Genomic DNA, 57671 nt, shown 5'->3' with positions numbered 1-57671 from the left:
TTCAACGTCGGCTACCTGGCCTACAACACCGAGCACAAGCCGTTCGACCAGCTCGAAGTGCGCCAGGCCATGGACATGGCGGTCAACAAGCAGGCGATCATCAATGCCGTGTATCAGGGTGCCGGGCAGGTGGCCGTGAACGGCATGCCGCCGACCCAGTGGTCCTATGACGACACCATCAAGGACACCCCCTACAACCCGGAAAAAGCCAAGGAACTGCTCAAGGCCGCCGGCGTGAAGGAAGGCACTGAAATCACCCTGTGGGCCATGCCCGTGCAGCGCCCGTACAACCCCAACGCCAAGTTGATGGCCGAGATGCTGCAGGCCGACTGGGCGAAGATCGGCATCAAGGCGCGCATCGTCAGCTACGAATGGGGCGAGTACAACAAGCGCGCCAAGGCTGGCGAGCACGACGCCCTGCTGATCGGCTGGACCGGCGACAACGGTGACCCCGACAACTGGCTGAGCGTGCTCTACGGCTGCGACGCCATTGGCGGCAACAACTACAGCCGCCTGTGCAACAAGGAGTTCGACGCGCTGCTGAAGAAGGCCAAGGCGATCAATGACCGCGACGAGCGCACCGTGCTGTACAAGCAGGCCCAGCACCTGCTCAAGGCCGACGTGCAGAACACGCCGATCGCCCACTCCACGGTCTACCAGCCGATGAGCACGCGGGTGAAGGACTTCAAGATCAGCCCGTTCGGGATCAACTCCTTTTACGGCGTGAGCATCGAGTAACTTAGTTCTCCGAATGAAAGCGCCCGGCCAATTGGCCGGGCGTTTTCGTTTCCAGGAACCTGCTCATGATCTTGCGGATCGACTTCAGCATGTTGCCTGCAAAGTGGCGGGAGCGGACATTTGTAGGGTGGACGACGCTTCACCTACGCGGCCCGACCCGTCCACCGCTCTGCAATCGCAATGGTGGATGAAAAGAGCGTCGGCTACGCGCCCCGATCCACCCTACGTAATTAAGTGGCGAAGGCGGCCTTTCTCTTATCCCGTGGGAACGGGCGGGGACGGCTCAGGCGTTCAACCCGAACGGGTCGTCCACCGAATGGCTGGGCTCGGTAAACCAGCACGGACCGTCGGCAGTCATGTAGAAGTGGTCTTCCAGGCGAATGCCGAACTCGCCCGGCACGCAGATCATCGGCTCGTTGCTGAAGCACATGCCTTCGGCCAGCGGCGTGTCATCGCCGCCCACCAGGTAAGGCCCTTCGTGGATATCCAGGCCGATGCCGTGACCGGTACGGTGCGACAGGCCCGGCAGTTTGTAGCCAGGGCCGAGCCCGGCAGCTTCCAGGCTACGCCGCGCCGCGGCGTCCACCGACGCGCACGGCGCGCCGAGCACGGCGGCTTCGAACGCCGCCTGCTGAGCAGCCTTTTCCATGTCCCAGAATGCGCGCTGGCGTTCGCTGGGCGTGCCAAATACGTAGCTGCGGGTGATGTCCGACAGGTAGCTGTGCACCTGGCAGCCCGTGTCGATCAGCACCATGTCGCCATCCTTGAGCGTTTGCGCATGCTTGACCCCATGGGGGAAGGCGCTGGCAGCTCCGAACAGCACGATGCAAAAGATCGACCCCGGGGCGCCGACCTTGCGGTGGGCCTGGCGAATGAATTCGGCCACTTCAGTGGTGCTGATGCCTTCGTGAAGGATGCTCGCGGCAGCCTTGTGCACTTCCAGGGTCATGTCCTTGGCGCGCTGCATCAGGGCGATTTCCGCCGCTGATTTGTGCTGCCGACAAATCGTTGTGATCGGGCCGGCATCGACGAAACGGTAACCGTCGGTCAGCTGGCGAAGGCCGTCATACATGAAAAAAGGCAAGGAAGAACAAAGACCTACCCGCGGTAACGCACCATCATTGGGCGCAACGCCCATGCGCCGCAGGCAACGGATCAGCAACGCGTAGGGGCTCTCGTGCTCTTCCCAGGTGTTGATCGCACCCGGCACCACCTGGAAGTCGAGCACGGTACCTTCTTCGAAGGTCGGGGCCAGATACTCGAGCGCACCATGCGCGGGAATGATGGCGCCGACCATTCGTTCACTGGGGTTCCACTTCACACCGGTGAAGTACTGCAGATTGCTGCCCGCAGAAACGAAAAGTGCGGCAATTCCCTGCTCGTGCATCAACGTTTGAGCCCGTGCGATACGGGCGCGGTACTCGCCTTCGCTGATCGGCGCCGTGCCGGCCGTCATGTCCTGCAGGCGCGCCAAGGCCTGCTCCGGCGTGCTGCCGCCCACTCCCAGTGTCATCTGCGCATCCTCGTCTGGCGCCCGCAACGCACATCGTCGCCGGGCTGTACTGCGACAAAATTTAAGTGCAACTTAAATTACGGTCAAAGGTTTTTTCAGTGGGACTTAAAATGCCGTTTCAGCTTCCGGCTGAAGTCCCTGCGCGTGATGGGTATACTGCGGCGAATCGAATAGCGAGCCCCACCATGACCGCAGATCGCATTGGCGAACGCTTGCGCCGCTACCGGCGGGCCGCCGGCAAGACCCTCAACCAGGTAGCCGCAGACGCCGGCCTGACTGCCAGCTTCCTGTCCCAGGCAGAACGCAACCTGACCGGCGTGTCGATATCCTCCCTGGCAAGCATTGCCAAGTCCCTGAATATCCCGCTCAACGCGCTGTTCGATCAGCCCAGCCAGGCCCAGCCAGACTCGCACGTCAGCGAGCGTGTGCGCTACACCGTTGGCGGCCAGTTGCTGGCTTATGAGCGCCTTTCCAGCTCGTTTCCCGGCAACTCGATCAACGCGGTGAAAATGAATATCCCGGTCGGCTACCAGTCGGAGCTGATCGCCCACGAGGGCGTGGAGTTTTCCTACGTGCTCAGCGGGCAGATCATCTACACCATCGAAGGTCGCGATTATCCGCTAGGGCCAGGGGACTCGGTGCATTTCGATGCCGGCAAGCTGCATCGCCTGGCGAATGCCGCCGAGGCGCCGGCCGAGGTACTGACCATGACCACCATGGCGTTGTTCGACGATCATCCCGTCAACGAGTAAGTTTTGCCCCAATTCAGGGCAATTATGCGCAATGTTAGTGCTGCTTAATTTTTGTTGACCGAAATTTCAGCATGACTTAATTTCGAATTCGACCCGGTGGGCTATCCGCTTTCACCGCATTCCGAGCTCGCGCTGCACACCCAGGCGCGAACAAAAAGAAAAAGAGGTTCGCATGCGCATGTCTCCCCTGTGCAAGGCTCTGCTCACTGCAGGCCTGCTCACCAGTGCTTCGTTCGCCCACGCCAGCAACCTGGTGTATTGCTCCGAAGGCAGCCCGGGCGGTTTCGACCCCGGCCAGTACACCACCGGCACCGATTTCGATGCGGCATCGGAAACCATCTTCAACCGCCTGGCTGAGTTCGAGCGCGGTGGCACCAAGGCGCAACCCGGCCTGGCCACCTCCTGGGACATCAGCGAAGACGGCCTGACCTACACCTTCCACCTGCGCGAAGGGGTCAAGTTCCATAGCACCGACTACTTCAAGCCGACCCGCGAATTCAACGCCGACGACGTGCTCTTCACCTTCCAGCGCATGCTCGACCGCAACCACCCGTTCCGCAAGGCGTACCCCAGCGAGTTCCCGTACTTCACCGATATGGGCCTGGACAAGAACATCGCCAAGATCGAGAAGACCGACGACCACACCGTGGTCTTCACCTTGAACGCCGTGGACGCCGCCTTCGTGCAGAACCTGGCGATGAACTTCGCCGCCGTGCATTCGGCCGAGTACGCCGACCAGTTGCTCAAGGCTGGCAAGGCCGCGCAGATCAACCAGCAGCCCATCGGTACCGGCCCGTTCGTGTTCAGCCGCTACCAGAAGGATGCGGTGATCCGCTACAAGGGCAACAAGGAGTACTGGGCGCCCGAGCAAGTGAAGATCGACAACCTGATCTTCTCGATCAACACCGACGCCTCGGTGCGGGCGCAGAAACTGCGTGCCGGTGAATGCCACGTCACCCTCAATCCGCGCCCGGCCGACCTCCAGGGCCTGCAGGCGGACAAGAACCTCAACGTGCCGAGCGCCCCTGGCTACAACCTGGGCTACATCGCCTACAACGTGACCCGTGCGCCGTTCGACAAGCTCGAAGTGCGTCAGGCACTGGACATGGCGGTCAACAAGCAGGCGATCATCGACGCCGTGTACCAGGGCGCCGGCCAGTTGGCCGTCAACGGCATGCCGCCGACCCAGTGGTCCTACGACGAGTCGATCAAGGACGCCGCCTACAACCCGGAAAAAGCCAAGGAGCTGCTCAGGGCTGCCGGCGTGAAGGAAGGCACCGAAATCACCCTGTGGGCCATGCCGGTGCAGCGCCCGTACAACCCCAATGCGCGCCTGATGGCCGAGATGCTGCAGAACGACTGGGCCAAGGTCGGCGTCAAGGCACGCATCGTCAGCTACGAATGGGGCGAGTACATCAAGCGCGCCCACGCCGGCGAGCACGATGCCATGCTGATCGGCTGGACCGGCGACAACGGTGACCCCGACAACTGGCTCGGTACCCTGTACGGTTGCGCCTCGGTGGATGGCAACAACTTCTCCAAGTGGTGCGATGCCGAATACGACAAGCTGGTAGTCGCTGCCAAGCGCGTTACCGACCAGGCAGAGCGCACCGAGCTGTACAAACAGGCTCAGGTGGTGCTCAAGCGTGAAGTGCCGATCACCCCGATCGCCCACTCCACCGTCTACCAGCCGATGCGCGCCAGCGTGAAGGGCTTCCAGATCAGCCCCTTCGGTCGCAACAGCTTCATTGGTGTAAGCAACGACTGATTGCCCCACACCTTCTTGAACGGCGAACCCGGGCAAACGCCCGGGTCACGTCGTTGTCGAACAGCTACCCTGCACATAAGCGAAGGAATCGCCCAGAATTCCCGGCTGCTCGACACCGCCCTGATTAGGAGTTACCCACCCCCATGCTGAGTTTCATTGCGCGCCGTCTGGGCTTGCTGATTCCCACTTTCTTCGGCGTCACCCTGCTGACCTTCGCGCTGATTCGCATGATCCCCGGCGACCCCGTGGAAGTGATGATGGGCGAACGTCGCGTCGACCCGCAGATGCACGCTGAAGCGATGGAGCGCCTGGGCCTGAACAAGCCGCTGTACGCGCAGTACATCGACTACATCAGCCAGTTGGCGCGCGGTGACCTGGGCGAATCGCTGCGCACCCGCACCCCGGTGTGGGACGAGTTCACCACGCTGTTTCCCGCCACCCTGGAACTGACCCTGGCGGCGCTGCTGTTCGCCGGTACCCTGGGGCTGATCGCCGGGGTGATCGCCGCCCTCAAGCGCGGCTCGCTGTTCGATCACGGCGTGATGGGCATCTCCCTCACCGGCTATTCGATGCCGATCTTCTGGTGGGGCCTGCTGCTGATCATGTTCTTCTCGGTGTGGCTGGGCTGGACGCCGGTGTCCGGCCGTATCGACCTGCTCTACGACATTCAGCCGGTCACCGGCTTCATGCTCATCGACACCCTGCTCTCCGACGAGGAAGGTGCGTTCGTCGATGCATTGCGCCACCTGATCCTGCCGGCCATCGTGCTCGGCACCATTCCGCTGGCGGTGATCGCGCGCATGACGCGCTCGGCGATGCTCGAAGTGCTGCGTGAAGACTACGTGCGTACCGCCCGCGCCAAGGGCCTGTCGCCGGGCCGTGTGGTGTTCGTGCACGGCCTGCGCAATGCGCTGATTCCGGTACTCACCGTGTTCGGCCTGCAGGTCGGCACGCTGCTGGCCGGTGCGGTGCTGACCGAAACCATCTTCTCCTGGCCGGGCATCGGCAAATGGCTGATCGAATCGATTGGCGCACGTGACTATCCGGTGGTGCAGAACGGCATCCTGCTGATCGCCTGCCTGGTCATCCTGGTCAACTTCGTGGTGGACATCCTGTATGGACTGGCCAACCCACGCATTCGCCACCAGCGCTGATAAAGGAGCCTGAAATGTCCCTGAACCAGCCCTGCTGGCAACCCGTAGGGTGGATGACGCTTTTCTCATCCACCACGACCGCGCCGCGGTGGACGGATAAAGCGTCGTCCGCCCTACAAAATACTTCCGTCGCCTGGGTCGAGCATCGCGATACCCAGGTCGCTCTCTCCCGGGTGTCGCTGCGCTCGACCCAGGCTACGCCCACATCCAATATCCATGAGGCGCGCCCATGACCTCGACCACCACCACGCCCCTGGACCAAAGCCTGGTCTACCCGTCGCCCATGAAGGAGTTCTGGAGCGCCTTCAGCCACAACAAGGGCGCAGTCGCCGGCCTTGGTTTCATGATCCTGATCGTGTTCTGCGCGCTGTTCGCACCATGGATCGCGCCCTACTCGCCCAGCGAACAGTTCCGCGATGCGCTGCTCACACCGCCGGTATGGCTGGATGGCGGCCAGTGGCGTTTCGTCCTTGGCACCGATGAAGTCGGCCGTGATCTGCTGTCGCGACTGATCCATGGCGCACGCCTGTCCTTGCTGATCGGCCTCGCCTCGGTGGTCATCTCGCTGATCCCAGGGTTGCTGCTCGGCCTGGTGGCGGGTTTCTTCCCGCGCCTGATGGGCCCGTCGATCATGCGCCTGATGGACGTCATGCTGGCCTTGCCCTCGCTGCTGCTGGCGGTGGCCATCGTCGCCATCCTCGGCCCTGGGCTGATCAACACCGTGATCGCCATCGCCATCGTCTCGCTGCCCTCCTACGTGCGCCTGACCCGCGCCGCCGTGATGGGCGAGCTGAACCGCGACTACGTGACCGCCGCCCGCCTGGCCGGCGCCAGCCTGCCGCGCCTGATGTTCATCACCGTGCTGCCCAACTGCATGGCGCCGCTGATCGTGCAGGCCACGCTGAGTTTTTCCTCGGCGATTCTCGATGCAGCGGCGCTGGGCTTCCTCGGCCTCGGCGTGCAACCGCCAACGCCCGAGTGGGGCACCATGCTGGCTTCGGCACGCGACTACATCGAACGTGCGTGGTGGGTCGTGACCTTGCCGGGGCTGGCGATTCTGCTCAGCGTACTGGCGATCAACCTGATGGGCGACGGCCTGCGCGATGCGCTGGACCCGAAACTCAAGAACGCGATCTGAGGAGGCCGACCATGAACAACCTCCCAGCTGTACCAATGTCAGGGTGGACGGATGACGTCGGCTACGCGCCCCGCGCCACCCTACGCACCATGCCCAAGGCGCCACGCTACCCGATGGAGGCCGCCCGATGAGCCTGCTGGAAATCAACAACCTGAGCGTGCGCTTCGGCGACGCCAATGCCGTGCCAGTGGTCGACGGCCTCGACCTGAGCGTCGACAAGGGCGAAGTGCTGGCCATCGTCGGTGAATCCGGCTCCGGCAAGTCAGTCACCATGATGGCGCTGATGGGCCTGATCGATGCGCCCGGCATCGTCCGTGCCGATCGCCTGGTGTTCGACGGCACCGACATGCTCACCCTCAAGGGCCGCAAGCGTCGCCACATCGTCGGCAAAGACCTGTCGATGATCTTTCAGGATCCGATGACTGCGCTGAACCCCAGTTTCACCGTGGGCTTTCAGATCGAGGAAGTGCTGCGTCAGCACCTTGGTCTGAAAGGCAAGGCTGCCCGCCAGCGCGCCCTGCAACTGCTCGAACGGGTGGAGATTCCTGGCGCCGCCAGCCGCCTCGACGCCTATCCGCATCAACTGTCCGGGGGCATGAGCCAGCGCGTGGCGATTGCCATGGCGATTGCCGCCGAGCCGAAACTGCTGATCGCCGACGAACCCACCACGGCCCTCGACGTGACCATTCAGGCGCAGATCATGGAGCTGCTGCTCGACCTGCAGCGCGAGCAGAACATGGGCCTGGTACTGATCACCCACGACCTGGCCGTGGTCGCTGAAACCGCCAACCGCGTCTGCGTGATGTACGCCGGCCAGGCGGTCGAACTGGGCCAGGTGCCGGCACTGTTCGATGCGCCGACGCACCCGTACACCGAAGCGCTGATCAAGGCGATTCCCGAACACAGCCTGGGCGCCACGCGTCTCTCGACACTGCCCGGCATCGTGCCAGGGCGCTATGACCGGCCGCATGGCTGCCTGCTGTCGCCTCGTTGCCCCTACGTGCAGCAGAGCTGCCGAGAACAACGCCCCGCTCTCGAGCCACATGAGCGCGGTGCGGTGCGCTGCTACTTCCCGCTCAACCTGAAATCGGAGGTGGCGTGATGACGACCGTCCTGACCGCACGTGAACTGACGCGCCATTACGCCGTCTCCCAGGGGCTGTTCAAGCCCAGCGCCACCGTACAGGCGCTCAACGGCGTGTCCTTCGACCTGCAGGCCGGCAAGACGCTGGCCGTGGTGGGTGAATCCGGTTGCGGCAAATCCACCCTGGCACGCGCCCTGACGCTGATCGAGGAGCCGTCCTCCGGTTCGCTGCAGATCGCTGGCCAGGAAGTCGCAGGCGCCAATGCGCAAACCCGCAAACAATTGCGCCGTGACGTGCAGATGGTGTTCCAGAACCCCTACGCCTCGCTCAACCCGCGGCAGAAGATCGGTGACCAGTTGGCCGAGCCGCTGCTGATCAACACCAGCCTGTCGCGCGCCGAACGCCGCGAGAAGGTGCAGGCGATGATGAGCCAGGTCGGCCTGCGCCCCGAGCATTACCAGCGCTACCCGCACATGTTCTCCGGCGGCCAGCGCCAGCGCATCGCCCTGGCGCGCGCCATGATGCTCACGCCCAAGGTGCTGGTGGCCGACGAGCCGACCTCGGCGCTCGACGTGTCGATCCAGGCCCAGGTGCTGAACCTGTTCATGGACCTGCAGGACGAGTTCAAGACCGGCTACGTATTCATTTCCCACAACCTCTCGGTGGTGCGCCACGTCGCGGACGATGTGCTGGTGATGTACCTCGGCCGCCCGGCGGAAATGGGCCCCAGCGAGCGCATCTACGAGCGCCCGCTGCACCCCTATACCAAGGCGCTGCTGTCGGCCACGCCGACCATTCACCCGGACCCGAGCAAACCAAAGATCAAGATCGTCGGCGAGCTGCCCAACCCGCTGAATCCGCCGCCCGGCTGCCCGTTCCACAAACGCTGCCCTTACGCCACCGAACGCTGCGAGGTCGAGCTTCCCTTGCTGCGTCCGCTCGATGGCCGCCAGGTTGCCTGCCACCACGCCGAACAGTTTCTCTGACCCGCTAACCGGGCGCAGCTGCAGGCTGCGCCCGGCGATGCCTCAATAGACGTCGCGCCGGTAACGCCCCTGCTCGACCAAGGCGTCGACGGTAGCCTCGCCCAGCACCTCGCGCAGCACCTGATCCACCCCCGCCGCCATGCCCTGCAGGCTGCCGCACACATAAACCGCAGCCCCCTCATCGACCCATCTCAGCAGCTCGCCAGCCGCTTCGCGCAAGCGATCCTGCACGTAGAGGCGCTGCGCCTGGTCACGGGAAAAGGCCACATCGAGACGCTGCAGACAGCCATCATCGCACCAGCCCTGCAACTCCTCGCGGCAGTAGAAATCGTGTTCGGCGTTGCGCTCGCCAAACAATAGCCAGTTGCGCGAGTGCCCGGCAGCGATGCGTGCCTTGAGCAGGCTACGCAGGCCGGCGAGCCCGGTGCCATTGCCGATCAGGATCACCGGGCGATCATCCTCCGGCGCATGGAAACCGCTGTTGCGCCGCACCCGCGCCAGCAATAGCCCGCCAATCGGCAGGTACGCGGTCAGCCAGCCGGAACCAGCCCCCAATTGGCCATTGCTCAGGTGTTGCTGGCGCACGATCAGCTCCAGCCTGCCGTCTTCGGGCAAGGAAGCGATGGAGTACTCACGGCTGGGCAGCGGTACCAGTGCCTCCAGCAGCGCGTGGGCATGCAGGCCCACCAGATGGCTGGCGGTAGCAGGTAACTGGCGTGCGGCCAGCGCCTCACCGAGCGTCTGGCCCGCCGGTTCGATGACGACAGACGCCAGCGCCTGCAGGCCATGGGCGTGCACCCAGCGCTGCACCTGCTCGGCGCCATTGCGCGGCAGTATTTCAAGGATGTCACCGGCTTCCCAGGTCACGCCCGCTGGGGGCTGCAGGCCAATCAACCAGGTGCTCGCCCCCTGCCCGGCAGGGTTGAGGCAGGCACGCTCGCGCAGCTCCCAGCCATCGTAGGGCACCTGCTGCACGGCCAGCGGCTGCACGCCGGTCAGCTCGGCCAACTGTCGCTGCCAGCTCAGCAAGGCAGCCGGATCGTCGCCGTCGACCTCGATCCGTCCGCCAAGGCGCTGGGCACCGCGGCTGATCAGCCAGTCATCAATGCGCCGGGCGAAGCCGCAGAACTGCGTGTATTGGCGATCACCCAGGGCCAGTACCGCATAGCGCAGGCCGGGCAGGTCGAGCGCTGCCGCCAGCCACTGGCGCTCGACACCTCGGGCACTGTCCGGTGCCTGGCCGTCGCCAAACGTGCTGAGCACCAGCAACGCGCGCGGCGTCGCGCTGAGCCGCGCAATGTCGATGTGCGCCAGTGGCTGCACGTCCACCGCCAGGCCCGCCGCCTGCAACTGCCCCGCGGTCTGCCAGGCCAGTTGCTCGGCGAAGCCGCTCTGGCTGGCAAACCCTACCAACCAGGATTCACCGGCTTCGCCACCACCGAGCGCCTGCCGGGCCGCCAGCGCTGCACGCTTCTTGCGGCGGCGGTCCAGGTACAACAGCCAGCCGGTGACGAAGAACAGCGGCATCAGCAGGCTGGCGACCATCATCAGTACCCGCCCGGCCATGCCGAAGTACTCACCGGTATGCAGGGCATAGACGCTGGCCAGCAACTGCGCCTTGAACGACTTGTCGGCGTAACGCTCCACCTGCCTGGCCTCACCGCTCAGTGGGTCGAGCTGCGCCTGGTTGAAAGCGCGGCTGTGCTCGGCATCGCGCAGCATGAAGAACAGGCGGGCGGGCTGCCCCACCGCAGTGGGCAGTTGCAGGCTATAGACGGCGAGCCTGTCGCCGGCAGTCTGCTGAATGCCGTACCAGAGTCTGGCGTAGTTCACCTGGGGCATGGGCTGGCCATCGGCGGGCGGCCCGCGGCGACCACGCTCCGCGCCTGCCGCACGCGGCGTATCGCTGAGCAGGGTTTCCAGGCCGCTGCGGTACCAGTCGTAGGACCAGTACAGCCCCGTCAGCGCCGCACACAGGTACAGCGGCAGGCACCAGGTGCCGACCACTGCATGCAGGTCCCAATTGAACGCGCGGCCCTTCTTGGCCCAGTCGAAGGTCAGCCAGGCGCGCCAGCTCCACACCTTACGCGGCCAGCGCAGGTACAGCCCGGACAGGCAGAAGAACACCAGGGCGATGGTGCAGGCGCCGGTGATCTGCCGGCCGCTCTGGCCCATGGCGAGGAAGCGATGCAACTGCAGCATCAGGCTGAAGAACGCCGCACCACGCGGCTCGCCCAGGGACTGGCCGGTGTAGGGGTCGACGAAACGCACCCCACCGCGACGCTCGCCCGGGGGCGGCGTCAGGAACACGCGGGTCGGCTGGCCACCCAGGGTATCCACATAAAGGCCGGACACGCTGATGCCCTGGGCCTGCAGGCGATCGATCATTTCACCGGGTTCGAGCACCGGCCCTGGCTGCGCCATTACCGCCATCTGGGGATTGATGGCCAGCAGGATCTCTTCCTGAAAACTGTACAACGCGCCTGTCACGCCCATCAGGGCAAGCACCAGGCCGGCACTGATGCCGAACAACCAATGCAGCTGGAAGAGGAGTTTCTTGAACACCGGAGTCGACTCTGTAAACACGCCGCCATTGAGGCATCATCCGAGCGGCGCCCCTGTTCCAGGCACACGAAAACCCACCAGGTCGAGGCCTGAGCGTGACGGTCCGTTCAGTTGATGAGGCACCCGGGTGCCATAAGCGAGGCGAGTCTATTCAGTAATAATTATCATGCAACACTTATTCGCATCTTTACTTCTGTAAAGACCCGGTATTGCCGGCGCAGCCGCCGATCAACGCTCAGCGCGTGCGCCGGGCTTCGATGGGCTGCGCGAGAATGAACAGGTCCCGGGCGATGGTCTCCGGGTACTGGTCGACCGGCAGCACGCCGGACAGCTTACGGGCCGCAGCGTCCAGCGGCGCCAGATGGAACTCGCGCTCCACCGCGCACGCCTCGAACAGGTGGCCGATCGCCTCGACTTCGGTGCTGCTGGTGCACGTCACGCGGCGGCCGGCGAGGAAGGCATTGAGCTGTTCACAGGCCTTCCGCGCCACCAGGCCGATGGCCTCCGCCTCGAGCAACGACACACCAAGGTCTTCCTCGCTCATGGGATCGAGCCCCGCCAGGCCGGCAGCCGGCTTGATGATGGCGGACATGCTCGAGCCAGGTACGGCGGCGCCGACTTCGATAGGAAATGGGCCATTCAGACTGTGATAGAAGCGGACGGCCATTGCACCGTCGAGCATTCCAGGGACTGATTTCATTGCACGACTCTCGTTGATCCGATGTTGTTCTGACCCGCGACGACATCCTGCTGCCGCAACGGGGAGGCATTTTCATCCTCTTGTGTGTAAGAGTCGTGACAGTCGCGGATGGTTGGCTATTTTTGCCAGGCGGCGGTCGACCTTGGCGACGGCCGGTCACCGCCGCCTGATCGACCCCGCGACAGCAACCGCACGGCAGGCTTGCCCTGCCATGCGCGGGCGCGTCAAACCACGCCCTGGGCCAGCATCGCGTCGGCGATCTTGACGAAGCCGGCAATGTTGGCGCCCTTCACGTAGTTCACCTGCCCGTCATGCTCGCCGTGCCGCACGCAGGCGCTGTGAATGGACTGCATGATGCCGTGCAGCTTTTCGTCCACCTCGCCTTCGCTCCATTGCAGGCGCATGGCGTTTTGCGACATTTCCAGCCCGCTGACCGCCACGCCGCCGGCATTGGACGCCTTGCCCGGCGCGAACAGCGTGCCCTGCTCGATGAACAGGTCCACCGCCTCGAGCGTGGCCGGCATGTTGGCGCCCTCGGCCACGCACACGCAGCCATTGCCAAGCAGCGCACGGGCATCGTCGAGGTTCAGCTCGTTCTGGGTGGCACACGGCAGCGCGATGTCACATGTCAGGCCCCACGGGCGCTGGTCGGCATGGAAACGCAAGTCGCCGCCGTCGAGTTCGCGCAGGCGCCCGCGCCGCTGGTTCTTCAGCGCCATCACGTCCTGCCACTGCTGCTCGCTGAAACCCTCTTCGGCGGCCAGGGTGCCTTCCGAATCGGAGAAGGAGATTACCTTGCCGCCCAGGTCCATCACCTTGCGCGCCGCATACTGCGCCACGTTGCCGGACCCGGAAATGGCCACGCGCTGGCCATCGAAGCTGCGCCCACTGGCCTTGAGCATCTCCTCGGCAAAGTACACGCAACCGTAGCCGGTCGCCTCCGGGCGAATCCGGCTGCCGCCATAGCTCAGGCCCTTGCCGGTAAACACCGAGGACGAGTCGTTGGCCAGGCGCTTGTACTGGCCGAACAGGTAACCGATCTCGCGACCACCCACGCCGATGTCGCCGGCCGGTACGTCCGTATCCGCGCCGATATGCCGGTACAGCTCGTTCATGAACGACTGGCAGAAACGCATCACCTCGGCGTCGCTCTTGCCCTTGGGGTCGAAGTCCGCGCCGCCCTTGCCGCCGCCCATGGGCAACGAGGTGAGGGAGTTCTTCAGGGTCTGCTCGAAGGCCAGGAACTTGAGCACGCTGAGGTTCACCGACGGGTGAAAACGCAGGCCGCCCTTGTACGGGCCGATGGCACTGTTCATCTGCACCCGGAAGCCACGATTGACCTGCACCTTGCCGGCGTCATCGACCCACGGCACGCGGAACAGCACAGCACGCTCGGGCTCGACGATGCGCTCGACGATCCCGGCTTCCAGGTAATGCGGATTGTCTTCCAGGAACGGCCACAGGCTGCGCAGCACTTCCTCCACGGCCTGATGAAATTCGACCTGCTCGGGGTCACGCTGTTTCAGGCGGTCGAGGAAATGGTCTACGGAAAGCGTCATAAAAAGCTCCTGGCGTCCCTGCGCCGCAAAATCGAGTGGCCGCGACTCTACCAAGAAGGCAGTGCACTAAAAAAGGGCAAGATGACGCTTTTATGAAAGTTTTTGCTTCCAAGATATAAATTCGTGGCCTAGCACAGCGGGAAGTCCCAGCAATGGCGCGAATCTGGCGTGCTCATACGATCGCTCGCATACCGGATGCGGAGCAAGCCCGGGTGATCGAAAGCTAATACCGCTAACCATCAGTTGCACGCCGACGAGCAAGGTATCGCCAGCCGCTCCGGCGAGCTCGATTTGCCGTGGCTGACCGTAATAAGGTGGTAGCGCCCTTCGCCGATTCATTGTGGGAACGGGCCATGCCGATGATTTTTCGCGGCACGGCCCGCTCCTACACGTGGTGAGTGACCGTCCGGCAGGGTCACTCTGCGTTCAGTGCACCTCGAATTGCCTCGAAGATCGCGAACGGATCGCAAGGAAATGCGCAAAAAAACGGAGCCCCGAGGCTCCGTTTTTCACAACAGCGCTTACTGCGCCAGTTTCTTGTGCCGTACCCGGTGCGGCTGGGTGGCCGCCTCGCCGAGGCGTTTCTTGCGGTCGGCTTCGTACTCGGTGTAGTTGCCTTCGAAGAAGATCACGCCGTCGTCCTCGTAGGAGAGGATGTGGGTGGCCACACGGTCCAGGAACCAGCGATCGTGAGAGATCACGATGGCCGCGCCGGGGAAGTCCAGCAGTGCATCTTCCAGCGAACGCAGGGTTTCCACGTCGAGGTCGTTGGACGGTTCGTCGAGCAGCAGGACGTTGGCGCCCTCCTTCAGGGTGAGGGCCAGGTGCAGGCGGCCACGCTCACCACCGGAGAGGTCCTTGACGAACTTCTGCTGGTCGGCGCCCTTGAAGTTGAAACGGCCGACGTAGCCGCGCGACGGCACCTCGTAGTTGCCGATCTTGATCTGATCGAGGCCATCGGACACCGCTTCCCAGACCGACTTGCTGCCGTCCAGGTCATCGCGGCTCTGATCAACGCAGGCCAGTTGCACGGTGTCGCCGATCTCGATAGTGCCGGAATCCGGGGTTTCCTTGCCCATCAGCATGCGGAACAGGGTCGACTTACCGGCACCGTTACCGCCGATCACGCCGACGATGGCGCCCTTGGGCACGCTGAACGACAGGTCTTCGACCAGTACGCGGTCGCCGTAGCCCTTGGTGACGTTCTTGAATTCGATGACCTTGTCGCCCAGGCGCGGACCGGCCGGGATGTAGATCTCGTTGGTCTCGGCGCGTTTCTGGAATTCCTGGGACTGCATTTCCTCGAAGCGCTGCAGGCGAGCCTTGGATTTCGACTGGCGGGCCTTGGCGCCTTTGCGCACCCACTCCAGTTCTTCCTTCATGGCCTTTTCATGGGCCGACTGCTGCTTGGACTCCTGCGCCAGGCGCGACGACTTCGCCTCCAGCCAGCCGGAATAGTTGCCTTCGTAGGGGATGCCCGCGCCGCGGTCGAGTTCGAGAATCCAGCCGGCAACGTTGTCGAGGAAGTACCGGTCGTGGGTGATGGCCACCACGGTGCCCGGGAAATCGTGCAGGAAGCGCTCCAGCCAGGCCACCGAGTCGGCGTCCAGGTGGTTGGTCGGTTCGTCCAGCAGCAGCATGTCGGGGGCTGACAGCAGCAGGCGGCACAGGGCCACTCGGCGCTTTTCACCACCGGAGAGGTGTTCGATCCTGGCATCCCAGGCTGGCAGGCGCAGGGCGTCGGCGGCGACTTCCAGCTGGCGCTCCAGGTTGTGGCCGTCGCTGGCCTGCAGGATGGCTTCCAGCTTGGCCTGCTCGGCGGCCAGCTTGTCGAAGTCGGCGTCGGGCTCGGCGTAGGCGGCGTACACTTCGTCCAGACGCGCCTGGGCGTCCTTGACCACGCTGACGGCTTCTTCAACCACTTCACGCACGGTCTTGCCTGGATCGAGCTGCGGTTCCTGCGGCAGGTAGCCGATATTCAGCTCCGGCATGGCGCGAGCTTCACCGTTGAACTCGGTGTCGACGCCGGCCATGATCTTCAGCAGGGTCGATTTGCCCGAACCGTTGAGGCCCAGTACGCCGATCTTGGCGCCGGGAAAGAACGACAGGGAGATGTTCTTGAGGATCTCGCGCTTCGGCGGCACGACCTTGCCGAGCCGATGCATGGTGTAGACGTATTGAGCCAAAATTCAGACCTCACTCATAAATGGCAACGATGGCGCGCACCCTATGCCAAGACGATGCGCCACGCAAACGGATAAATGCCGCGCCGGGCGAACAGGCAGCCCTGGACCCGCACGCCAGAATGGCAAGACTAGCGCATGCCGGCGGCAACACTTGCGGGCGCCTTCAACAGTGCACCGCCACGCGTTCGATTCAAGGAACGCCAGGGCTTTGCCGACGGCCGTCAGCGGACCGGGATGATATTTTCGGCGATCTGGCCTTGACTATAAAGAGCCGCCTGCCGTGATGCTCGCCAGCCGGGCTGGCACTTCGCCACAGTTGTGGCATGCTAGCCGCCCCGGGAAGCCCGGGGTTGTCGCCACCACAGCATCACCTGCCTTCATCACCCGCCGTCGCAGGACTCCAACACGTGTCAGCGCCCACCACCACGCGCCCCAGCCGCGACCCAATGATAGTGCCGATGCGCCGTTCGCTCAAAGGCGCTCTGGTGGTATTGGTGCTGGGGCTGCTGGTGTTGCTGTTGTGGCAGTTGCAGGGCGAATTCCGTCAGGTGAAGGACGCCCAGCGCGGGCTCAACCTCGCGGTCAGCGAGCAGGTCGCCAGGCAGCTCGGCTTGAGCATGGCCTCCATGGCCAATGCCGGACGGGCGGTGCTCAACGCCTCGCGCGAGCCTGAAGACGCCGCGAGCCAGCATCGCCGCTACCTGGCCAACCTGCGGGCGATCTTTCCGGCCCTGCAGAGCATCGCCCGCCTGGACAGCACCGGCAGGCTGCTGCACGACAGTCAACCGCAGAGCAACGACCAGGTGCTGCTGGACAAGCTGGCCGAGCGCAGCGCCAACCAGACGTACTACTATGCCTTCGACCCCCAGGGCGACGGCCGCGTCTACCTCCTTCTCCACGCCCTGGACGGCGACGGCTACTGGGTCCTGCGCCTGAGCGCCAGCGCCATGAAGAGCGGCCTTTTGAGCAACCGGCAAAGCGAATTTTCCTGGTTGCTGGAAGACACCGTCAGCCAACGGATCATCGCCGATTCGCACGGCGGCAGCCCGCAGGACCGCCGCTATCCGATGGTCAGCGCCGAGGATCAGGCGCAGACCATTCTGCTGCAGGGGCTGTCCGGCTCAGACTGGCAGCTGCGCGCCATGCTCGACGAGCAACGGATCGAGACCCAGGCGCTGCCAAAGATGGTCGGCAAGTTCCTGTTGTTTGCCCTGTGCACCCTGCTCACCTTGTTCGCGCTGTATCGCCTGGTACGCGAGCAGAGCCAGTTGAACGCGCTCAACGCCGCCTCGCGGCGCTCCCTGCACCAGGCCGCCAGCGCCCTGGGAGCCATCGAGGAGCGCGTACTGGTCACCGACAGCGGTGGCCGCCTGACTTACCTCAACCCGCAGGCCGAGGCCCTGTTCGGCCTGGCCAGCCGTCACGCCCGCGAATGGCATCTGCTGGAACTGCTGCCGCGCCTCGACCCGCACCTGCTGAACGCCACCAGCGCTCACGAGGACCTCAGCCCGGAGCTACTGGACATCCGCCAGGACGGCGAGGTCAGGCAGTACACCGTCACCCGCAGCTACCTCGGTGACGAAGCCCGCCACCTCGGGTTCGTCTGGGTACTGCGTGATGTGACCGAGGAGCAGCAGGCGACTCGCGTGCTGCGGGAAACCCGGCGCCGCTACCAGGACATTTTCGACGGCACCGGCACCGCCCTGTGCGTGCTCGATCTTGCCGGGCTCTATCACTTCCTGCATCAGCAAGGGTTGAGCAGCGGCGCCCAGCTGCCAGCCTGGCTGGAGGATAATGCGCAGCGTCACGGCGAGCTGCTCGCGCACATGCGCTTCACCGAGACCAACCAGGTGGCCCTGCGCCTGCTCGGCGTGGACAGCGCCGAACAGGCCTGGGCGAAGCTGATCAACCGCGGCGCCATCAACCCCCACGGATTCCGTGCCCAGCTCAGTGCTGCCCTGCTCGACGGCGGCGGCCACCTGGAACTGGAAAGCCATATCGAAGACGTCGACGGCGAAATGTGGCACCTGTGGCTGGTCATGCGCCTGCCGGAGCGCCCGCAGGACATGCACGCCGTGGCACTGAGCATCAGCGACATCACCAGCCGCAAGCGCATGGAACTGTCGCTGGTCGAGCGCGAGCGCTTCTGGTCGGAAGTGGTACGTGCAGTGCCCGATACCCTCTACGTCAACGACATCACCACCCGCACGCTGCTGTTCAGCAACCACGATGTGGGTGCCAAGCTGGGCTACGACCCGGCGTTCGTGAAGGTCCAGGGCGACAATTTCTGGCGGACCATCGTCCACCCTGACGACAGCGACCTCTACGAACGCCTGCGCAACCTGCAAAAGGTGCTGCCCAACGACGTGCCCCTCGAATCACAACTGCGTGCGCGCCACCAGGACGGCTCCTGGCACTGGCTGAGCATCACCGAGCAGGCGCTGTCACGGGACGGCAACGGCTGGGTCAGCCGGGTGATCGGCGTGGCCAAGGACATTACCGAACAGATCGCCCGCAACGAATCGCTGCGCGACAACGAGCAGCGCTACCGCATGCTGGCCGAAAGCATCAGCGACGTGATCTGCTCTACCGACAGCCAGCTGAACCTCAACTACATCAGCCCTTCGGTGCAGACCATCCTCGGGTATTCCCCGCAATGGGTGCAGCAACACGGCTTCGAGGGCCTGGCCACCAACCCGCAGCAGCTCAACGGCGTGTTTGCCCTGCTCGATCGCATCCGCTCGGCCTTTGGTTCGCAACAGCATATGCACGAACTGCGGCACACCCTGGCGCCCTACCTGTTCGTGTTCGACTGCCTGCGTGCCGACGGCCGCAAGATCCCGGTGGAAATGCGCCTGGTGCCGATGTGGGATGACAACGGCCGCTTCGAGGGCCTGCTCGGCGTTGGCCGCGACATCGGCCAGCAGCGCCGGGCCGAGAAGGACCTGCGCATGGCCGCGACGGTGTTCGAGCACTCCACGGCGGCGATCCTGGTCACCGACCCGGCGGGCTACATCGTGCAGGTCAACAAGGCCTTCAGCCGGGTCAGCGGCTACAGCAGCGCGCAGGTGCTCGACCAGTTGCCCGGCATGCTCACGGCCGACAGCCAGCAGAGCACTCATCTGCAATACGTGCTGTCCCAACTGAACCTGCGCGGTACTTGGGAAGGCGAGATCTGGCTGAAACGCCGCAACGGCGAACACTTCCCGGCCTGGGTGGGGATCACCGCGGTGCACGACGAAGAAGGCGACCTGGTCAGCTACGTGTGCTTCTTCAGTGACATCAGCGAACGCAAGGCCAGCGAGCAGCGCATCCACCGCCTGGCCTACTACGATGCCCTGACCCTGCTGCCCAACCGCACGCTGTTCCAGGATCGCCTGCACACCGCCCTGCAGCATGCCGAGCGGCACAGCGAATGGGTGGTGCTGATGTTCCTGGACCTCGATCGTTTCAAGCCGATCAACGACTCCCTCGGCCACGCCGCCGGCGACCGCATGCTCAAGGACGTCGCCGTTCGCCTGGCCGCCTGCGTGGGCCAGGACGACACCGTGGCGCGCATGGGCGGCGACGAATTCACCCTGCTGCTGCAATCCAACAGCTCCCGCGAGGGCGCCCTGCACCGCGCCATCCACGTCGCCGAGCAGATTCTCGCCAGCCTCGCTCAGGCGTTCGTGCTCGAAGGCCGCGAGTTCTTCGTCACCGCCAGCATCGGTATCGCCCTCAGCCCGCAGGACGGCAACGAGCTGAGCCAGTTGATGAAGAATGCCGACACCGCGATGTACCACGCCAAAGAGCGCGGCAAGAACAACTTCCAGTTCTACCAGGCGGACATGAACGCCAGCGCCCTGGAGCGCCTGGAGCTCGAAGGCGACCTGCGCCACGCGCTGGAACAGGGCGAATTCCTGCTCCATTACCAGCCGCAGTTCTGCGGCAACGGCAAGCGCCTGACCGGCGTCGAGGCGCTGCTGCGCTGGCAGCACCCCAAGCGCGGCCTGGTGGCGCCCAGCGCGTTCATACCGGTGCTCGAAGAGCTGGGCCTGGTGGTGCAGGTGGGCGACTGGGTGCTGGCCGAAGCCACCCGCCAGTTGGGCCTGTGGCACCAGAACAGGATCCGCGTGCCCAAAGTATCGGTGAACCTGTCGGCCCGCCAGTTCAGCGACGGCGACCTGCACCAGCGTATCCAGCGCATCCTTGCCCAGAGCCGCATTCCGGCGGCCTGCCTGGAGCTGGAACTGACCGAGAGCATCCTCATGCAGGACGTGGGCGCTGCCATGCAGACCCTCACCGACCTGAAGAGCCTCGGCCTGTGCATCGCCATCGACGATTTCGGCACCGGCTATTCATCGCTCAATTACCTCAAGCAATTCCCCATCGACGTGCTGAAGATCGACCGCAGTTTCGTCGACGGCCTGCCCCAGGGCGAGCAGGACGGGCAGATCGCCCGGGCGATCATCGCCATGGCCCACAGCCTGAACATGACGGTGATCGCCGAGGGCGTGGAAACCCAGGAGCAGCTCGACTTCCTGCGCAACCACGAGTGCGACGAGGTGCAAGGCTACCTGCTCGGCCGGCCAATGCCTGCTCACCAGTTCGAAGCGCAGTTCGGCGACCACAGCCTGTTCATGCTCGAGTAGCACGGCGCCGGCGGAGGGTGAGCCACGCTTATCCTGCCGATGATCACGCTTCATGTGCCTGGCCAGCCGGGATGCGTTAGAATCCGCCCCCTATTTCATCCGCCCAGCTGACTTTCAGGGGATTGCCATGTTCAGCCGTGATTTGACCATTGCCAAGTACGACGCCGAGCTCTTCGAAGCCATGCAGCAAGAAGCTCTGCGCCAGGAAGAGCACATCGAGCTGATCGCCTCGGAAAACTACACCAGCCCGGCGGTCATGGAAGCCCAGGGTTCGGTCCTGACCAACAAGTACGCCGAAGGCTACCCGGGCAAGCGCTACTACGGTGGCTGTGAATACGTCGACGTGGTCGAGCAGCTTGCAATAGACAGAGCCAAGGAACTGTTCGGCGCCGATTACGCCAACGTCCAGCCGCATGCCGGCTCCCAGGCCAACGCAGCGGTCTACCTGGCCCTGCTGAGCGCCGGTGACACCATTCTCGGCATGAGCCTGGCCCACGGCGGTCACCTGACCCACGGCGCCAGCGTGTCCTCTTCCGGCAAGCTGTACAACGCCGTGCAGTACGGCATCGACGGCAATGGCCTGATCGACTACGACGAAGTCGAGCGCCTGGCGGTCGAGCACAAGCCGAAGATGATCGTTGCCGGCTTCTCCGCCTACTCCCAGGTGCTGGACTTCCCGCGCTTTCGCGCCATCGCCGACAAGGTCGGGGCTTACCTGTTCGTCGACATGGCCCACGTGGCCGGCCTGGTTGCCGCGGGCGTGTACCCGAACCCGGTGCCGTTCGCCGACGTGGTCACCACCACCACCCACAAGACCCTGCGCGGCCCGCGCGGCGGCCTGATCCTCGCCCGCGCCAACGCCGAGATCGAGAAGAAACTCAACTCCGCGGTCTTCCCGGGCGCCCAGGGTGGCCCGCTGGAGCACGTCATCGCCGCCAAGGCGATCTGCTTCAAGGAAGCGCTGCAGCCCGAGTTCAAGACCTACCAGCAGCAGGTCGTGAAGAACGCCAAGGCGATGGCCGGCGTGTTCATCGAGCGTGGCTTCGACGTGGTCTCCGGCGGCACCGAGAACCACCTGTTCCTGCTCTCGCTGATCAAGCAGGAAATCTCCGGCAAGGACGCTGACGCCGCACTCGGCAAAGCCTTCATCACCGTCAACAAGAACTCGGTGCCGAACGACCCGCGCTCCCCGTTCGTGACCTCCGGCCTGCGCTTCGGCACCCCGGCGGTCACCACTCGCGGCTTCAAGGAAGCCGAGTGCAAGGAACTGGCCGGCTGGATCTGCGACATCCTCGCCGACCTGAACAACGAAGCGGTGATCGACGCCGTTCGCGAGAAGGTCAAGGCCATTTGCGCCAAGCTGCCGGTATACGGCAAGTAAGCGTTAGCACTGCAAACCAGAAAGCCCGGCCGATCAGGCCGTGTGAAAACGTAGCGAGCGAAGGTCAGGCACGGCAAAAACCGGCGAAAAAGCGCAGTTTACGCGGAGTAAATGAGCGCTTTTAGCGGGTTGTTAACGCAACCTGACCGAGCGCAGCAGTTTCCACACAGCCTGCGATGCCGGGCTTTTCCGTACCGGGCTGGCACCTCGGGTACGACCGAAGGGCCATCGGTGAGTGCAGCCCTGTTCCTCGACCAGGGCGGCGATCAGCCCCACCAGGTCGGCGTCGTCACCCGGGTGCTTGGCCTCGCGCACGGTGCGTGGATCCCAACGCAGGCGCGTGAAGCAGATGGCTGGCGCAAATCGCCTGGGCATCGCCACCTGGGCATTGTCCGCTCGTACCCTGCAGGAGCCCGTGCAGAAGGCCAGGGCGTTGGGCCGCGCTCGGTGCGGCATCCAGCAGCACTGGGTATGCTCGGCGGTGGAGAGGATGCGCTGCCTGGCTCCGCGACCAATTCGGCCATGTGATTGGCGGTATGAGCGGGTCCTTTCCGTGCTTTCGCTTGCGCGAGGAATTGAAGCAGGACTACGTCCGGCAACTGATGAACAGCACCCGGCAGATTTCCAGCCAGTTGGGCTGGCATGAGCAATGAGGCTCACCCGCTGCCGGCCTGAGCCCGGCCGCGCTGGCAGACCAGAGTGGGCCGTTGCGCCGCTCTGCAGGCCCCTGCCAGAAACGTCGAAGCCGCGCAGTGCGCGGCTTCGAAGATGACCTATGGATTGTTCAAGCGGATGATCGGCGGATCATTCTGGCGCGTTCAACGTGCAGCGGGCGCCGGGGTGGCAGCTGCCGTGGCGGTGCAGGGGGCGCTCGCACCCAGGCCGGCACTCATGCTTTCAACGTTGTTGAGCATATCGTTGCCCTGGTTGACCTTCTGGGCTTTCTCCGCCGCCTGCATGCGCTGGGCGTAAGTGGTCGAATCACCCTGGAAGCTCTGCTGGGTTTCCAGCACCGAGTTGGCGATGCTCAGCAGGCTGCGCCCGGTGGAAATCAGGTTATCCGACGTACTCGGCGTGCAGGGGCCACTGGCGCTCGCCACTTGCGAGCTGTGCAGCCCCTGGCTTTGCGTATTCTGCGGCAGGCAACCCGCCAGCGTGGCCAGCATCGGTGCGATGAACAATGCTGCCAGCATTCCCTTGGTGCTCATGTGTCCTTCCTCGTCGACCTGCCTGCGGCCCTGTGCCGAAGCGATGCCCGCGATTTTAAGAAGGGTATGGTGGCAGCGAAATAGTACGGGTGTGCTAGAGGCGTTTTGCGCACGCTCTGCCTTGCGCCGGTTAACGGCTGCCGCCTAAGCTGGCGGCTATCGTTACGACGAGCCATGGGAAATGTCATGTTCGCGACCGACTCCAGCGTCTACGACGTCGAGCGTGCTCAGGCGGTAGTACGCCTGATCATCACGCCAATCGCCATTGGCTATACGCTGGTGCTTTATATCCTGTCCAAGATCGACGCCTCGATGACGTCGAAGATATTCTGGTTGGAAGCGGTATTTTGCGTCGCTGCTGTCGCGCTCTGGGTCGACATCCGCAGGCGCCCCGGCAATCGACCGGCGCGACGAGTGTTGACCATGCTCATCGACTACTCCGCCATCACCCTGGTGATGACCGCCGCCAGCACCACCATGCTGCCGATCTACGCCGTGCTGATCTGGGTCACCATAGGGTACGGCTTGCGCTACGGCTCGGCGTACCTGCTGCTAGCCACCAGCATGGCGATGCTCTCACTGGTAATCATCGCCAGCACGTCGGCCTACTGGCAGTCCCAGCCCTACTTGATCGTCACCCTGCTGCTGACCACCCTGATGGTGCCTGCCTACATGCATGCGCTGCTCAAGCGCTCGCGACTGGCCGCCGAGGCCGAACAGGCCGCCAACCTGGCCAAGTCGCAATTCCTGGCCCAGGCCAGCCACGACCTGCGCCAGCCCATCCACTCAATCAGCCTGTTCACCGCCTGCCTGCGCGATGGCAGCCTGGATAACGAGCAGACCCGCCTGGTGGAGAACATCGACAAATCACTGCACAGCGTTACCCGCCTGTTCCGCTCGATTCTCGACATGTACTCCCTGGACAGCGGCAAGGTGGTCCCGCAGCTCGAGGTACTGCCGCTGCACCACCTGCTGCGACAACTGATCCAGCAAAATACCGAAGCGGCTCGCTGGGCCGGCGTCGATATTCGCCTGCACTGCCCGCCCGTGTACGTGCGTGCCGATCAAGGCTTGCTGACCACCATGTTGCAGAACCTGCTCTCCAACGCCCTGAAGTATGCGCCGGGGCAACCGCTGCTGATCGGCTGCCGGCGTAGAGGAAAAGGCCTTTGCGTCGCGTTCTATGACAAGGGCCGCGGCATCGCCCAGGGGCATCTCGAGAAGGTATTCGAAGAGTTCTACCGGGTGCGGCAGGCACGCGACAGCGATGTCGAAGGCATGGGCCTGGGCCTGACCATCGTCCGCCGGCTGGGCAAGCTGATGAACCTGCACGTTCGCATCCGCTCCGTGGAGGGCCGCGGCACGCTCGCGGCAATCGATGGCCTGCTACGGGCCGCGGCGCCATTCGAACGCGCCGTCCCTGCGCCAGGCGGCAGCCCGGCACCGCGCATGCTCGACGGTTTGCAGGTGTGCCTGATCGAGGACGACCAGAACGTGCTGCTGGCCACCGCCACGCTCCTCAACAAATGGGGCTGCGAGGTGGCGACCTTCACCTCGCTACCCGACGTCGCACACGGCTTCGACCTGGTGATCACCGATTTCGACCTGGGCCGCGAAGCCTCCGGCGCCGACTGCATCAACCATGTACGGGCCATCAGCGGCCGCAACGTGCCGGCCATCATCATGACCGGTCACGACGTGCGGCGGGTTCAGGGCCAGTTGGCCGACAAGGACATCCCGATACTTTCCAAGCCCGTGCAGCCCGCCGAACTGCGTTCGCTGCTGGTGGCGCTCAAACTCAAGGCCCGCGCCGCCTAGCGTTCAGCGCAGGCCGGCCTTCGATGCCTTGACCGCAGCAGCCGCACGGCTGCTGACGTCCAGCGTACGCAGCAGCGAAGAGACATGGATGCGCACCGTGAAGGGCGAGATATCCAGCTCGCGGGCGATCTCCTTGTTAGACAGACCGCGCGCCACCAGGCGCAGCACATCCTGCTGGCGCGGCGTCAATTGCTCCAGCAGGTGGCCATCCTCACTGAACGACGGCACACCGGCAGGCCCCAGGGTGAGCACGAACTCCCCCGCCCGAACCGCCAGCAACGCATCGCCGATCTCACCAGGCGGAGTGGCCTTGCCGATGAAACCATCGGCCCCCGCGGCCATCACCTCATCGATCAGCTCACGGTTGTCGACCATCGACACGATTACGATCGAACTGCGCTGAAACCGTTGCCGCAACGCGCCGATAGCCTGCGGCGACTGCCCGGGAAACAGCAGGTCGAGCATAAACAGGCTGGGGGCCACGCCGGTACTGGCGATGTCCAGCACCTCATCCATGTCACCCGCCTCGATGACACTGGCCTGCGGAAACACCCGCTGCGCGATGCGGCTCAACCCTTCACGGAAAACCGGATGGTCATCGGCCACGATGATGCGCTCGGGCGGGGAGCGGTCGGGCATAGCGGGCGTATTAATCATCCCGCCAGACTAAAGTCATATTCCAAACGGCGCCAGCACTGGTTCTCAGTCTGGCGGAACGGCATCACAACCCCCGGCTGGCGCAGCGACGCAAACCGCTCAGATCGGGCAATGCAGCACATCACGGGCACAAAAAAGCCGCGCAATGCGCGGCTTTCAAGGTGGTGGGCCCACACGGACTCGAACCGTGGACCAAAGGATTATGAGTCCTCTGCTCTAACCAACTGAGCTATAGGCCCTCAGAGGCCGGCGGATTATACCGATGCGCCTGGCCAAGCGCCAATCTCGTGCGCGATGGGTGATAAGGCGGCGCGTGGCGGGCGGCCGCACAGGCCTTCACAGCGGCTGGTGCACCGCGCGGCAGATGCAGAGCATCAAGCGAATCGTTCATACTCTAGCCGCTTCGCTTTCCTGCCCGGCGGCTCGACACCGTCTGCCATTGCCCTACCTGCCGTATGGGCGGTGTCGTGCAGGCGACGAGACTACTCTTTCAGCCGAACTGTGCCCTCGATGAACCAACCCTCCAGAATCGGTCACCTCAGACGCCTGGTCGCGATCATGACCGGGGGGGTCTGTGCGGCGTTTCTGCTGTTGACCTACCTGCAGGTCGAATGGGACCGGCGCGAAGCGCTCAAGCAGCATGTCGACGATATGCAGAACCTGTCGACCGCGCTCACGCGGCAGGCCGAGTCGGCGCTCCGTGACGCCCATACGGTATTGGTCGGCATCCAGCGCAAGCTGGAGGTTTCCGGTTACGGCGCTGACAACCTGAACGAAGTGCTGGAAACCTCACGGGCGCAGTTGAAGGTGCTGCAGGATGTGGCCGGATTCACCATCACGGATGCCAATGGCGTCGCGGTGAACACCCGATCTGGAGCGACTCCAACCCCGACTTACCAGGTCAGTGACCGCGATTACTTCGTTTTTCATCGCAACCATAACGGCCGTGACCTGTTCATCGGCGCGCCTGTTCACAGCCGCGTGACGGGCGAGCCGGTGATTTCGCTGTCGCTGCGCCTCAACGACGCCAACGGCGAGTTCCGCGGCGTGGTGCTGGCGACGTTGCTGACCCAGCGTTTCGTGGATTTCTACCAGACCATCGACCTGGGTAGCGAGGGCGTCATCGGCATGGTGCACCGTGACGGCACTATCCTCGCGCGGTCCCGGACAACCCCTCACAGCGCCGAGGTCAATGTGTCGAAAAGCCCCGTGCTGCGCATGATCAACGAAGAAGGCGTGACGCGCGGCAGCATGGTGCTGCAGGCTATGACCGACGGCGTCCGGCGTATTTACGGCTTCGACTCCAGCGCCGATTATCCAATCATGATAGCGGCGGCGGTTTCCGAGCAGGAGGCCATGCAGGCCTGGCGAAACCGTGCGCTGCAAGCCTGGTCGCTGACCGGCGGCGTGCTGGTGATCGTCGCCTCGATGGCCTGGCTGATCTGGCGTGGCCTGGGTCGCCAGGGCAGGATGCAAGCGCGCCTGCAGGTAATGCACCGCAACCTGGCGCAGGCCAACCAGACCCTGGAAATCATGGCAGGCGAGGATGCACTCACCGGCCTGGCCAACCGACGTCGCCTGGATGAAGCCCTGCAGGCGGCTTTCGGCGGCGCCGCGGCCCAGGGCCAGGCGCTGTCGTTCGTGCTGCTGGATGTGGATTACTTCAAACACTACAACGACCGCTACGGCCACCCCGCCGGCGACGAGGCGCTGCGCCAGATCGCGACAGTGCTCAAGCGCCATGCCAGGCGCGGCGCCGACACCACGGCGCGCTATGGCGGTGAAGAGCTGGCACTGGTGCTGCCCGGGGCAGAATCGGTAGCAGCCCTGGCGGTAGCCGAGAGCATCCGCGCCGCAGTCGAAGCGCTGGCCATCCCCCACGAAGGCTCGCCGTGCGGCCTGCTCACCCTCAGCGCCGGGGTGGCCTCCTGCCTGCCGCGCCAGGCCACGTCGTCACCTGCCGCTCTGGTCGCGGCGGCGGATGTCGCCCTGTACGCCGCCAAGGCCGCGGGGCGCAACCGCGTGGCTGGGGGCGAGCAACGGGCCTGACCGGGCGGCTGACGTGCCCTTGACGGCAGTGCGCAGTTTTTTACTGGTCAACGACTACAAAAACGCTAATTTCGCTCTGCCCTTCCTCTGAACACAATGGCTGCAACGCAACAGCCCCCAGCCTCCTTCAGAGGGACATAGCAATGACTGTCGAGACAATCGAGATAGATACCCTGGTAGTTGGCGCCGGCCAGGCCGGGGTAGCGATGAGTGAACACCTGACCACCCTGGGTGTGCCGCACCTGGTGCTGGAGCGTGACCGCATCGCCGAGCGCTGGCGCACCATGCGCTGGGATTCGCTGGTGGCCAACGGCCCAGCCTGGCATGACCGCTTTCCCGGCCTGGTATTCGACATGGACGATGACGCCTTCCCCGCCAAGGAGCAGGTGGCGGCCTATTTCGAAGCCTACGCGCGCACCTTCAACGCACCGATCCGCACCGGCGTAGAGGTGAAAAAAGTCCGGCGCAACGCCAATCGCCCCGGTTTCAGCGTGGAGACCTCGCAGGGCATGATCCAGGCCAAGCGCGTGGTGGCCGCCACCGGGCCGTTCCAGCGCCCGGTGATCCCGGCCATCGCGCCAGAGGACGAGCGCCTCTTGCAGATCCATTCCGCCGACTACCGCAACCCGCAGCAACTGCCGGCTGGCGCGGTGCTGGTGATCGGCGCCGGCTCCTCGGGCACGCAGATCGCCGATGAGCTGATGCGCGCCGGCCGCAAGGTGTACCTGTCGGTGGGCGCCCACGACCGCCCGCCACGGGCTTACCGCAACCGCGACTTCTGCTGGTGGCTGGGCGTGCTGGGCGAGTGGGACCAGGAAACCCCCAAGGCCGGGCGCGAGCACGTGACCATCGCGGTCAGCGGCGCCAATGGCGGCAAGACCATCGACTTCCGCCGCCTGGCCCACGAGGGCATGACCCTGGTCGGCCTGACTCGCGCCTTCGAAGACGACGTGGTGCGCTTCGCCGATGACCTGGTCGACAACATCCGCCGCGGTGACGAGAACTACCTGGCACTGCTCGATGCCGCCGACGCCTACATTGCCCGTAATAGCCTGGAGCTGCCGGAAGAACCGGAAGCGCGCGACATTCCCGCCGACCCGCCGTGCATGACCGAGCCGCTACGCGAGCTGGACCTGATCGAGGCCGGCGTGACCTCGATCATCTGGGCGACCGGTTTCGCCACCGACTTCAGCTGGCTGGAGGCAGATACCTTCGACGCCAACGGCAAGCCGCAGCACCAGCGCGGCGTCTCTCGCGAACCAGGTATCTATTTCCTTGGCCTGCCGTGGCTGTCGCGCCGCGGCTCGTCGTTCATCTGGGGCGTGTGGCACGACGCCAAGCACGTCGCCGACCATATCGCCACGCAACGCACGTACACCGGTTACCGCGATGCCGCGCAGCGTCAGGCCGACGCTCCCACCATCCGCCTGCAGGGAGTCAAGTGATGCCCACTCATACCCGTATCCGCATGTTCAACACCCAGGACACCTACCCCAACCAGTCCCTGGACAATGACCTCTGCCAGGCCGTGCGCGCCGGCAACACGGTGTACGTGCGCGGCCAGGTCGGCACCGACTTCGACGGCAACCTGGTTGGCCTCGGCGACCCGCAGGCGCAGACCGAGCAGGCGATGAAGAACCTCAAGCAACTTCTGGAAGAAGCCGGCAGCGACCTCTCGCACATCGTCAAGACCACCACCTACATCATCGACCCGCGTTACCGCGAACCGGTGTACAAGGAAGTCGGCAAGTGGCTCAAGGGTGTGTTCCCGATCTCCACCGGGCTGGTGGTCTCCGCCCTCGGCCAGCCGCAGTGGCTGATGGAAATCGACGTGATCGCCGTGATCCCGGATGACTGGCAAGCCAAATAAGGAGGCCTCATGACCTTTTCCATCGTCGGGCGCTGCCCGGAAACCGGTCAGCTGGGCATCGCCATCAGCTCGTCGAGCATCGCCGTCGGCGCGCGCTGCCCCTGGCTGCGTGCCGGCGTGGGCGCGGTGGCCACGCAGAACGTCACCCTGCCCGCCCTCGGCCCGCAGATCCTCGACTTGCTGGAACAGCAGGCGCTCGCCCCGGACGCCGCGCTGCAGCGCGCCCTGGGCGCCAATGGCTGGAGCCAGTATCGCCAGGTTACGGTGATCGACAGCCAGGGCCGCACCGCACTGTTCAGTGGCAAGCAAGCGCTGGGGCTGTACAACGCAGTGGCCGGCGAGCAGTGCGTGGCGGCGGGTAATCTGCTGGCCAGCGAGGCCGTGATCCAAGCCATGGCCGAGGCGTTCGCAAGCGCCAGCGGGCAACTCGCGGACCGCCTGCTGGCGGCCATGCACGCGGCCATGGCGGCAGGCGGCGAAGCCGGCCCGGTGCACTCGGCGGCGCTCAAGGTGGTCGGCGACCTGATCTGGCCGATCATCGACCTGCGCGTCGACTGGGCCGACGAAGACCCCATCGGCCAACTGGATGGGCTGTGGCAAGCCTATCGCCCGCAGATGCAAGACTACCTGACCCGCGCCCTCGATCCCACGGCCGCACCAAGCTACGGAGTGCCGGGCAATGAATGAGCCCGGCAGCCGTGCCCTGCTCGAGCGGCTGATCGGCTTTGCCACGGTCAGCCGGGATTCCAACCTCGAGCTGATCGAATTCATCCGCGATTACCTGGCGGGCCTCGGCGTCGAAAGCGAGCTGTTCCATAACGCCGAAGGCACCAAGGCCAACCTGTTCGCCACCATCGGCCCGCGTGATCGGGGCGGCGTGGTGCTGTCCGGCCATACCGACGTGGTACCGGTGGACGGCCAGGCCTGGACCGTAGAGCCATTCCAACTGAGCGAACGCGACGGGCGCCTGTACGGCCGTGGTACCGCGGACATGAAGGGCTTCATCGCCTGCGTGCTGGCGGCGGTGCCAACCTTCCTGCGGCGCCCGCTGCAAGTGCCGGTGCACCTGGCGTTTTCCTACGACGAGGAAGTCGGCTGCCTCGGCGTGCGCTCGATGCTTGCCGAACTGCAGAAGCGCCCGCACAAACCGACCCTGTGCCTGATTGGCGAACCCACCGAACTCAAGCCGGTGCTCGGCCACAAAGGCAAGCTGGCGATGCGCTGTGACGTACACGGCGCCGCCTGCCATTCGGCCTACGCGCCTTACGGCGTGAACGCCATCGAATACGCGGCGCGGCTGATCGGCCACCTCGGCGACATCGGCGCGCGCCTGGCCCAGCCAGAACACCACGACGCCCGCTTCGACCCGCCCTTCTCCACCGTGCAGACCGGCCTGATCAAAGGCGGCCGCGCGTTGAACATCGTGCCGGCCGAATGCGCATTCGATTTCGAGGTACGCGCCCTGCCCGGTTTCGACGCCCAGCGTGTGGTGGATGAATTGCAGGCCTATGCCAGCGACCAGTTGCTGCCGAAGATGCACGCGGTCAGCGCCGACAGCGCCATTGCCCTGCAACCGCTGAGCGCCTACCCGGGCCTCGCCACCGCGCCTGATAGCGAGGCGGCGCTGCTGCTGGCCAGGCTTTGCGGCTCGAGCGACTTCGGTACCGTGGCCTTTGGCACCGAAGGCGGCCTGTTCGACGCCGTCGGCATTCCTACCGTAGTGTGCGGCCCCGGCAGCATGGACCAGGGCCACAAGCCCGACGAGTTCGTCAGTGTGGAGCAACTACAGGCGTGTGATGCGATGCTCGCGAGACTGGCGGATTACCTCTGCGATCCGAGCTGAGCATCAACGTAGCCTGGGTTGAGCATCGTGATACCCAGGGCATTTTCCGCGCGCTCGACCGGGGCTGCGTTAGCAATCGTCCTGTCGCGCGGTTTGCTCGCTCAGCTCACCCAACCGCTCGCGGCAAAAATCCACGAACAGCTGCGCCGGTTTGGTTAGCTGGCCGCGTTTGAGGCGGGCGGCCACCAGGCCGGAGGTGGCGACGGGCTCGCTGATGTCCACGGTGACCACGCGCTTGCCGTCGTAGGTGCATTCCGAATGCGGGCGGGTCACCAGCAGGGAGAAACCAAAGCCCTGGCCGACCATGCCCCGCACCATCTCGATCGACGGCGAGCTGAAGACGATATTCGGCGTCAGCCCCAGCTCGTGGAACAGGCTGACGAAGTAGGTGCGGCTCGGTTGCACGTCGAGCAGGATCATCGGTTCCAGGCACAGGTCGCGCAGGGAAACCTGGCCCTGGCTGGCGAAACGGTGCTGTTCGGGCAATAGCACGTAGGGCTTCTGCGGCGGCATCAGTGGCTCGGTGGCGATGGTGCCGTCGAGGTCGTGCTCGTAGAGAAATGCCAGGTCGAAGGAGCCGGCGGTCAGGCCCTGCACCAGCTCCTGCTGCTCGCCATCACGAATGCGGATGTCCACGCCCGGATAGCGCTCGCGAAAACCGGCGATCAGCTGCGGCAGGTACAGCGGCGCCACGGTTTCGAAGCAGCCGATGTCGATCTGCCCGGCAACGATGTCGTTGTCGGCCAGGGCGTTCTGCTCGAATTCACGGGCCATGCGCAACAGTTGCTGGGCCTTCTCGTAGAAGCGCGCGCCACTGGGCGTCAGCGACACACCCTGGGCATGGTGGCGGATGAACAGTTGCACACCAAAGCTCTCCTCCAGGCCTTTGATGGCCGTGGAGATGGACGGCTGGGCGATATACAGCTGCCGCGACGCCTCGGCCACGCTGCCCGCTTCCACCGTGGTGACGAAGTACTTGAGTTGCCTGAGGGTGTAGGAAGCCACGTGTCGATCTCACCGTGATGACTGCTAGGGTCTGTTGGCGTTTCACGCACGGCCGCGTTGAAACGTCAACAGACCCTAGCACCTTACTCCATGAAGGCGCTGTGGCAGGGCGTTGCCTTGCAAAGGTTTTTCGTAGGTCCCGAGCATATTTTTACTATTTTTCCTTCCCGCCGCACTGACGCACCATGGCCCTCACTCGAACAACAGCTGCCGCCCAGGCACAACCAGAACACGGGACGGCATCAAGACCGTCCCCCTGCTGACGCGTGGCACAACGCACAGCTTCGCCGCTTCGGCCCTACTGCCCCTGTTCTCACTACAACGAAAAAACAGCGAGGGAGTTTCCATGTTCAAGCACCTGCGTCCATCCATCCGCGCCGCCATCGGCCTGTCCATCCTGGCCGGCGCCAGCACATCGGCATTGGCAGATTCGTCGAAACTGACGGTGATTTCCTTCGGTGGCGCCACCAAGGTCGCGCAGACCGCCGCCTACTTCAAACCCTTCGAGCAGAGCGGCGCCGGCCAGATAATCGCTGGCGAGTACAACGGCGAGTTGTCCAAAGTCAAAGCCATGGTCGACGTTGGCCAGGTGACCTGGGACGTAGTCGAGCTGGAAAGCCCGGAACTGCAACGCGGCTGCGAAGAGGGCCTGTTCGAGCGCATCGACCCGGCCATTCTCGGCGACACCAGCCAGTACATTCCCGGCACCGTGAGCGAATGCGGCGTAGCGACCTACGTGTGGTCGATGGTGATGGCCTACAACGGCGACAAGCTGAAAACCGCCCCCACCTCCTGGGCCGATTTCTGGGACCTGGAGAAATTTCCCGGCAAGCGCGGCCTGCGCAAGAGCGCCAAGTACACCCTTGAAGCCGCCCTGCTGGCCGACGGCGTGAGCCGCGAAGAGCTGTACAAGGTGTTGAGCACGCCGGAAGGCGTCGACCGCGCCTTCAAGAAACTGGACGCCATCAAGGGCTCGATCCAGTGGTGGGAAGCCGGTGCCCAGCCGCCGCAGTGGCTGCTGGCCGGCGACGTGACCCTGTCCGCTGCCTACAACGGGCGCATCGGTGTGGCACAGAAGGAAGGCGCCAACCTGAAGATCTCCTGGAACGGCAGCCTGTACGACCCCGAGCACTGGGCCATCGTCAAGGGCAGCCCGAACAAGGCCCTGGCCGAACGTTTCATCCAGTTCGCCAGCCAGGCCGACACCCAGAAGGTGTTCTCCAGCCAGATCCCCTATGGCCCGGTGCACAAGCAGACCCTGCCGCAACTGCCCGCCGAGGTGCAGGCGCAACTGCCGACCGCCGAGGCCAACATGGCCGGCGCGCAACTGGTGAACGCCGAGTTCTGGATCGACCACGGCGAAGAGCTGGAGGAACGCTTCAACGGTTGGGCGGCGCGCTGATCAGCTAAACGCATGAACAAAACCGCGGGCCATGGCCCGCGTTTTTTGTCTTCGGCTCAGTCAGCCTGCACGGTGACCTGCTGCTGTTCACCCAGGCCGGCGATGCCCAGCTTGATGGTTTGCCCGGCGCGCAGGAACACCGGGGTGGGCTTGATGCCCAGGCCCACGCCGGGCGGCGTGCCGGTGGAGATCACGTCGCCCGGCTGCAGACTCATGCAGCGGCTCAGGTAGGCGATCAGTTGCGGCACGTTGAAGATCAGCGTGCGCGTGTTGCCGTGCTGGTAGCGGTGGCCGTCGACCTCCAACCACATGTCCAGCGCATGCGGGTCGGCAATTTCATCGCGGGTCACCAGCCATGGGCCGAGCGGGCCGAAGGTGTCGAAGCCCTTGCCCTTGTCCCAGCTGCCGCCACGCTCGAGCTGCCACTCGCGCTCGGACACGTCGTTGATCACGCAGTAGCCGGCGACGTGCTCCATGGCATTGGCTTCGTCGATGTAGCGCCCGCCCTTGCCGATCACCACGCCCAGTTCGACTTCCCAGTCGGTCTTGGTCGAGCCGCGGGGAATCTCGATGGCGTCGTTGGGGCCGCAGATGGCGCTGGTCCACTTGTTGAAGATGATCGGCTCCGCTGGCACATCCATACCCGACTCGGCGGCGTGGTCGGCGTAGTTGAGGCCGATGCACACGAACTTGCCGACCTGGCCGACGCAGGCGCCAATGCGCGGGTTGCCCGTCACGATTGGCAGGCTGCTCGGGTCGATCTGCGCCAGCGCGGCAAGGCCAGCCGGCGTCAGCACGTCGCCGGCGATATCCGCCACATGCCCGCAGAGGTCACGAATCTGGTTGTCGGCATCCAGCAGGCCTGGCTTCTCTGCGCCCTTGGCGCCGTAACGTAGCAGTTTCATGTTGGGTCCTCGTTCAGGTTCAAGACGATCAGATGCTCATGCCGCCATCGATCACGTGCAGCGCACCGGTGGTGTAGGAAGAGGCGTCGGAGCCAAGGTACAGCACCAGCCGGGCGATTTCCTCGGCGCTGCCGAGGCGCCCCATCGGCTGGCGGGCGACGAACTGGCCGTATACCTGCTGCTCCTCCACGCCCTGCAGCGCTGCCTGTCCGGCGATGCGCGCGCGCAACGAGGGAGAGTCCACGGTGCCCGGGCAGATGGCGTTGCAGCGAATGCCCTGAGCGACGTAGTCGACGGCCACCGATTTGGTCAAGCCGACCACCGCTGCCTTGCTGGCGGTGTAGGCGCAGCGGTTGGGCACGCCCTTGATGCTCGACGCCACCGAGGCCATGTTGATGATCGAGCCGCCGCCGCGAGCCAGCATGCCCGGCAAGGTGGCGCGAATCATCCGGTACATGGCGGTAACGTTGAGCTGCAGCGAGCGCTCCCAGGCGGCTTCGTCGCATTCCAGAATGCTGCCGGCATGCACGTAGCCCGCGCAGTTGAACAGCACGTCCACCGCGCCGACCTGTTCACTGAGGGCAGCGATGGCTTCGGTCGAGGTGACGTCCAGCTGCAGGGCCGTAAGATCCGGCACATCCTGCAGCGTACCGATGTTGATGTCGGTGGCGATCACCTCGGCGCCCGCGGCCGCGAAGGCCCGGGCGCTGGCCAGGCCGATGCCTTGGCCGGCGGCGGTGATCAGCACACGTTTACCGTGCATCTCGCTCATGCTTTCTCCAGGGTCAGGCTGCCGGTCGGCGTGGCGACCGGCGTGCGGGTGGGCGTACCGAGCATGCTGCGCGGGATGGCCATGATCAGAGCGCCGCTGACGAACAGGCAGGCAGCCAGCACATAGGTGCCGTTGTTGATGTCGCCGGTCATGGTTTCCGCCATGGCGGTGATCATCGAGCCGGTGAAGCCGGACAGGTTGCCGAACGAGTTGATGATGCCGATGCCGGCTGCCGCGGCGATGCCGGACAGCACGGTGCCCGGCAGCGTCCAGTAGATCGGCATCAGGCTGAGGATGCCGGAGGCGGCCACGCTCAGGAACAGCACCGACAGCACGATGTTGTGGGCGAAGTAGGCGCTGAGCATCAGGCCGACACCGCCGATGAAGGCCGGAATGGCGGCATGCAGACGGCGCTCGCCAGTGCGGTTGGAGTGCCGGGCGTTGAGCAGCATCGCCACTGCGGCCACGCCGTAGGGAATGGCGGTCAGCAGGCCGATGTGCAGGCTACTGCTGATACCGGCGCTCTTGATGATCGACGGCATCCAGAACGCCAGCCCGTAAAAGCCGGTGTTGAAGGTCAGGAGGATCAGCACCAGCAGCCACACCCGCGGGTTGAGAAAGGCTTCACTCAGGCGCGATGCCTTGCCGGTGTTGTCCTGCTGCAGGTTGGCCTTGAGCATGGCCTTCTCAGCCGCGGACAGCCACTTGGCCTTGTCGATGTTGTCGCACAGGTAGACGATCACCACGACCGCCATGACGATCGACGGCAGGCCTTCGATCAGCAGCATCCACTGCCAGCCAGACAGCCCGTGCACGCCCTGCATCGCAGTCATCAGCCAGCCCGAGAGCATGCCGCCGATGACCAGGCTGATCGGCAGCGCCAGCAGGAAGCCGGACATCACGCGGCTCTGCCGGTGGGTCGGGAACCAGTAATTGAGGTAGAGGATCACGCCCGGGAAGAAGCCGGCTTCGCAGATGCCCAACAAAAAACGCAGGCTGTAGAACATGGTGCTCGACTGGACGCCGAAGAACTGCGCCAGCGGCACGGTAAAGGCCACGGCCATCGACACCAGCGCCCAGGTGAACATGATGCGAGCGATCCAGAACCGCGCGCCGAGACGGTGCAGCAGCAGGTTGCTCGGCACTTCGAACAGGAAGTAGCCCCAGAAGAACATGCTCGCGCCCAGGGCGTAGACGGTGTTGCTGAATTGCAAGTCTTCGAGCATATCCAGCTTGGCGAAGCCGATATTGACGCGGTCCAGGTAGGCCGCCATGTAGCACAGCAGCAGGATGGGCAGAATGCGCAGGATGACCTTGCGGTAGGTGCGATCCTCGAAGGCGCTGTCGTGGTCGCGCGCCGGCGCGGCCGATGACTCGGTACGTGGTTGCATGGTGATGACCCTTGGGCATGCGGGCATGCCTGATTGTTTTTATTGAATGGGCTTCGCCGGGCGGCACCTGGCGACACTGCAGTTACAACGGGTGAGCTCCTTGACGGATGAAGGACCAACCCGGCAGGCGGCGGTGCGCCTGAGGGCGCAGCGCCGTGCCGGGCTCGACGGCCGGGGCGCTTGCCCGACCGCGGTGGCGATGGCCGGTAATCTATGCCGCGGATCGATTCAATCCCAATGGCATTTGCTGATTAATCGATAACGTTGCGTTATCGAATCAGTCACGCTCGCGCTGCGCATTGGCGAGCAGGATGTCGGCGAATTCCCGGGCCGGGCCCAGCAGCTGATCGCCCTTGCGGGTCAGAATCCCGTAGTCCTGGGGCATCAGGTAGAACGGCGTGTCGAGCTTCTTCAGCAGGCCGCTTTCCAGGTGCTCCACCACCATGGCCTCGGGCAACATGCCGATCATCGGCCCGCCCTGCAGCACCTTGAGAAAGGTCTGCATGGAGATGGTGTCGATGGTGTTGCGCGGCACCGCCACCTGCGCCTTGGCGAACACCTCTTCCATGCGCCCGCGGATCGGCGTGCCCTTGGGATAGAGAATCCACGGCCAGTCGATCAGTTCCTGCAGGGTGATCGGCCCGGCCTGACAAAGCGGGTGGCGGCTATTGACCACGATGCAGAACGGCTCCGGCGCCAACGGCTGAAAGTCATAGCGCTGCTGCTGGCCCTGCTCGGTGAAGCGGCCGATGGCCAGATCCAGGTTGCGCTCCTCGAGCATTTCCATCAGGTGGTCGCTGGTCTGCTCGACCACCTCGATGGCCAGCAGTGGCCAGCGCTGCTTGATCTGCACGATGGCCTCGGGCAGCGCCACCGCCGTGGCAGCGAAGATGCCACCAACCTTGAGGTGGCCGTGGCCGCCGGCACTGAGGTTGTTGATCTGTTCGACGAAGGTGCGGGCCTCGTTCAAGGCGAGGTGGGCGTAACGCAGCACCTGTGCGCCCAGCGGCGTGGGTTGCATGCTGCGCGGCAGGCGCTCGAACACGGCGAAGCCGAGCAGGCTCTCGATCTCCTTGAGCATCTTGCTCAGCGCCGGCTGGCTGAGGTTCATCTGTTGCGCCGCCAGGTGCATGTTGCGGGTGCGGCCCAGGGTGTCGAGGAGCGTCAGGTGGCGGAATTTCAGCCAGTTGCAAAAGCTCGAGAACGACAGATCCGACATGGGCAGCTCCAGCGATTCAATAACGCCAGGTTATTGATAATTGAAAATATGCCATTGGAGTTTATCTACATCGCCGCCTAGCGTGCAGCTTTCACGCATCCAGGATTCATCGTCATGTCGATCCGCCTTACCCCCGAAAACACCCTGCCCGCCGACGCGGCCACGGCCACGCTGATCGGCCGCGCCTGGATTCCTGGAGCCGTCGCTGGCCCTTCGCCCATCGTGCTGCGCGCAGACGGTGTGTTCGACCTGTCGGCCCGCTTCGCCACCCTCAGCCAACTGCTGGAGCTCGACGCGCCGCTTCAAGTCGTGCGCGACACACCCGGCATCTTCGTCGGCAGCATCGAGGCGTTACTGGCCAACACCGGCGTCCACGCCGACCCGAGCCAGCCTTATCTGCTGGCGCCAGCAGACCTGCAGGTGATCAAGGCCGCCGGAGTGACCTTCGCCGCCAGCATGATCGAACGGGTAATCGAGGAAAAAGCCGCCGGCGACGCCGCCAAGGCGCAGAGCGTACGGGCCATCGTGCGCGAGGCCATCGGCGACAACCTGCGCGCCATGCAGCCCGGCTCGCCCCAGGCGATGCACCTCAAGGAACTGCTGATCGAGCAGAACATGTGGTCGCAGTACCTGGAAGTGGGCATTGGCCCCGATGCGGAGATCTTCACCAAGGCGCCGATTCTGGCCGCGGTGGGCAGCGCCAGCGAGATCGGCATTCACCCGATTTCGCAGTGGAACAACCCGGAGCCGGAAGTGGTGCTGGCGGTCAACAGCCGCGGGCAGATCCACGGTGCCACGCTGGGTAACGACGTCAACCTGCGCGACGTGGAAGGCCGCAGCGCCCTGTTGCTCAGCAAGGCCAAGGACAACAACGCCTCTTGCGCCATCGGCCCGTTCGTTCGCCTGTTCGACGAACACTTCGACCTCGACAGCGTACGCACCTGCGTGGTCGAGCTGCACGTTGAAGGCACCGACGGCTACCGGCTCACCGGATCCAGCTCGATGGACCAGATCAGCCGCGACCCACAGAACCTGGCGGCCCAGACGCTCAATGCCTCCCACCAGTACCCCGACGGTTTCATGCTGTTTCTCGGCACCCTGTTCGCGCCCACCGAAGACCGCGATCACCCCGGCAGCGGCTTCACCCACAAGATCGGCGACCGCGTGAGCATCAGCAGCCCGCGCCTGGGCGCCCTGCACAACCAGGTGACCACCAGCGACAAGGCCGCCCCCTGGACCTTTGGCGTGATGGCGCTGATCGACAACCTCGCCGCCCGCGGCTTGCTGGGCTAGTCATCGCCCCGAGCCGATATCCCAGCGCGACGCGATTCATTCAAGAACAAGAGAAACGAATCATGACCGACCCCAAACGCCCCCTGCGCAGCCAGCAGTGGTTCGATGATCCCGACCATGCCGACATGACCGCCATCTACGTCGAGCGCTACATGAACTACGGGCTGACCCGCGCCGAGCTGCAGTCGGGCCGGCCGATCATCGGCATCGCCCAGACCGGTAGCGACCTGACGCCCTGCAACCGCCACCACCTGGAGCTTGCCCAGCGGGTCAAGGCCGGCATCCGCGATGCGGGCGGCATCCCCATGGAATTTCCGGTGCACCCGATCGCCGAGCAGAGCCGCCGGCCCACCGCCGCGCTGGATCGCAACCTGGCGTACCTCGGGCTGGTGGAAATCCTCCATGGCTACCCGCTCGACGGCGTGGTGCTGACCACCGGCTGTGACAAGACCACGCCGGCCTGCCTGATGGCCGCCGCCACCACCGACCTGCCGGCTATCGTGCTGTCCGGCGGGCCGATGCTCGACGGCCACCACAAGGGCGAGCTGATCGGTTCGGGTACCGTGCTCTGGCACGCGCGTAAGCTGATGGCGGCTGGCGAGATCGACTACGAAGGCTTCATGGAAATGACCACCGCCGCCTCGCCGTCGGTGGGCCATTGCAACACCATGGGCACGGCGCTTTCGATGAACGCCCTGGCCGAAGCGCTGGGCATGTCGCTGACCGGTTGCGCCAGCATTCCTGCGCCTTACCGGGAGCGCGGGCAGATGGCCTACGCCACCGGCAAGCGCATCTGCGAACTGGTCATGCAGGACGTGCGCCCCTCGCAGATCATGACCCGTCCGGCCTTCGAGAACGCCATTGCGGTGGCGTCGGCACTCGGCGCATCGAGCAACTGCCCGCCACACCTGATCGCCATCGCCCGGCACATGGGCATCGAGCTGAGCCTCGAAGACTGGCAACGCATCGGCGAGAGCGTGCCGCTGTTGGTCAACTGCATGCCGGCCGGCAAGTACCTGGGCGAAGGCTTTCACCACGCCGGCGGTGTGCCGGCGGTGATGCACGAGCTACAGAAGGCCGGGCGCCTGCACGAAGACTGCATGACGGTCAGCGGCCGCCGCATCGGCGAGATCGTCGCAGGCAAAGTGACCGGCAATCGTGAGGTGATCCTGCCCTACGACGAGCCACTCAAGCACAGCGCCGGTTTCATCGTGCTCAGCGGCAACTTCTTCGATAGCGCGATCATGAAGATGTCGGTGGTCGGCGAAGCCTTCCGCAAGACCTACCTGGCCGAACCCGGCAAGGAAAACAGCTTCGAGGCGCGGGCCATCGTCTTCGAGGGCCCGGAGGATTACCACGCGCGCATCAACGACCCGGCGCTGGATATCGACGAGCGCTGCATTCTGGTGGTGCGCGGCGCCGGGCCAGTGGGTTATCCGGGCAGCGCCGAGGTGGTCAACATGGACCCGCCAGCAGCGCTGATAAAACAGGGTGTGGTCTCCCTGCCGTGCCTGGGCGATGGCCGGCAGAGCGGCACCTCGGCCAGCCCGTCGATTCTCAACATGTCGCCGGAAGCGGCGGTGGGCGGCGGCCTGGCGCTGCTGCAGACCAACGACGTGCTGCGCGTCGACCTCAACACCCGCTCGGTCAACCTGCTGATCGACGACGAGGAAATGCAGCGTCGCCGCGCCGCCTGGAAGCCGAGCTACCCCGCCTCGCAAACGCCGTGGCAGGAACTGTACCGCCAACTGGTCGGCCAGCTCTCCACCGGCGGCTGCCTGGAACCGGCCACCCTGCACATGCGCATCATCGCGCGCAGCGGCGGCATGCCGCGTCATTCCCACTGAAGACCTGTTGGCCGACATGAAAAAGGGGTGCACCTTCCCAGGTGCGCCCCTTTTTTCGTTCACACCGAGGTGGTCAGTGCGCGAGCTTCCTGGCGGCGCGCAGGTGCACCATCACACCCAGGGCCACGACCACGGCCGCGGCCGCGCCGGTGGAGATGACCAGGACCTGATACTCCTCGACGAACGCCATGGTCACCAGGCAGCCGACGATGAATACGATCACCAGGTAGGTCAGCCAGGGGAACAGCCACATTTTCAGGCGGATGTCCTGGCCTTCGGCTTCCAGTTTGCGGCGCATCTTCAGCTGCGAGAAGGCGATCACCAGGTACACCAGCAAGGCGATCATGCCGGTGGTGTTCATCAGCGTGTCGAGCACATCTTTCGGGCGCAGGGTTTCGCTGAAGTTGATCAGCGCCACGAAGATGGCCACCGAGCAGGAGGCGATGATCGCGAACACCGGCACGCCGGTGCCCGAGCGGGTGATCTTCAGGAAACGTGGCGCATCACCCCGGGTGGACAGCGAGAACAGCATGCGCGACGCGGTGTAGTGCGCCGAGATCATGCAACTGCTCACCGAGGTCAGCACCACGAAGTTCATCACCAGCTCGGCATACGGAATGCCCAGCAGCTCCAGGGTACGGCGGTAGGAGCCGTAGCCGGACTGCGCCATCAGCGGGTCGTTCCACGGCACCAGGCAGACGATCAGGAAGATCGAGCCGATGTAGAACAGGCATACGCGCCAGACCACCGAGTTGGTCGCCTTGACGATCTGGGTCGACGGGTCCTTGGCTTCCGAGGCGGCGATGGTGACGATTTCCGCACCGAGAAAGGCGAACATCACCCCGAGGATGGCCACCACCACGGCCTGCATGCCGTTGGGCATGAAGCCCTGGGCGGTCAGGTTGCTGAAGCCGCGCGTCTCGCCGGTGGGCCACAGGCTGAGCACCGCCATGCTGCACACCACCAGGAAGCAGATGATCGCCACCACCTTGATCAGCGCGAACCAGAATTCGAACTCCCCGTAATGTTTGACGTTGAAGAAGTTGATGCTGATCAGCAGCAGCGTGGTGGCCAGCACGAAGACGTTGACGCTGACTTCAGGGAACCAGCCATGCAGGATGGTACCGGCGACATAGGCCTCCCACGCCATGAGAATCACCCAGAACCACCAGTACAGCCAGCCGATGGTGAAGCCGGCCCAGCGGCCGATGGCCCGCTCGGCGTAGGTGGAAAAGGAGCCGGTGTCGGGCGACGACGTGGCCATCTCGCCGAGCATACGCATGATCAGCACCACCAGGATGCCGCCCGCCAGGTAGGCCAGTACCGCTGCCGGCCCGGCGCTGTGGATCACGCTGCCGGAGCCGACGAACAACGCGCCACCGATCACGCCGGCGATCGACATCATGGTGAGGTGCCGGGGCTTCAATGATGCACTGAGCTTGCTCTCGTGCTCCTGCTTTGCCTGTTCGGCTGATACCGCATCCATAGAAGGACTACCTCTTGTTGATTTTGCTGGAAACAGCCAAGCGGACCGCCCTGCCCGGCAACGATGCGACGGCAGGTTGGCCACAGGCTTGGCTGTGGTGATCGCTTTCCATGTGAGCGTTTGCGGATCCGGCGCGCCGGTCTCGGGCAACTGTTCCTTGCCGAAATCCATCCGGTTGAATCAGAGAACGGCCCGCCTCACTTGCGTGACGTGCTGAGCCATTACTGCAGCGGTATCACCGGGCAACCCCGGCACACCGGCCTTGAATGTTCGTTTTACTCCACAACCAGCTTGAATCCAGGCCCATTGCATGGCGGTTTTCACCAGCGAAACTGGCGCCACCAGAACACGGCAAGCCTTAAAGACAGTGATGAACAGCAATAAATCCGCACCCGAAAGGCAAATGAAACCCGTTCGTTAAATTCAACGGGGCCGGATGGTAACGGAAAATTTACATTTTGGAATACTCTGCTCGTGCGACGAACAGATGCGTGGCACCGCGAGCATTGGTCTGCCGATGCCAGAGCACGGCCGAGCTGTACGGGTGGATAACGTTTCATCCGCTTCACCCATCCACCGCTCTCCCAGTACCGCAATGGTGGACAAAAAGAGCGTTGTCCACCCTACGAGCTGCCTGGCGATGGCAGCGGGAGATACGGACAGAGCAGTAGGATGGGTCGGGCCGCGTAGGTGAAACCCATCAATGGCCTTACTTCGACTTCGCCCTTGCGGCGCCAGCGCCTGCGCGTTTGGCCGGCGCGCCTTTGCGCGGAGCGCCCTTGCGCTTGCCCTTCCACGCCGGTTTACCGGCTGGCGGAGGGCCACTGATGGTCAGTTGCAGCCCCCGGCAGCGTTCGATCTGCCTGGCCATCCAGGCCGACTGTTTGGCAACGAACTCCTCGAGCGGCATTTCGCCGCTCTGCACCATGTCCAGCGCCTGCTCCCAGATCGCCGTGGTCCCGGGGTCGGCAATCGCCCGCGGCACCGCATCGATAAGGCCGAATGCCGCCGAGGTGGCAGCCAGCGCCTTGCCCTGCTTGGTCAGGTAACCGCGGTCGAGCAGCCCCTGGATGATGCCGGCACGGGTGGCTTCGGTACCGATGCCGGTGGTGTCCTTGAGCTTCTGCTTGAGGCGTGGGTCTTCAACGAGCCGCGCCACGTTCTTCATGGCCTGGATAAGGTCGCCTTCGGTGAACGGCTTGGGCGGTTGAGTGAATTGATCCTTGAGCGTCACCTCGCGCACCGCGCACTGCTGCCCCTCGTGCAGCGATGGCAACGCTTGCGGCGCCGGCGCTTCGCGGCCCTTGGCAGGTGCCAGGGCTTCAGGCAGCGCGCGCTTCCAGCCAGGCTCGACGATCTGCTTGCCGACCGCACGCAGGCCATGGCCAGCGCAGTCGAAATCGGCCTGGGTCCGGTCGTATTCGTGGTTGGGCAGAAACTGCGCCAGGTAGCGCGCGCGGATCAACTCGTAAACCGCGCGCGGGCGGCCACTCAAACGCGCCAGCCCGCCGGCGGCCAGGGTCGGAATGATGCCGTGGTGCGCGCTGACCTTGGCATCGTTCCAGGCCCGCGAGCGGCGCCCGGCCTGCGCATGTGCGAGCACGTCACGCAGGGCCGGGTCGGCCTGCCCCAGCGCCGCGAGGATGGCCGGCGCCTCGCCGTGCTGGCTCACCGGCAGGTAGCCGCAGTCGCTGCGCGGGTAGGTGATCAGCTTGTCGCTCTCGTAGAGTTTCTGGGCAATATCCAGGGTTTCCTGGGCGCCCAGGCCGAGCTTCTTCGAGCACACCTGCTGCAGGGTGCCGAGGTCGAAGAGCAGCGGCGGCGCCTCGCGCATGCGCTCGGTTTTCAACTGCTGCAACCGCGCGTGCTCGGCGCCCTGCATGGCGTCAGCCGCCCGCTGGGCGACGGCCTGACGCAGGCAGCGGCCTTGCTCGTCGCAATCGCCCTGCGGCGCGCGCCACTGAGCGGTGAACGGCGTACCGTTGCCATCGAGCGTCACGTCGATGGCCCAGAACGGCACCGGCACGAAATCGGCGATGCTGCGGTCACGATCCACCACCAGACGCAGGGTCGGCGTCTGCACGCGGCCGACCGGCAGCACGCCCTGGTAGCCGGACTTGCGCCCCAGCAGGGTGAACAGACGGCTCATGTTCATGCCGATCAACCAGTCGGCCCGCGAGCGCCCTAGCGCTGATTGATAGAGGTTGTAGGTGCTGGCGCCGGGCTTGAGCGCGGCCAGCGCCTTGCGGATCGAGGCGTCGTCCAGGGCCGACAGCCACAGGCGCTGGACGGGCCCGCGATAGCGGCAGTGGTCGAGCAGCTCGCGGGCGATCATCTCGCCCTCACGGTCGGCGTCAGTGGCGATCACCAACTCGGCCGCTTCGCCCAGCAGCCGCTTGACCGCCTTGAACTGCGCGGCGGTCTTGGGCTTGACGCGCATTTTCCACTGCTGCGGCACGATCGGCAGGTCGTCCAGCACCCAGCGTTTGTAGCGCGCGTCGTAGGCATCGGGCGGCGCGGTTTCCAGCAGGTGACCAATGCACCAGGTGACCGTCACCCCGTTACCCAGCCAGCAGCCGTCACCACGCCGCGTGGCACCGAGCACGCTGGCGATATCCTTGGCTTGGGACGGCTTTTCGCAGAGAAACAGACGCATGGGGCAGCAACACCGTGGAATCGACAGCCTCCAGATTACTGTATATCCATACAATTCGCCTATGCCGTCGTCGATTGCCCGCGGCCCGGCGCTCTGCTAGTGTCCCGCCGAACCGCGAACCCGCCTGAGACCTGCTGCCATGGCCCGTAAGAAAGCCGCGCTCGATTTCGAGCAATCCCTCACCGACCTGCAAACCATCGTCGAGCGCCTGGAAAACGGCGAGCTGTCACTGGAGGAGTCGCTGAGCGCCTTCGAGCAGGGCATCCGCCTGACCCGCGATTGCCAGGCCTCCCTGACCCAGGCCGAGCAGAAAGTACAGATTCTCCTGGAGCGCGACGGCGAGCTGGAAGCGGCGCCGTTCGACACGGAAGAACCGCTATGATCGCCGCCTACCAGGCCCGCTGCCAGCAGCAGGTCGATGCGGCCCTGGAACCGCTGTTCGCGGCGCCGCGCGTGGAGCTCGAGCGCCTTTACGCGGCCATGCGCTACAGCGTTTTCAACGGCGGCAAACGCATTCGCCCCCTGCTCGCCTACGCTGCCTGCGAAGCCCTCGGCGGCGCGGCGCAGCAGGCCGATGGCGCGGCCTGTGCAGTGGAACTGATTCACGCCTATTCCCTGGTGCACGACGACCTGCCGGCCATGGACGATGACGACCTGCGCCGCGGCCAGCCCACCACCCACAAGGCGTTCGACGAAGCCACCGCGATTCTCGCCGGCGATGGCCTGCAAAGCCTGGCATTCGCCGTGCTCGCCAGCGACCGGTGCAACCCGCAAAGCGCAGACGTGCGCCTGAGCATGTTCAGCGTGCTGGCCGATGCCGCAGGCCCCGCCGGCATGGTTGGCGGCCAGGCCATCGATCTCGGTTCGGTCGGCCAGCAGTTGCAGCAGCCGGCGCTGGAAGTCATGCACCGCCACAAGACCGGCGCGCTGATCGAGGCCAGCGTGCGCCTTGGCGCCCTGGCCAGCGGCCGCGCCGACGAACGTGCCCTGGTGGCGCTGAGCACCTATGCCCGCGCCGTCGGTCTGGCCTTTCAGGTGCAGGACGACATCCTCGACGTGGAGAGCGATACGGCCACCCTCGGCAAGACCCAGGGCAAGGACCAGGCCAACGACAAGCCCACCTACCCGGCACTGCTCGGCCTGGAGGCGGCGCGGCACTACGCCTTCGAGCTGCGCGACCAGGCGCTGCATGCGCTACGCCCGTTCGATCATGCCGCCGAGCCGCTGCGCGAACTGGCGCGTTATATCGTCGACAGGCGCAACTGACCCCCGCCTTCGCTGTCTCATTTGCACGCCACTGCGGCGATCCGCCCCTGCCCTCCTTGGGCGCGGATAGCCGCATCAGGTAGACTGCTTCATTCCTTGAATTCTTATAACGACTCGCCTGATGCCGACGACCTTCCACGAGATTCCCCGCGAACGCCCGTTGACGCCGCTACTCGACCGCGCCAACACGCCGGATGAACTGCGCCGCCTCGGCGAGGCCGAGCTGGAGACGCTGGCTGACGAACTGCGCCAGTACCTGCTCTACACGGTCGGCCAGACCGGCGGGCACTTCGGCGCAGGTCTTGGGGTGGTGGAGCTGACCCTCGCGCTGCACTACGTCTTCGACACGCCCGACGACCGCCTGGTATGGGACGTCGGCCATCAGGCCTATCCGCACAAGATTCTCACCGGCCGTCGCGAGCGCATGAGCACGCTGCGCCAGAAGGACGGCATCGCCGCCTTCCCGCGCCGCTCGGAAAGCGAGTACGACACCTTTGGCGTCGGCCATTCCAGCACCTCGATCAGCGCCGCACTGGGCATGGCCATCGCCGCCCAGCGCCAGGGCAGCAAACGCAAATCGGTGGCGGTGATCGGCGACGGCGCCCTGACCGCCGGCATGGCCTTCGAAGCGCTCAACCACGCGGCTGACGTGAAGGCCAACATGCTGGTGGTGCTCAACGACAACGACATGTCGATCTCCAAGAACGTTGGCGGCCTGTCCAACTACCTGGCCAAGATTCTCTCCAGCCGCACCTACGCCAACGTGCGCGAGGGCAGCAAGAAAGTGCTGTCCAAGCTGCCCGGCGCCTGGGAAATAGCCCGCAAGACCGAAGAGCACGCCAAGGGCATGCTGGTCTCGGGCACCATGTTCGAAGAGCTGGGCTGGAACTACATCGGCCCCATCGACGGCCACGACCTGCCGACCCTGCTGGCCACCCTGCGCAACATGCGCGATCTGGAGGGCCTGCAGTTCCTCCATGTGGTCACCAAGAAGGGCAAGGGTTTCGCACCGGCCGAAGTCGACCCAATCGTCTACCACGCGATCTCCAAGCTGGAGCCGATCAATGCGCCGGCCAAGGTGAAGAAGCCGTCCGGCCCGAAATACTCCAGCGTGTTCGGCCAGTGGCTGTGCGAAATGGCCGCCCATGACGAACGCCTGATGGCCATCACCCCGGCGATGAAGGAAGGCTCCGATCTGATCGCGTTCAGCGAACGCCACCCGGATCGCTACTTCGACGTGGCCATCGCCGAGCAGCATGCCGTCACGCTGGCAGCCGGCATGGCCTGCGAAGGCGCCAAGCCGGTGGTGGCGATCTACTCGACCTTCCTGCAGCGCGCCTATGATCAGTTGATCCACGACGTCGCGGTGCAGAACCTCGACGTGCTGTTCGCCATCGACCGCGCCGGCCTGGTCGGTGAAGACGGCCCGACTCACGCAGGCAGCTTCGACCTGTCTTACCTGCGCTGCGTGCCCGGCATGCTGATCATGACGCCGAGTGACGAGAACGAACTGCACCACATGCTCACCACCGGTTACCAGTTCACGGGCCCGGCGGCGGTGCGCTACCCGCGTGGCAGCGGCCCGAACGCCGCTATTGACCGCGAGCTGACGCCACTGCCGATCGGCAAGGGCGTAATCCGCCGTCAGGGTCAGGGCGTTGCCCTGCTGGTGTTCGGCGTACAGCTGGCCGAGGCCCTGCGCGTCGGCGAAACGCTGAACGCTACCGTGGTCGACATGCGTTTCGTCAAACCGCTGGACGAAGCACTGGTCAGCGACCTGGCGGGCAGTCATGAGCTGCTGGTGACCATCGAGGAAAACAGCGTGATGGGCGGCGCCGGCAGCGCCGTCAGCGAATTCCTCGCCAGGAGCGGCACACTCCAGCCAATGCTGCACCTCGGCCTGCCCGACAGCTACGTCGAACACGCCCGTCCCGAGCAGATGCTGGCCGAATGCGGCCTGGACGAAGCCGGGATTGAAGCAGCCATCCGCAAGCGACTTGGACGGCAGCCAGCCTAGATAGCAAAATCGGCAGATGGTAATTGAACCCGGGATAGCTTCCCGGGTTTCGCTTCGCTCTACCCAGGCTACGAAACGCGAGAGCCTTAGTGGCTTCTGTGGCCTGGGCCACGCCTCAACGCCCCATAAAACCATTCAACGCCGCTTTCGAGGCATGCCCTCTCGCTACGGTCCGCTAGCGAGTACCCCGCCTATACCCAACTCTGGCGCTTCTGCCCGTAGCCTGGGTTGAGCGAAGCGATACCCAGGTTTTGCCCACAGGCGCCATCGCGCCCCACCGTCGGCACAGAGCGCACAAGGCTCCAGGTCCTCAGACCCAGCCCTGGGCCTTGAGCTCGCTTTTCAGGTAGGCGTAATAGACCGGCGCGGCGACCAGGCCGGCGATCCCGAACGCGGCCTCGAACACCAGCATCACCAGCAACAGCTCCCAGGCGCGAGCCTTGATCTGGCCACCGACGATACGTGCGTTGAGAAAGTACTCGACCTTGTGGATCAGGATCAGGTAGGCCAGCGCCCCAAGGGCCACCCAGATCGACAGCGACAGGCCGACGATGAAGATCGCGGTGTTGGAAATCAGGTTGCCGACCACCGGCAACAGGCCGGCCACGAAGGTAATCAGGATCAGCGTCTTGGTTAGCGGCAGGTGCACATCGAAGAGCGGCAACACGCCCATCAGGAAGATGCCGGTAAAGGTGGTGTTGAGCAGCGAGATCTTGATCTGCGCGAAGACGATGTTGCGAAACGCCTCGACGAAGCGTTGCACGCGGATCAGTAACGCGCCGGCCAGGGGTTTGAGCTGATCCGGCTCGGGCACATTCTGCAAGGCGATAACCGCGCCGAGAATCATGCCGATCAGGATAGTGACGAACATGTGCACAGCGCCCTTGCCGAGCAGCTGCAGCTCGCTGATGTGGCCGCGCAGCCAGTCGTGCAGGGCGATGCGGATATCGTCCACATTGGCAGGCAGGTAGGCCACCAGCGCTTCCGGCAACTGGTCACGCGCGCGGTCGATCACCCCGAGCAATTTGCCCATCAGCCGCCCCGGGTTGTTCAACTCATGCATCACCAGGGAAAAACCGCCGGCGAATACCAGGCCCAGCACGCCGATCACCAGTACGCTGAGCAGGCCGACCGCCAGCAGCCGACCCAGATGCCCGGCGAACAGGCGCTGCATGGGGCGCGCCAGACGGTTGACCAGCTCGAACACCAGCAACCCGGCCAACAGGCTCGGCAGCAGTTTCAGCGGGAACACCAGCAGGAGTGCGGCACCAACGATCAATGCGCTGGCGGGGGAAAACCAGGGGGAGACAGGGGCTTTCATAACATCTGCAACAATCGGAAAGGCGCCCAATCTGCCAGTTGCCAGCGTGCTTTACCAGTATCTTCACACGGGTGCCGCGCCAGCGGTGATAGCGCCATCATCGCGCGGGCGCCATTAGCTGGCAGAGTTTGCTGATCGCCTCGAGCATCTGAAAACTGGGCCGCTCCAGGCCGTTGTCGGGCAACACCAGCAATTGCTTGCGCTGCACCGCCGTGAGCTGCGGCCAGCGGTGCCAGGCCTGAACTTGCCGGGTATCGCCTGCGATGATCACCGCAGGGTCGCGCTGCAGCACAGCCTCGACACTGACCTGCGGCGCGGGCAGCTTCAACTCGGCAAACACATTGCGCGCCCCACAGACCTGCAGCGCGTCGCTGATGATCTGCCCGCCACCAACGGTGTACAGCGGCGCATCCCACACCTGGTAGAACACCGGCAATGGTCGCGCACGGCGATAGCGCTCACGCAAGCTGGCCAGCCCGCCAACGAAACGGTCGTGCAGGCGCTGCCCCTGCGGTGTGCGCCCCAGCCGCTCGCCGACCTGCACGAACTGCTGGGCCAGCTCATCCAGCGAACGAGGCTCCAGCACCAACAGTGAAACGCCGAAGGTTTCCAGCTGCGCTCGCTGAGCAGCTCCGACACTGCCTGGCCAGAGCAGCAGCAGATCCGGTTGCAGGGCCAGCAGGGTCTCCATGTCGAGTTGGCCATAGCGGCCCACGGAAGGCAGATGCGCCAATGCCGCAGGCCGCTCGCCCCCGTCGAGCACGCCGACCAACTGGTCGGCGGCGCCCAGCTCGACGACGATTTCACTCAACGATGGCGCCAGGCTGACCACCCGCTCTGCCGCTGACAGCGCCCCGGCGTGCAACACCCACAACGCCAGCAGAACGCGCAGCATCAGCTCAGTTGCCGGGGGATTCGATAGAGGTAGAACACCACCACGCTGGCCAGCGCAAGCAACACCAGCGGCACCGCTTCCAATCCGCCGAACACCGCCAGGGCGGCGATCCAGGCCGGCAGCCCGGCACCGAGCAGCGCAGTGCGGCGGCGCTCGGCCAGGGCCAGCCAGGCGGCAGGTTCGTCAGCCGTGTTCAGCGCTTTGGCGGTAGCGAACAGCGCCCGCTTGTACCCACCGAACAGCGGCAGACTGACGAACAAGGACGCCAGTCCCGCCACGAACAGCGGCATCGCCAGGACGCCCGGTTGGCGCCCGCCACCAAAAACAAAATTGATCAGTAACAGCGGGGCCAGGGTCAGTGCCAGTTGCCGCCACCAGAGCAGGGCCAACCGGCGCTTGACCGCGGCCCGGGTCAAGGCCGCTCGACCTCGCCCTGGTGCAGCTTGCCGAGCATGTGGCCAAGCTTGCCGGCCTTGGTAGCCAGGTACTTGCTGTTATGCGGGTTGTGGCCCAGTTGCAGCGGCACGCGATTGGCGACCGGAATGCCCATGTCGCCCAGCGCCTTGACCTTGCGCGGGTTGTTGGTCATCAGCTTGAGCGAGGAAATCCCCAGGTGCTGCAGCATCGGCAAGCAGATGGCGTAGTCGCGCATGTCTGCACCGAAACCCAGGCGCTCATTGGCTTCGACGGTGTCGGCACCAGCATCCTGCAACTCGTACGCACGGATCTTGTTGAGCAACCCGATGCCGCGGCCTTCCTGACGCAGGTAGAGCAGCACGCCGCGGCCTTCCTCGGCGATCGCGCGTAGCGCGCCCTCGAGCTGGAAACCGCAATCGCAGCGCAGGCTGAACAACGCATCGCCGGTCAGGCATTCGGAATGCAGGCGCCCCAGCACCGGCTCGCCATCAGCCACGTTGCCGAAGGTCAGAGCGACATGCTCCTTGCCGGTGGCCTCCTCAAGAAAGCCATGCATGGTAAACACGCCGAACGGGGTCGGCAGTTGGGAGGCGGCGACGAACACGACGGGCACCGAATGCTCCTGGTATGGGAAAGGATGCGAATATGCGATGGGTGATAGTGTAACCCGCAAAATGCACGGGCCACACCTTTCGCGTAGGCGCGTCGCCCCCGGCGAGAATGATTGCGGCCTTACCGCACCATCGGCGCCGTGCCCACCATTCGCCGCGGGGTCGCGGCTCCCACAAAAAGCCCCGCCCACCCCGCAAAATGCGCGGGCCACACGCCCCGCGTAGGCGCGTCGCCCCCGGCGCGAATGATTGCGGCCTTACCGCACTATCGGCGCCGTGCCCACCAATCGCGGCTCCTTCAGCGCCACCATACAGTTCACTCTGCAACGGGACACTGGATCGCGATGTGGCTACCGACCACGACTTCCAGGCCCTCGAACGCCCCCGCCGCCACCTCGATGATGTAACGCACCGGCTCTTGCGAGCCATGCCGCTGCAGGCTGTAGGGCTGCATGTCGACCACCTTGCGCACCGTGCCATGCGCGTCGATGAACGCAGCAGACAGGGCGACACGGGTGTCCTTCATCCACAATTCACGCACTCCCTCGTCGCGCCACGCGAAGAGCATGCCGGGGCCCACGTGGTCGCGACCGGACAGCCCCACCGTACGGGCCTCGGCGGTGGCCGCGAGCGGCAGCGCCAGCGAGGTTCCATCCGGAAAGCCAACCCGGCATTGCGGGAGCTGCGCCTGGGCTGCCGAACACGCGAATGCCAGCCCACCCATCATGATGCTGCGCACCAGCCAGATAGCCATGCTTACCTCGAACCCGAACCAGAGGGTGCGATCCTACCGGCCACGATGATTTTCAGCACCTGGCACCGCGCCCTGCTTCGACAGGAGATACCCCAGCGCACCTGCGTTTCCCGCTATAATCGCGCATTTTTCCGGGCCTACAGGCCCGCCAACGCTTTCAAGCAGGCACGTATCCATGACCATTCAGGCCGCCGAAGTCGCCAAGCGCCGCACTTTCGCCATCATCTCGCACCCCGACGCCGGTAAAACCACCATCACCGAGAAGCTGCTGCTGATGGGGCAGGCAATCGCCGTGGCCGGCACGGTCAAATCGCGTAAATCCGACCGCCACGCGACCTCCGACTGGATGGAAATGGAGAAGCAGCGCGGAATTTCCATCACTACCTCGGTGATGCAGTTCCCCTACCGCGAGCACATGGTCAACCTGCTCGACACCCCCGGCCACGAAGACTTTTCCGAAGACACCTACCGCACCCTGACCGCGGTCGACTCGGCGTTGATGGTGCTCGACGGCGGTAAAGGCGTCGAGCCACGCACCATTGCGCTGATGGACGTGTGCCGGCTGCGCGACACGCCCATCGTCAGCTTCATCAACAAGCTGGACCGCGACATTCGCGACCCGATCGAGCTGCTCGACGAAATCGAGGCGGTGCTGAAGATCAAGGCCGCGCCGATTACCTGGCCGATTGGTTGCTACCGCGACTTCAAGGGTGTCTACCACCTCGCCGGTGACTACATCATCGTTTACACGCCAGGCCATGGCCACGAGCGCACCGCGACCAAGATCATCGAGAAACTCGACTCCGACGAGGCACGCACCCACTTGGGTGACGAGTACGACCGCTTCGTCGAGCAACTGGAGCTGGTGCAGGGCGCCTGTCACGAATTCGACCAGGATGAGTTCCTCAGCGGTCAATTGACGCCCGTGTTCTTCGGTACCGCGCTGGGCAACTTCGGTGTCGACCATGTGCTCGATGCGGTAGTCGACTGGGCCCCTCGCCCGCTGGCCCGGGTGGCCAACGAGCGCACCGTGCAGCCGGTGGAAGAGAAGTTCACCGGCTTCGTGTTCAAGATCCAGGCGAACATGGACCCCAAGCATCGTGACCGCATCGCCTTCATGCGCATCTGCTCGGGCAAGTACGAGAAAGGCATGAAGATGCGCCATGTGCGCACCGGCAAGGACGTGCGCATCGGCGACGCCCTGACCTTCTTCTCCAGCGAGCGTGAAATGCTCGAGGAAGCCTGGGCTGGCGACATCATCGGCCTGCACAACCACGGCACCATCCAGATCGGCGACACCTTCACCGAAGGCGAGGCGCTGGGCTTCACCGGCATCCCGCACTTCGCCCCGGAACTGTTCCGCCGTGTGCGCCTGAAGGACCCGCTCAAGTCCAAGCAATTGCGCCAGGGCCTGCAGCAGCTCGCCGAGGAAGGCGCCACCCAGGTGTTCTTCCCCGAGCGCAGCAACGACATCATCCTCGGCGCCGTCGGTGTGCTGCAGTTCGATGTGGTCGCCAGCCGCCTGAAAGAGGAATACAAGGTCGAATGCGGCTACGAGCCGATCACCGTCTGGTCGGCGCGCTGGATCGAGTGCAGCGACAAGAAGAAGCTGGAGGAATTCTCCAACAAGGCCGTGGAAAACCTCGCCCTCGACGGCGGCGGCCACCTCACCTACCTGGCGCCGACGCGCGTCAACCTGAGCCTGATGGAAGAGCGCTGGCCAGACGTGAAATTCCGCGCGACGCGCGAGCATCACTGATCCGCTGCGGATGGGAAGTTGGATAAAAAGAACCGGCCCTGAAGGCCGGTTGTTTTTTGCGTGGTATCACCGTAGGCGGTATTAGCCAAAGGCGTGATCCGCCGCATGATTCGCGACAACACGAAACCCAGAAAAAACGCCCCTGCATAAGGCGCGGCGCTCCGTTGCAGCAAAGGGTTCGGCAAATTCGCGGTAAACGACGGATTACGCTTTCGGCGAATCCATCTTATTAATTCGCCACGACGGTCATGCAATGCAGCCTAGCGCGCGGCATCCTGTAAAAGAATCGCCTTGGCGTACGCCAAAAACTCATCCAGGTGGCCAGTGATTACCGCGATGGTGATCGGCAGTTGCAGCGCCTGATATTCATGCACCGCGATGTTGCGGTAGCCAACCATCCGCTTCAGCGCATCAGCTAAATCCTTCTCGATCCAGCCGTGCTGAGCCAGCAAGCCGAATACATCCCGAGCGCTCTGCGGTATACCCAGCCGTTCTCGGCGGATCAAATGCTGCCCCATGTCCAAGGCAGCCTCACAGGCGCGCTGAATATTCAGAATGGCGGCATCCTGGCGGGTGAAATCTTCACCGAACGTCGCGGGATCACGGTCGTACTCTTCACGCGCCCGCCGCACGCAGCGCTCGATGCTCGCCACTTTGTTGAGCACTACATCATCGGCCATATACCTGCCCCTCCTGTTCGATAAGACGCAGCAGCGGCGCCCTTGCATCATCCAATGCCAGCTTCTCACTGAGCATGGCGCACTCGAACAACCCAGCTCGCTGGTCGATAGCCCACCAGCGCTCCCCGTGGACGATTACCTGCTGCTGCATCACTGTCGAGGCGCTGCGTAAATCCAGCAAGTCCACCGGGCAACCCACGACATCCTCAAGCTCACCCGCCAGCCCCCAAAGCTCGACGGGATCAGCATAGCCTTGCACCAACACTGCAAGATCCAAGTCGCTCGTCTCACTGGCCACACCGCGGACACGACTGCCAAATGCATAGACACCCAATATCCCGGGAAGCCGGGCGCGCAGTAGATCGATCACCGCCTGTCGATACATAAGCCCTCCTGTTGACGAGCGAGTGTAACCCACAGCCCATATCCCCACGCAGCAGGCAGGCCGTATCAGCCCAAGGGGTAATCCGCCGCATGGCCCGTAGCAACACCAAAGTCAAAAATCAAAACGCCCCGTGCAAGACGGGGCGTTCCAGTACAGCAGCTTCGCGCTGAACGACGGATTATGCGTCGCTAATCCATCCTGCGAGTAATCCGCCATACCGCAATGAGCGGCAAGTCACCACCTACTGCTTGTCCTCCGCTAACGTCCAGGCGATGACCGAGTCGCCGATCTTGGTGCCGAACGAGCCGTGCCCGCCAGCCATCTGGACTACGTATTGCTTGCCGGTCTTCTCCGATACATAGGTCATCGGTGTCGCCTGGCCGCCGGCAGGCAGGCGGCCTTTCCAGAGCTCCGCGCCGGTTTTCAGGTCGTACGCGCGCAGGTAGTAGTCCAGCGTACCGCTCATGAATGCCACGCCACCGGCGGTGACGATCGGGCCGCCCAATGCCGGCGTACCCACCGGAAAAGGCAGCCCAAGTGGCGCGCTGTCACGGCTGGTGCCGTTCTTGTGCATCCACACTTTCTTCATGGTGCGCAGGTCGACAGCCGTCACGTAGCCCCAGGGTGGCGACTGACAGGGCAGGCCCAGCACCGACAGGAACGGCTCCAGGCGTACCATGTACGGTGCGCCCAGGTTTGGCTGCAAACCGGTTTCGCCACCCCCACGACGCTCCTCGGTCTCCACCTCGGTGCGCTTGACCATTTGCGAGATGAACGCCAGGTAATTGGGTGCTCCGAACAGCAATTGCCGGCTCGGATCTACCGCCACCGAAGGCCAGTTGAAGGTACCGACGTTGCCGGGATAGATCAGCGAGCCCTGCTCCGAAGGCGGTGTGAAATCACCGTCGTAACGCAGCTTGCGGAACTGGATACGGCACATCATCTGGTCCAGCGGCGTGCCACCCCACATGTCCTGCTCACGCAACGGTTCGTCAGGCGCATAGCTGAGCGCCGACGTCGGCTGGGTCGCCGCGGTGGTGTCGCCATAATCGGTACCTTGCGGCACCGCCATCTCGCTCACCGGCACGATGGGCTCGCCTGTGCGGCGATCAAGCACATACAGATCGCCGCGCTTGGTGGGCTGAATGATCGCCGGCACCTTGCCCTGCGGCCCATCGATATCGACCAGCGTCGGCTGTGACGGCAGATCGCGATCCCAGAGGTCGTGGTGCACGGTCTGGAATTCCCAGCGCACCTTGCCCGTCGCCAGGTCCAGCGCCACCAGGGTGTCGGTGAACCGCTCGGCCAGCGCATTGCGCGGAATAGACCACTGATCAGGGGTCTGGTTACCCATCGGCAGATAGACCAGCCCCAGCGCTTCGTCGGCAGTGGGAATCGTCCAGGAGTTGGGGGTACTGCGTACATAGGTCTCGCCTGGTGCGAGCGGCTCGGTGGCGTCGGGATTACCCGGATCAAAATTCCAAACCAACGCGCCAGTCTTCACGTCGTAGGCGCGAATCACGCCGCCTGGCGAGTCGACCGAACCGTTGTCGGTGATCGAACCACCCTGAATCACCAGTTTTTCGGTGACCACCGGCGGTGAGGTTGGCAGGTAGACACCCAATGCACCGTCACCCAGGCCCGCTTTGAGGTCGACCGTACCGGCATCACCGAACTCCTCGCATGGCTGCCCGTCCTCGACATCCAGCGCCATCAGGGTACCGTCGTTGGTCGGCAGGAACAGGCGCTTTTCACAGCGTGCGGCAGGCTGATTGGGCTGCTCGGCCCCATTGGCGGCCGCAGCAGCACCGGCGCCGTCGTGATAGGCCAGGCCACGACAGGTCATATGCTGGTAGTACTCGGCATCACGATTGATGCTCGGGTCGAACCGCCAGCGCTCCTGCCCCGTATCGGCATCTAGAGCGATCGCCACGCTATGCGGCGTACAGATGAACAGCGTGTCGCCCACCTTCAGCGGCGTGACCTG

45 protein-coding genes and 1 tRNA gene (2 of these 46 running past the window's edge) are annotated in these 57671 nt (G+C 64.5%); 22 read left to right on the top strand and 24 right to left on the bottom strand.

Annotation, left to right across the window (positions count from 1 at the left end):
* Positions 1-738, top strand: partial view of an ABC transporter substrate-binding protein gene (locus ACZ0AV_RS17825; RefSeq protein ID WP_499152263.1) — the end only. The gene continues 861 nt to the left of window position 1, outside the view; 738 of the gene's 1599 nt are visible here — the last part of the coding sequence; its start codon lies off the left edge, out of view; it ends in the stop codon at positions 736-738.
* Positions 739-1021: 283 nt separating this feature from the next.
* Here ACZ0AV_RS17825 and ACZ0AV_RS17820 read toward each other — a convergent pair whose 3' ends face one another.
* Complete coding sequence (locus ACZ0AV_RS17820) at positions 1022-2251, bottom strand: M24 family metallopeptidase (RefSeq protein WP_499152262.1); 1230 nt, start codon at positions 2249-2251, stop codon at positions 1022-1024.
* Between the two features lie 185 nt (positions 2252-2436).
* Here ACZ0AV_RS17820 and ACZ0AV_RS17815 point away from each other — a divergent pair, with 185 nt between their 5' ends.
* The 6 genes from ACZ0AV_RS17815 (at position 2437) to ACZ0AV_RS17790 (ending at position 9133) form a co-directional block, all read left to right on the top strand.
* Positions 2437-3003 carry a cupin domain-containing protein gene (locus ACZ0AV_RS17815; RefSeq protein WP_499152261.1) on the top strand — a complete coding sequence of 189 codons (567 nt, stop codon included), beginning with the start codon at positions 2437-2439 and terminating at the stop codon, positions 3001-3003.
* A 178-nt stretch (positions 3004-3181) separates the two neighbouring features.
* Positions 3182-4771, top strand: a complete 1590-nt coding sequence (locus tag ACZ0AV_RS17810; RefSeq protein WP_499153387.1) for an ABC transporter substrate-binding protein — start codon at positions 3182-3184, stop codon at positions 4769-4771.
* Between the two features lie 143 nt (positions 4772-4914).
* The gene (locus ACZ0AV_RS17805) at positions 4915-5925 is read left to right on the top strand and encodes an ABC transporter permease subunit (RefSeq protein WP_499152260.1); all 1011 of its coding nucleotides are present in this window, start codon (positions 4915-4917) and stop codon (positions 5923-5925) included.
* Between the two features lie 229 nt (positions 5926-6154).
* Positions 6155-7063: an ABC transporter permease subunit gene (locus ACZ0AV_RS17800; protein ID WP_499152259.1), complete on the top strand. Its 909-nt coding sequence runs from the start codon at positions 6155-6157 to the stop codon at positions 7061-7063.
* 127 nt (positions 7064-7190) lie between these two features.
* A complete protein-coding gene (locus ACZ0AV_RS17795; protein WP_499152258.1) occupies positions 7191-8165 on the top strand; it encodes an ABC transporter ATP-binding protein in 975 nt (324 codons plus the stop codon).
* The gene (locus ACZ0AV_RS17790) at positions 8165-9133 is read left to right on the top strand and encodes a peptide ABC transporter ATP-binding protein (RefSeq protein ID WP_499152257.1); all 969 of its coding nucleotides are present in this window, start codon (positions 8165-8167) and stop codon (positions 9131-9133) included. Before ACZ0AV_RS17795 ends, ACZ0AV_RS17790 begins: the two co-directional genes overlap by 1 nt.
* A 42-nt stretch (positions 9134-9175) precedes the next feature.
* Here ACZ0AV_RS17790 and ACZ0AV_RS17785 read toward each other — a convergent pair whose 3' ends face one another.
* The 4 genes from ACZ0AV_RS17785 to ettA all read right to left on the bottom strand — a co-directional run bounded on the left by ACZ0AV_RS17785 (position 9176) and on the right by ettA (position 16143).
* Positions 9176-11698, bottom strand: coding sequence for a PepSY domain-containing protein (locus ACZ0AV_RS17785; RefSeq protein ID WP_499152256.1), 2523 nt, complete (start codon positions 11696-11698; stop codon positions 9176-9178).
* Positions 11699-11933: 235 nt separating this feature from the next.
* Complete coding sequence (locus ACZ0AV_RS17780) at positions 11934-12398, bottom strand: hypothetical protein (protein WP_499152255.1); 465 nt, start codon at positions 12396-12398, stop codon at positions 11934-11936.
* Positions 12399-12622: 224 nt separating this feature from the next.
* On the bottom strand, positions 12623-13957 hold the full coding sequence (gdhA, locus tag ACZ0AV_RS17775) for an NADP-specific glutamate dehydrogenase (RefSeq protein ID WP_499152254.1): 1335 nt from the start codon (positions 13955-13957) through the stop codon (positions 12623-12625).
* A 521-nt stretch (positions 13958-14478) separates the two neighbouring features.
* The gene (ettA, locus tag ACZ0AV_RS17770) at positions 14479-16143 is read right to left on the bottom strand and encodes an energy-dependent translational throttle protein EttA (RefSeq protein ID WP_499152253.1); all 1665 of its coding nucleotides are present in this window, start codon (positions 16141-16143) and stop codon (positions 14479-14481) included.
* A gap of 458 nt (positions 16144-16601) precedes the next feature.
* On the opposite strand from ettA, the gene ACZ0AV_RS17765 reads away from it, so the two are divergent.
* Positions 16602-20777: a sensor domain-containing protein gene (locus tag ACZ0AV_RS17765; RefSeq protein WP_499152252.1), complete on the top strand. Its 4176-nt coding sequence runs from the start codon at positions 16602-16604 to the stop codon at positions 20775-20777.
* Between the two features lie 127 nt (positions 20778-20904).
* A complete protein-coding gene (glyA, locus tag ACZ0AV_RS17760) occupies positions 20905-22158 on the top strand; it encodes a serine hydroxymethyltransferase (RefSeq protein WP_499152251.1) in 1254 nt (417 codons plus the stop codon).
* Positions 22159-22290: 132 nt separating this feature from the next.
* Here glyA and ACZ0AV_RS17755 read toward each other — a convergent pair whose 3' ends face one another.
* The gene (locus ACZ0AV_RS17755; RefSeq protein ID WP_499152250.1) at positions 22291-22614 is read right to left on the bottom strand and encodes a mannonate dehydratase; all 324 of its coding nucleotides are present in this window, start codon (positions 22612-22614) and stop codon (positions 22291-22293) included.
* Positions 22615-22976: 362 nt separating this feature from the next.
* On the bottom strand, positions 22977-23366 hold the full coding sequence (locus ACZ0AV_RS17750; RefSeq protein WP_499152249.1) for a hypothetical protein: 390 nt from the start codon (positions 23364-23366) through the stop codon (positions 22977-22979).
* 186 nt (positions 23367-23552) lie between these two features.
* Between ACZ0AV_RS17750 and ACZ0AV_RS17745 the strand changes: the two genes are divergently transcribed.
* Positions 23553-25184 carry an ATP-binding response regulator gene (locus ACZ0AV_RS17745; RefSeq protein WP_499152248.1) on the top strand — a complete coding sequence of 544 codons (1632 nt, stop codon included), beginning with the start codon at positions 23553-23555 and terminating at the stop codon, positions 25182-25184.
* 3 nt (positions 25185-25187) lie between these two features.
* On the opposite strand, the gene ACZ0AV_RS17740 is transcribed toward ACZ0AV_RS17745, so the two are convergent.
* On the bottom strand, positions 25188-25823 hold the full coding sequence (locus tag ACZ0AV_RS17740) for a LuxR C-terminal-related transcriptional regulator (RefSeq protein WP_499152247.1): 636 nt from the start codon (positions 25821-25823) through the stop codon (positions 25188-25190).
* A 180-nt stretch (positions 25824-26003) separates the two neighbouring features.
* Positions 26004-26080, bottom strand: a tRNA-Ile gene (locus tag ACZ0AV_RS17735).
* A 271-nt stretch (positions 26081-26351) separates the two neighbouring features.
* Between ACZ0AV_RS17735 and ACZ0AV_RS17730 the strand changes: the two genes are divergently transcribed.
* The 5 genes from ACZ0AV_RS17730 (at position 26352) to argE (ending at position 31603) form a co-directional block, all read left to right on the top strand.
* Positions 26352-27890: a sensor domain-containing diguanylate cyclase gene (locus ACZ0AV_RS17730; protein WP_499152246.1), complete on the top strand. Its 1539-nt coding sequence runs from the start codon at positions 26352-26354 to the stop codon at positions 27888-27890.
* A 143-nt stretch (positions 27891-28033) separates the two neighbouring features.
* Positions 28034-29335 carry a flavin-containing monooxygenase gene (locus tag ACZ0AV_RS17725; protein ID WP_499152245.1) on the top strand — a complete coding sequence of 434 codons (1302 nt, stop codon included), beginning with the start codon at positions 28034-28036 and terminating at the stop codon, positions 29333-29335.
* On the top strand, positions 29335-29760 hold the full coding sequence (locus tag ACZ0AV_RS17720) for a RidA family protein (RefSeq protein WP_499152244.1): 426 nt from the start codon (positions 29335-29337) through the stop codon (positions 29758-29760). The genes ACZ0AV_RS17725 and ACZ0AV_RS17720 overlap by 1 nt, the downstream gene beginning before the upstream one ends.
* A 9-nt stretch (positions 29761-29769) precedes the next feature.
* The gene (locus ACZ0AV_RS17715) at positions 29770-30447 is read left to right on the top strand and encodes a DUF1028 domain-containing protein (RefSeq protein WP_499152243.1); all 678 of its coding nucleotides are present in this window, start codon (positions 29770-29772) and stop codon (positions 30445-30447) included.
* Positions 30440-31603, top strand: a complete 1164-nt coding sequence (argE, locus tag ACZ0AV_RS17710) for an acetylornithine deacetylase (protein ID WP_499152242.1) — start codon at positions 30440-30442, stop codon at positions 31601-31603. Before ACZ0AV_RS17715 ends, argE begins: the two co-directional genes overlap by 8 nt.
* A 69-nt stretch (positions 31604-31672) precedes the next feature.
* Here the strand turns inward: argE and ACZ0AV_RS17705 are convergent, their stop codons facing one another.
* Positions 31673-32608 (bottom strand): LysR family transcriptional regulator, encoded by a 936-nt coding sequence (locus tag ACZ0AV_RS17705; RefSeq protein WP_499152241.1) that lies wholly within the window; start codon positions 32606-32608, stop codon positions 31673-31675.
* A 346-nt stretch (positions 32609-32954) separates the two neighbouring features.
* On the opposite strand from ACZ0AV_RS17705, the gene ACZ0AV_RS17700 reads away from it, so the two are divergent.
* Positions 32955-34010, top strand: coding sequence for an ABC transporter substrate-binding protein (locus ACZ0AV_RS17700; RefSeq protein WP_499152240.1), 1056 nt, complete (start codon positions 32955-32957; stop codon positions 34008-34010).
* A 56-nt stretch (positions 34011-34066) separates the two neighbouring features.
* On the opposite strand, the gene ACZ0AV_RS17695 is transcribed toward ACZ0AV_RS17700, so the two are convergent.
* From ACZ0AV_RS17695 to ACZ0AV_RS17680, 4 genes are all read right to left on the bottom strand, one after another.
* The gene (locus ACZ0AV_RS17695) at positions 34067-34915 is read right to left on the bottom strand and encodes an ureidoglycolate lyase (protein ID WP_499152239.1); all 849 of its coding nucleotides are present in this window, start codon (positions 34913-34915) and stop codon (positions 34067-34069) included.
* Between the two features lie 28 nt (positions 34916-34943).
* A complete protein-coding gene (locus tag ACZ0AV_RS17690) occupies positions 34944-35687 on the bottom strand; it encodes an SDR family oxidoreductase (protein WP_499152238.1) in 744 nt (247 codons plus the stop codon).
* Positions 35684-37078, bottom strand: coding sequence for an MFS transporter (locus ACZ0AV_RS17685; protein ID WP_499152237.1), 1395 nt, complete (start codon positions 37076-37078; stop codon positions 35684-35686). The genes ACZ0AV_RS17690 and ACZ0AV_RS17685 overlap by 4 nt, the downstream gene beginning before the upstream one ends.
* A 277-nt stretch (positions 37079-37355) precedes the next feature.
* Entirely contained in the window at positions 37356-38297 is a 942-nt protein-coding gene (locus ACZ0AV_RS17680) for a LysR family transcriptional regulator (protein ID WP_499152236.1), read from the bottom strand.
* Positions 38298-38411: 114 nt separating this feature from the next.
* On the opposite strand from ACZ0AV_RS17680, the gene ACZ0AV_RS17675 reads away from it, so the two are divergent.
* Positions 38412-39590 (top strand): fumarylacetoacetate hydrolase family protein, encoded by a 1179-nt coding sequence (locus tag ACZ0AV_RS17675; protein WP_499152235.1) that lies wholly within the window; start codon positions 38412-38414, stop codon positions 39588-39590.
* Between the two features lie 62 nt (positions 39591-39652).
* Entirely contained in the window at positions 39653-41437 is a 1785-nt protein-coding gene (locus ACZ0AV_RS17670; protein ID WP_499152234.1) for an IlvD/Edd family dehydratase, read from the top strand.
* Positions 41438-41510: 73 nt separating this feature from the next.
* On the opposite strand, the gene ACZ0AV_RS17665 is transcribed toward ACZ0AV_RS17670, so the two are convergent.
* Together ACZ0AV_RS17665 and ACZ0AV_RS17660 are read right to left on the bottom strand one after the other, a co-directional pair.
* Positions 41511-42923, bottom strand: coding sequence for an amino acid permease (locus tag ACZ0AV_RS17665; RefSeq protein WP_499152233.1), 1413 nt, complete (start codon positions 42921-42923; stop codon positions 41511-41513).
* A 709-nt stretch (positions 42924-43632) separates the two neighbouring features.
* On the bottom strand, positions 43633-45579 hold the full coding sequence (locus tag ACZ0AV_RS17660; protein ID WP_499152232.1) for a DNA topoisomerase III: 1947 nt from the start codon (positions 45577-45579) through the stop codon (positions 43633-43635).
* A 139-nt stretch (positions 45580-45718) separates the two neighbouring features.
* Here ACZ0AV_RS17660 and ACZ0AV_RS17655 point away from each other — a divergent pair, with 139 nt between their 5' ends.
* The 3 genes from ACZ0AV_RS17655 (at position 45719) to dxs (ending at position 48862) form a co-directional block, all read left to right on the top strand.
* The gene (locus ACZ0AV_RS17655; RefSeq protein ID WP_499152231.1) at positions 45719-45961 is read left to right on the top strand and encodes an exodeoxyribonuclease VII small subunit; all 243 of its coding nucleotides are present in this window, start codon (positions 45719-45721) and stop codon (positions 45959-45961) included.
* Positions 45958-46845 carry a (2E,6E)-farnesyl diphosphate synthase gene (ispA, locus tag ACZ0AV_RS17650; RefSeq protein ID WP_499152230.1) on the top strand — a complete coding sequence of 296 codons (888 nt, stop codon included), beginning with the start codon at positions 45958-45960 and terminating at the stop codon, positions 46843-46845. The genes ACZ0AV_RS17655 and ispA overlap by 4 nt, the downstream gene beginning before the upstream one ends.
* A 121-nt stretch (positions 46846-46966) precedes the next feature.
* Positions 46967-48862 (top strand): 1-deoxy-D-xylulose-5-phosphate synthase, encoded by a 1896-nt coding sequence (gene dxs / locus ACZ0AV_RS17645; RefSeq protein ID WP_499152229.1) that lies wholly within the window; start codon positions 46967-46969, stop codon positions 48860-48862.
* A gap of 310 nt (positions 48863-49172) precedes the next feature.
* Here dxs and ACZ0AV_RS17640 read toward each other — a convergent pair whose 3' ends face one another.
* The 5 genes from ACZ0AV_RS17640 to ACZ0AV_RS17620 form a co-directional block, all read right to left on the bottom strand.
* Positions 49173-50183: an AI-2E family transporter gene (locus ACZ0AV_RS17640; protein WP_499152228.1), complete on the bottom strand. Its 1011-nt coding sequence runs from the start codon at positions 50181-50183 to the stop codon at positions 49173-49175.
* Positions 50184-50280: 97 nt separating this feature from the next.
* The gene (locus tag ACZ0AV_RS17635; protein ID WP_499152227.1) at positions 50281-51078 is read right to left on the bottom strand and encodes a helical backbone metal receptor; all 798 of its coding nucleotides are present in this window, start codon (positions 51076-51078) and stop codon (positions 50281-50283) included.
* A complete protein-coding gene (locus tag ACZ0AV_RS17630) occupies positions 51078-51494 on the bottom strand; it encodes an MFS transporter (protein ID WP_499152226.1) in 417 nt (138 codons plus the stop codon). Before ACZ0AV_RS17630 ends, ACZ0AV_RS17635 begins: the two co-directional genes overlap by 1 nt.
* The gene (gene ribA, locus ACZ0AV_RS17625; protein ID WP_499152225.1) at positions 51491-52108 is read right to left on the bottom strand and encodes a GTP cyclohydrolase II; all 618 of its coding nucleotides are present in this window, start codon (positions 52106-52108) and stop codon (positions 51491-51493) included. Before ribA ends, ACZ0AV_RS17630 begins: the two co-directional genes overlap by 4 nt.
* A 314-nt stretch (positions 52109-52422) precedes the next feature.
* Positions 52423-52860 (bottom strand): DUF192 domain-containing protein, encoded by a 438-nt coding sequence (locus tag ACZ0AV_RS17620; protein ID WP_499152224.1) that lies wholly within the window; start codon positions 52858-52860, stop codon positions 52423-52425.
* A gap of 175 nt (positions 52861-53035) precedes the next feature.
* On the opposite strand from ACZ0AV_RS17620, the gene ACZ0AV_RS17615 reads away from it, so the two are divergent.
* Positions 53036-54619 carry a peptide chain release factor 3 gene (locus tag ACZ0AV_RS17615; RefSeq protein WP_499152223.1) on the top strand — a complete coding sequence of 528 codons (1584 nt, stop codon included), beginning with the start codon at positions 53036-53038 and terminating at the stop codon, positions 54617-54619.
* A 260-nt stretch (positions 54620-54879) separates the two neighbouring features.
* Here the strand turns inward: ACZ0AV_RS17615 and hepT are convergent, their stop codons facing one another.
* The 3 genes from hepT to ACZ0AV_RS17600 form a co-directional block, all read right to left on the bottom strand.
* Positions 54880-55299: a type VII toxin-antitoxin system HepT family RNase toxin gene (gene hepT, locus ACZ0AV_RS17610; RefSeq protein WP_499152222.1), complete on the bottom strand. Its 420-nt coding sequence runs from the start codon at positions 55297-55299 to the stop codon at positions 54880-54882.
* A complete protein-coding gene (mntA, locus tag ACZ0AV_RS17605; RefSeq protein WP_499152221.1) occupies positions 55289-55684 on the bottom strand; it encodes a type VII toxin-antitoxin system MntA family adenylyltransferase antitoxin in 396 nt (131 codons plus the stop codon). The genes hepT and mntA overlap by 11 nt, the downstream gene beginning before the upstream one ends.
* 241 nt (positions 55685-55925) lie before the next feature.
* A protein-coding gene (locus tag ACZ0AV_RS17600; RefSeq protein WP_499152220.1) for a membrane-bound PQQ-dependent dehydrogenase, glucose/quinate/shikimate family crosses the window boundary here: on the bottom strand, positions 55926-57671 show its 3' portion. The gene runs 663 nt beyond the window's last position; 1746 of the gene's 2409 nt are visible here — the last part of the coding sequence; its start codon lies off the right edge, out of view — the gene reads right to left on this strand; it ends in the stop codon at positions 55926-55928.

The sequence above is a fragment of the Pseudomonas sp. AC532 genome (assembly GCF_979258965.1).
This window is presented reverse-complemented; position numbering and strand designations above follow the sequence as displayed.

What these genes read in the sequence shown, in the direction of transcription:
- ACZ0AV_RS17820 (WP_499152262.1), bottom strand. Translation starts at nt 2,251, where the DNA reads ATGACACTGGGAGTGGGCGGCAGCACGCCGGAGCAGGCCTTGGCGCGC.
- ACZ0AV_RS17815 (WP_499152261.1), top strand. Translation starts at nt 2,437, where the DNA reads ATGACCGCAGATCGCATTGGCGAACGCTTGCGCCGCTACCGGCGGGCC.
- ACZ0AV_RS17810 (WP_499153387.1), top strand. Translation starts at nt 3,182, where the DNA reads ATGTCTCCCCTGTGCAAGGCTCTGCTCACTGCAGGCCTGCTCACCAGT.
- ACZ0AV_RS17805 (WP_499152260.1), top strand. Translation starts at nt 4,915, where the DNA reads ATGCTGAGTTTCATTGCGCGCCGTCTGGGCTTGCTGATTCCCACTTTC.
- ACZ0AV_RS17800 (WP_499152259.1), top strand. Translation starts at nt 6,155, where the DNA reads ATGACCTCGACCACCACCACGCCCCTGGACCAAAGCCTGGTCTACCCG.
- ACZ0AV_RS17795 (WP_499152258.1), top strand. Translation starts at nt 7,191, where the DNA reads ATGAGCCTGCTGGAAATCAACAACCTGAGCGTGCGCTTCGGCGACGCC.
- ACZ0AV_RS17790 (WP_499152257.1), top strand. Translation starts at nt 8,165, where the DNA reads ATGACGACCGTCCTGACCGCACGTGAACTGACGCGCCATTACGCCGTC.
- ACZ0AV_RS17780 (WP_499152255.1), bottom strand. Translation starts at nt 12,398, where the DNA reads ATGAAATCAGTCCCTGGAATGCTCGACGGTGCAATGGCCGTCCGCTTC.
- gdhA (WP_499152254.1), bottom strand. Translation starts at nt 13,957, where the DNA reads ATGACGCTTTCCGTAGACCATTTCCTCGACCGCCTGAAACAGCGTGAC.
- ACZ0AV_RS17765 (WP_499152252.1), top strand. Translation starts at nt 16,602, where the DNA reads ATGCGCCGTTCGCTCAAAGGCGCTCTGGTGGTATTGGTGCTGGGGCTG.
- glyA (WP_499152251.1), top strand. Translation starts at nt 20,905, where the DNA reads ATGTTCAGCCGTGATTTGACCATTGCCAAGTACGACGCCGAGCTCTTC.
- ACZ0AV_RS17755 (WP_499152250.1), bottom strand. Translation starts at nt 22,614, where the DNA reads ATGCCGCACCGAGCGCGGCCCAACGCCCTGGCCTTCTGCACGGGCTCC.
- ACZ0AV_RS17750 (WP_499152249.1), bottom strand. Translation starts at nt 23,366, where the DNA reads ATGAGCACCAAGGGAATGCTGGCAGCATTGTTCATCGCACCGATGCTG.
- ACZ0AV_RS17745 (WP_499152248.1), top strand. Translation starts at nt 23,553, where the DNA reads ATGTTCGCGACCGACTCCAGCGTCTACGACGTCGAGCGTGCTCAGGCG.
- ACZ0AV_RS17740 (WP_499152247.1), bottom strand. Translation starts at nt 25,823, where the DNA reads ATGCCCGACCGCTCCCCGCCCGAGCGCATCATCGTGGCCGATGACCAT.
- ACZ0AV_RS17730 (WP_499152246.1), top strand. Translation starts at nt 26,352, where the DNA reads ATGAACCAACCCTCCAGAATCGGTCACCTCAGACGCCTGGTCGCGATC.
- ACZ0AV_RS17725 (WP_499152245.1), top strand. Translation starts at nt 28,034, where the DNA reads ATGACTGTCGAGACAATCGAGATAGATACCCTGGTAGTTGGCGCCGGC.
- ACZ0AV_RS17720 (WP_499152244.1), top strand. Translation starts at nt 29,335, where the DNA reads ATGCCCACTCATACCCGTATCCGCATGTTCAACACCCAGGACACCTAC.
- ACZ0AV_RS17715 (WP_499152243.1), top strand. Translation starts at nt 29,770, where the DNA reads ATGACCTTTTCCATCGTCGGGCGCTGCCCGGAAACCGGTCAGCTGGGC.
- argE (WP_499152242.1), top strand. Translation starts at nt 30,440, where the DNA reads ATGAATGAGCCCGGCAGCCGTGCCCTGCTCGAGCGGCTGATCGGCTTT.
- ACZ0AV_RS17700 (WP_499152240.1), top strand. Translation starts at nt 32,955, where the DNA reads ATGTTCAAGCACCTGCGTCCATCCATCCGCGCCGCCATCGGCCTGTCC.
- ACZ0AV_RS17695 (WP_499152239.1), bottom strand. Translation starts at nt 34,915, where the DNA reads ATGAAACTGCTACGTTACGGCGCCAAGGGCGCAGAGAAGCCAGGCCTG.
- ACZ0AV_RS17690 (WP_499152238.1), bottom strand. Translation starts at nt 35,687, where the DNA reads ATGAGCGAGATGCACGGTAAACGTGTGCTGATCACCGCCGCCGGCCAA.
- ACZ0AV_RS17685 (WP_499152237.1), bottom strand. Translation starts at nt 37,078, where the DNA reads ATGCAACCACGTACCGAGTCATCGGCCGCGCCGGCGCGCGACCACGAC.
- ACZ0AV_RS17680 (WP_499152236.1), bottom strand. Translation starts at nt 38,297, where the DNA reads ATGTCGGATCTGTCGTTCTCGAGCTTTTGCAACTGGCTGAAATTCCGC.
- ACZ0AV_RS17675 (WP_499152235.1), top strand. Translation starts at nt 38,412, where the DNA reads ATGTCGATCCGCCTTACCCCCGAAAACACCCTGCCCGCCGACGCGGCC.
- ACZ0AV_RS17670 (WP_499152234.1), top strand. Translation starts at nt 39,653, where the DNA reads ATGACCGACCCCAAACGCCCCCTGCGCAGCCAGCAGTGGTTCGATGAT.
- ACZ0AV_RS17665 (WP_499152233.1), bottom strand. Translation starts at nt 42,923, where the DNA reads ATGGATGCGGTATCAGCCGAACAGGCAAAGCAGGAGCACGAGAGCAAG.
- ACZ0AV_RS17660 (WP_499152232.1), bottom strand. Translation starts at nt 45,579, where the DNA reads ATGCGTCTGTTTCTCTGCGAAAAGCCGTCCCAAGCCAAGGATATCGCC.
- ACZ0AV_RS17655 (WP_499152231.1), top strand. Translation starts at nt 45,719, where the DNA reads ATGGCCCGTAAGAAAGCCGCGCTCGATTTCGAGCAATCCCTCACCGAC.
- ispA (WP_499152230.1), top strand. Translation starts at nt 45,958, where the DNA reads ATGATCGCCGCCTACCAGGCCCGCTGCCAGCAGCAGGTCGATGCGGCC.
- dxs (WP_499152229.1), top strand. Translation starts at nt 46,967, where the DNA reads ATGCCGACGACCTTCCACGAGATTCCCCGCGAACGCCCGTTGACGCCG.
- ACZ0AV_RS17640 (WP_499152228.1), bottom strand. Translation starts at nt 50,183, where the DNA reads ATGAAAGCCCCTGTCTCCCCCTGGTTTTCCCCCGCCAGCGCATTGATC.
- ACZ0AV_RS17635 (WP_499152227.1), bottom strand. Translation starts at nt 51,078, where the DNA reads ATGCTGCGCGTTCTGCTGGCGTTGTGGGTGTTGCACGCCGGGGCGCTG.
- ACZ0AV_RS17620 (WP_499152224.1), bottom strand. Translation starts at nt 52,860, where the DNA reads ATGGCTATCTGGCTGGTGCGCAGCATCATGATGGGTGGGCTGGCATTC.
- ACZ0AV_RS17615 (WP_499152223.1), top strand. Translation starts at nt 53,036, where the DNA reads ATGACCATTCAGGCCGCCGAAGTCGCCAAGCGCCGCACTTTCGCCATC.
- hepT (WP_499152222.1), bottom strand. Translation starts at nt 55,299, where the DNA reads ATGGCCGATGATGTAGTGCTCAACAAAGTGGCGAGCATCGAGCGCTGC.
- mntA (WP_499152221.1), bottom strand. Translation starts at nt 55,684, where the DNA reads ATGTATCGACAGGCGGTGATCGATCTACTGCGCGCCCGGCTTCCCGGG.